Source organism: Tessaracoccus sp. OH4464_COT-324 (assembly GCF_003932855.1).
Taxonomy (GTDB): Bacteria; Actinomycetota; Actinomycetes; order Propionibacteriales; family Propionibacteriaceae; genus Arachnia.
Genome location: NZ_RQYZ01000010.1, coordinates 1 through 57,671, shown reverse-complemented (window position 1 = coordinate 57,671; position 57,671 = coordinate 1). Strand labels below are relative to the sequence as shown.

The 57,671-nt window shown below is 65.0% G+C and carries 40 protein-coding genes (1 of these 40 running past the window's edge); 22 read left to right on the top strand and 18 right to left on the bottom strand.

The window, feature by feature from the left end; all coding sequences use genetic code 11:
- Both dhaL and dhaK read right to left on the bottom strand, forming a co-directional pair.
- Nucleotides 1–504 carry the 5' portion of a dihydroxyacetone kinase subunit DhaL gene (dhaL, locus tag EII42_RS07225; RefSeq protein ID WP_199729825.1) on the bottom strand. 111 nt of this gene lie to the left of the window's left edge, so the window shows 504 of its 615 coding nt (coding positions 1–504); its start codon is at nucleotides 502–504; the stop codon falls past the left edge of the window.
- Entirely contained in the window at nucleotides 492–1,487 is a 996-nt protein-coding gene (gene dhaK, locus EII42_RS07220) for a dihydroxyacetone kinase subunit DhaK (protein WP_125171447.1), read from the bottom strand. The genes dhaL and dhaK overlap by 13 nt, the downstream gene beginning before the upstream one ends.
- 201 nt (nucleotides 1,488–1,688) lie before the next feature.
- Between dhaK and EII42_RS07215 the strand changes: the two genes are divergently transcribed.
- From EII42_RS07215 to purD, 3 genes are all read left to right on the top strand, one after another.
- Nucleotides 1,689–2,972: an adenylosuccinate synthase gene (locus tag EII42_RS07215; protein WP_199729824.1), complete on the top strand. Its 1,284-nt coding sequence runs from the start codon at nucleotides 1,689–1,691 to the stop codon at nucleotides 2,970–2,972.
- The gene (locus EII42_RS07210) at nucleotides 2,969–3,196 is read left to right on the top strand and encodes a hypothetical protein (protein ID WP_125171446.1); all 228 of its coding nucleotides are present in this window, start codon (nucleotides 2,969–2,971) and stop codon (nucleotides 3,194–3,196) included. The genes EII42_RS07215 and EII42_RS07210 overlap by 4 nt, the downstream gene beginning before the upstream one ends.
- A gap of 117 nt (nucleotides 3,197–3,313) precedes the next feature.
- Nucleotides 3,314–4,534, top strand: a complete 1,221-nt coding sequence (gene purD / locus EII42_RS07205) for a phosphoribosylamine--glycine ligase (protein ID WP_125171445.1) — start codon at nucleotides 3,314–3,316, stop codon at nucleotides 4,532–4,534.
- 91 nt (nucleotides 4,535–4,625) lie between these two features.
- On the opposite strand, the gene EII42_RS12905 is transcribed toward purD, so the two are convergent.
- The 8 genes from EII42_RS12905 to EII42_RS07165 form a co-directional block, all read right to left on the bottom strand.
- Nucleotides 4,626–9,854 carry a S8 family serine peptidase gene (locus EII42_RS12905; protein WP_233558309.1) on the bottom strand — a complete coding sequence of 1,743 codons (5,229 nt, stop codon included), beginning with the start codon at nucleotides 9,852–9,854 and terminating at the stop codon, nucleotides 4,626–4,628.
- 188 nt (nucleotides 9,855–10,042) lie between these two features.
- Nucleotides 10,043–15,067 (bottom strand): S8 family serine peptidase, encoded by a 5,025-nt coding sequence (locus EII42_RS07195; RefSeq protein WP_125171444.1) that lies wholly within the window; start codon nucleotides 15,065–15,067, stop codon nucleotides 10,043–10,045.
- 286 nt (nucleotides 15,068–15,353) lie between these two features.
- The gene (locus EII42_RS07190) at nucleotides 15,354–20,294 is read right to left on the bottom strand and encodes a S8 family serine peptidase (protein ID WP_125171443.1); all 4,941 of its coding nucleotides are present in this window, start codon (nucleotides 20,292–20,294) and stop codon (nucleotides 15,354–15,356) included.
- 118 nt (nucleotides 20,295–20,412) lie between these two features.
- A complete protein-coding gene (locus EII42_RS07185; protein WP_125171442.1) occupies nucleotides 20,413–21,402 on the bottom strand; it encodes a sensor histidine kinase KdpD in 990 nt (329 codons plus the stop codon).
- Nucleotides 21,399–22,073 carry a response regulator transcription factor gene (locus tag EII42_RS07180; protein WP_125171441.1) on the bottom strand — a complete coding sequence of 225 codons (675 nt, stop codon included), beginning with the start codon at nucleotides 22,071–22,073 and terminating at the stop codon, nucleotides 21,399–21,401. The genes EII42_RS07185 and EII42_RS07180 overlap by 4 nt, the downstream gene beginning before the upstream one ends.
- A 16-nt stretch (nucleotides 22,074–22,089) precedes the next feature.
- Nucleotides 22,090–23,742 (bottom strand): cytochrome c biogenesis protein DipZ, encoded by a 1,653-nt coding sequence (locus tag EII42_RS07175; RefSeq protein ID WP_125171440.1) that lies wholly within the window; start codon nucleotides 23,740–23,742, stop codon nucleotides 22,090–22,092.
- Nucleotides 23,743–24,279 (bottom strand): thioredoxin family protein, encoded by a 537-nt coding sequence (locus EII42_RS07170; RefSeq protein ID WP_125171439.1) that lies wholly within the window; start codon nucleotides 24,277–24,279, stop codon nucleotides 23,743–23,745.
- A gap of 47 nt (nucleotides 24,280–24,326) precedes the next feature.
- Nucleotides 24,327–24,962 carry a TetR/AcrR family transcriptional regulator gene (locus tag EII42_RS07165; RefSeq protein WP_125171438.1) on the bottom strand — a complete coding sequence of 212 codons (636 nt, stop codon included), beginning with the start codon at nucleotides 24,960–24,962 and terminating at the stop codon, nucleotides 24,327–24,329.
- 95 nt (nucleotides 24,963–25,057) lie between these two features.
- On the opposite strand from EII42_RS07165, the gene purB reads away from it, so the two are divergent.
- Entirely contained in the window at nucleotides 25,058–26,485 is a 1,428-nt protein-coding gene (gene purB / locus EII42_RS07160) for an adenylosuccinate lyase (RefSeq protein ID WP_125171437.1), read from the top strand.
- Between the two features lie 65 nt (nucleotides 26,486–26,550).
- On the opposite strand, the gene EII42_RS07155 is transcribed toward purB, so the two are convergent.
- The 4 genes from EII42_RS07155 to EII42_RS07140 form a co-directional block, all read right to left on the bottom strand.
- Entirely contained in the window at nucleotides 26,551–27,654 is a 1,104-nt protein-coding gene (locus EII42_RS07155) for an ABC transporter permease (protein WP_125171436.1), read from the bottom strand.
- Entirely contained in the window at nucleotides 27,651–28,529 is an 879-nt protein-coding gene (locus EII42_RS07150; RefSeq protein WP_125171435.1) for an ABC transporter ATP-binding protein, read from the bottom strand. Before EII42_RS07150 ends, EII42_RS07155 begins: the two co-directional genes overlap by 4 nt.
- A 79-nt stretch (nucleotides 28,530–28,608) precedes the next feature.
- Complete coding sequence (locus EII42_RS07145) at nucleotides 28,609–29,259, bottom strand: response regulator transcription factor (protein WP_125171434.1); 651 nt, start codon at nucleotides 29,257–29,259, stop codon at nucleotides 28,609–28,611.
- Entirely contained in the window at nucleotides 29,256–30,473 is a 1,218-nt protein-coding gene (locus EII42_RS07140) for a sensor histidine kinase (protein WP_125171433.1), read from the bottom strand. Before EII42_RS07140 ends, EII42_RS07145 begins: the two co-directional genes overlap by 4 nt.
- An 88-nt stretch (nucleotides 30,474–30,561) precedes the next feature.
- On the opposite strand from EII42_RS07140, the gene EII42_RS07135 reads away from it, so the two are divergent.
- From EII42_RS07135 to EII42_RS07110, 6 genes are all read left to right on the top strand, one after another.
- A complete protein-coding gene (locus EII42_RS07135; protein ID WP_199729822.1) occupies nucleotides 30,562–31,788 on the top strand; it encodes an MFS transporter in 1,227 nt (408 codons plus the stop codon).
- Nucleotides 31,785–32,651 carry a phosphoribosylaminoimidazolesuccinocarboxamide synthase gene (locus EII42_RS07130; protein ID WP_125171432.1) on the top strand — a complete coding sequence of 289 codons (867 nt, stop codon included), beginning with the start codon at nucleotides 31,785–31,787 and terminating at the stop codon, nucleotides 32,649–32,651. Before EII42_RS07135 ends, EII42_RS07130 begins: the two co-directional genes overlap by 4 nt.
- 61 nt (nucleotides 32,652–32,712) lie before the next feature.
- Nucleotides 32,713–32,952: a phosphoribosylformylglycinamidine synthase subunit PurS gene (purS, locus tag EII42_RS07125; RefSeq protein ID WP_125171431.1), complete on the top strand. Its 240-nt coding sequence runs from the start codon at nucleotides 32,713–32,715 to the stop codon at nucleotides 32,950–32,952.
- Nucleotides 32,949–33,623 carry a phosphoribosylformylglycinamidine synthase subunit PurQ gene (gene purQ, locus EII42_RS07120; RefSeq protein WP_125171430.1) on the top strand — a complete coding sequence of 225 codons (675 nt, stop codon included), beginning with the start codon at nucleotides 32,949–32,951 and terminating at the stop codon, nucleotides 33,621–33,623. Before purS ends, purQ begins: the two co-directional genes overlap by 4 nt.
- A gap of 118 nt (nucleotides 33,624–33,741) precedes the next feature.
- Entirely contained in the window at nucleotides 33,742–34,209 is a 468-nt protein-coding gene (locus EII42_RS07115) for a SigE family RNA polymerase sigma factor (RefSeq protein ID WP_125171429.1), read from the top strand.
- 158 nt (nucleotides 34,210–34,367) lie between these two features.
- Nucleotides 34,368–35,042, top strand: a complete 675-nt coding sequence (locus EII42_RS07110; RefSeq protein WP_125171428.1) for a hypothetical protein — start codon at nucleotides 34,368–34,370, stop codon at nucleotides 35,040–35,042.
- Nucleotides 35,043–35,203: 161 nt separating this feature from the next.
- Here EII42_RS07110 and EII42_RS07105 read toward each other — a convergent pair whose 3' ends face one another.
- Nucleotides 35,204–36,379 carry a winged helix-turn-helix domain-containing protein gene (locus EII42_RS07105; RefSeq protein WP_125171427.1) on the bottom strand — a complete coding sequence of 392 codons (1,176 nt, stop codon included), beginning with the start codon at nucleotides 36,377–36,379 and terminating at the stop codon, nucleotides 35,204–35,206.
- Nucleotides 36,380–36,482: 103 nt separating this feature from the next.
- Here EII42_RS07105 and purL point away from each other — a divergent pair, with 103 nt between their 5' ends.
- The 3 genes from purL (at nucleotide 36,483) to EII42_RS07090 (ending at nucleotide 41,748) form a co-directional block, all read left to right on the top strand.
- Nucleotides 36,483–38,732: a phosphoribosylformylglycinamidine synthase subunit PurL gene (gene purL, locus EII42_RS07100; RefSeq protein ID WP_125171426.1), complete on the top strand. Its 2,250-nt coding sequence runs from the start codon at nucleotides 36,483–36,485 to the stop codon at nucleotides 38,730–38,732.
- 191 nt (nucleotides 38,733–38,923) lie between these two features.
- Nucleotides 38,924–40,261: a dipeptidase gene (locus tag EII42_RS07095; protein ID WP_370318104.1), complete on the top strand. Its 1,338-nt coding sequence runs from the start codon at nucleotides 38,924–38,926 to the stop codon at nucleotides 40,259–40,261.
- Nucleotides 40,258–41,748: an aspartate ammonia-lyase gene (locus tag EII42_RS07090; RefSeq protein WP_370318103.1), complete on the top strand. Its 1,491-nt coding sequence runs from the start codon at nucleotides 40,258–40,260 to the stop codon at nucleotides 41,746–41,748. The genes EII42_RS07095 and EII42_RS07090 overlap by 4 nt, the downstream gene beginning before the upstream one ends.
- A gap of 156 nt (nucleotides 41,749–41,904) precedes the next feature.
- Here EII42_RS07090 and EII42_RS07085 read toward each other — a convergent pair whose 3' ends face one another.
- Nucleotides 41,905–42,162: an HPr family phosphocarrier protein gene (locus EII42_RS07085; RefSeq protein ID WP_125171423.1), complete on the bottom strand. Its 258-nt coding sequence runs from the start codon at nucleotides 42,160–42,162 to the stop codon at nucleotides 41,905–41,907.
- A gap of 210 nt (nucleotides 42,163–42,372) precedes the next feature.
- Between EII42_RS07085 and EII42_RS07080 the strand changes: the two genes are divergently transcribed.
- Genes EII42_RS07080 through EII42_RS07070 form a run of 3 tightly spaced genes read left to right on the top strand, consistent with a single transcriptional unit; the run spans nucleotide 42,373 to nucleotide 45,928 of the window.
- Nucleotides 42,373–42,972 (top strand): TetR/AcrR family transcriptional regulator, encoded by a 600-nt coding sequence (locus EII42_RS07080; protein WP_125171422.1) that lies wholly within the window; start codon nucleotides 42,373–42,375, stop codon nucleotides 42,970–42,972.
- Nucleotides 42,969–43,751, top strand: coding sequence for an ATP-binding cassette domain-containing protein (locus tag EII42_RS07075; RefSeq protein ID WP_125171421.1), 783 nt, complete (start codon nucleotides 42,969–42,971; stop codon nucleotides 43,749–43,751). Before EII42_RS07080 ends, EII42_RS07075 begins: the two co-directional genes overlap by 4 nt.
- Nucleotides 43,748–45,928 carry a YhgE/Pip domain-containing protein gene (locus EII42_RS07070; protein WP_125171420.1) on the top strand — a complete coding sequence of 727 codons (2,181 nt, stop codon included), beginning with the start codon at nucleotides 43,748–43,750 and terminating at the stop codon, nucleotides 45,926–45,928. Before EII42_RS07075 ends, EII42_RS07070 begins: the two co-directional genes overlap by 4 nt.
- A gap of 63 nt (nucleotides 45,929–45,991) precedes the next feature.
- Here the strand turns inward: EII42_RS07070 and EII42_RS07065 are convergent, their stop codons facing one another.
- Together EII42_RS07065 and EII42_RS07060 are read right to left on the bottom strand one after the other, a co-directional pair.
- On the bottom strand, nucleotides 45,992–47,602 hold the full coding sequence (locus tag EII42_RS07065) for a glycoside hydrolase family 13 protein (protein WP_125171419.1): 1,611 nt from the start codon (nucleotides 47,600–47,602) through the stop codon (nucleotides 45,992–45,994).
- Nucleotides 47,599–48,576 carry a LacI family DNA-binding transcriptional regulator gene (locus tag EII42_RS07060; RefSeq protein ID WP_125171418.1) on the bottom strand — a complete coding sequence of 326 codons (978 nt, stop codon included), beginning with the start codon at nucleotides 48,574–48,576 and terminating at the stop codon, nucleotides 47,599–47,601. The genes EII42_RS07065 and EII42_RS07060 overlap by 4 nt, the downstream gene beginning before the upstream one ends.
- A 197-nt stretch (nucleotides 48,577–48,773) precedes the next feature.
- On the opposite strand from EII42_RS07060, the gene EII42_RS07055 reads away from it, so the two are divergent.
- The 6 genes from EII42_RS07055 to EII42_RS07030 form a co-directional block, all read left to right on the top strand.
- A complete protein-coding gene (locus tag EII42_RS07055; RefSeq protein ID WP_125171417.1) occupies nucleotides 48,774–50,030 on the top strand; it encodes a maltose ABC transporter substrate-binding protein in 1,257 nt (418 codons plus the stop codon).
- Between the two features lie 71 nt (nucleotides 50,031–50,101).
- Nucleotides 50,102–51,664 (top strand): ABC transporter permease subunit, encoded by a 1,563-nt coding sequence (locus EII42_RS07050; RefSeq protein ID WP_125171416.1) that lies wholly within the window; start codon nucleotides 50,102–50,104, stop codon nucleotides 51,662–51,664.
- Nucleotides 51,664–52,557 (top strand): sugar ABC transporter permease, encoded by an 894-nt coding sequence (locus tag EII42_RS07045; protein WP_125171415.1) that lies wholly within the window; start codon nucleotides 51,664–51,666, stop codon nucleotides 52,555–52,557. Before EII42_RS07050 ends, EII42_RS07045 begins: the two co-directional genes overlap by 1 nt.
- Before the next feature lie 109 nt (nucleotides 52,558–52,666).
- Nucleotides 52,667–54,145: an amidophosphoribosyltransferase gene (purF, locus tag EII42_RS07040; RefSeq protein WP_125171414.1), complete on the top strand. Its 1,479-nt coding sequence runs from the start codon at nucleotides 52,667–52,669 to the stop codon at nucleotides 54,143–54,145.
- Nucleotides 54,142–55,179: a phosphoribosylformylglycinamidine cyclo-ligase gene (gene purM / locus EII42_RS07035; protein ID WP_125171413.1), complete on the top strand. Its 1,038-nt coding sequence runs from the start codon at nucleotides 54,142–54,144 to the stop codon at nucleotides 55,177–55,179. Before purF ends, purM begins: the two co-directional genes overlap by 4 nt.
- 148 nt (nucleotides 55,180–55,327) lie before the next feature.
- Nucleotides 55,328–57,671 (top strand): choice-of-anchor M domain-containing protein (locus EII42_RS07030; RefSeq protein WP_199729821.1); only part of this gene is annotated, 2,344 nt, incomplete at its 3' end.

Genomic DNA, 57,671 nt, shown 5'->3' with positions numbered 1-57,671 from the left:
CAGCCCGATGGTGTGGTCGCGCCCGGCGGCGGCCGCCTTGGCTGCGGCCCGGGTGGCGGCAGACCAGTCTGTTTCGGCTTCGAGCGCGTCCAGCGCCGGTGCCAGCGCATCGACCATCGTTTTGTCGTCGAGCTCGGTCTTCCCGCGGGCGATCAGCCCGTCGAGCCCCGAGCGCAGGGCGGAGGCGAAGCGTTGCGGCTCCACCTCGGTGGCGTCACCGAGCGCGGTGGCTGCCTTCAGGAAGAACGTGCCGTAGAGCGGGCCGCTGGTACCGCCAACCTTGCTGAGCATCGCCATGGCGACGCCCTTCAACTGGCCGCCCATCGTCTCGGACTCCAGCGCGGGAAGCGCCGCTTGCATTCCGCGTTTCATGTTGGCGCCGTGGTCGGCGTCGCCGATGGGTGAGTCCAACTCGGTCAGGTGAGCCTCGTTGTCGGCGACGAGCTGCGCATAACGCGTCAGCCATCGAGCGACAGTCTTGCTGCTGATCATCATGCTCCCCAACGTAGTCCAGCGGTCTTCACCGGTGCATCGTAGAGCGCGAGCAGCTCCTCGTCGGCGGCGACGAGCGACACGGAACACCCGGCCATCTCCAGGGAGGTGACGTAGTTGCCTACCAGGTTGCGGGCGATGCGCACGCCGGCAGCATCGAGCAGCCGAGCCACCTCGGCGTACATCACGTACAGCTCGATCAGTGGTGTGCCGCCCATGCCGTTGAGCAGCACGATCACGTCGGAGCCGGCGAAATCCTTGTCCGCGAGGATCGGCTCCACCAGCTGGCGAGCGATGTCCGCCGCGTCGGTCATCTTCTCCCGGTGCCGGCCGGGCTCGCCGTGGATGCCGATTCCGATCTCCATCTCGTCTCCGGGCAGGTCGAAGGTGGGTTTGCCGGCTGCGGGCACCGCGCAGGAGGTCAGCGCCATGCCCATCGAGCGAGAGTTGTCGGCGACGCGCTGTGCGATGGCAACCACCTCGTCAAGGCTGCGGCCCTCCTCGGCTGCGGCGCCCACGATCTTTTCGAGAATCGCGGTGGCTCCCACACCACGCCTGCCTGCGGTGTAGAGCGAGTCCTGCACGGCCACGTCGTCGGCCACGACGACGGTGCGCACCTCAACGCCTTCCGCGGCGGCCAGCTCCGCTCCCATCTCGAAGTTCAGCACATCGCCGGTGTAGTTTTTGACGATGTGCAGCACGCCACCGCCGACGTTGGTGGAGACCGTGGCTGCGTAGATCTGGTCCGGGGTGGGGGAGGTGAACACCTCGCCTACGCACGCCGCGTCGAGCATACCCTCGCCGACGAATCCGCCATGCAGCGGCTCATGCCCCGACCCGCCGCCCGAGATGAGAGCCACCTTGCCCTCGTCCTTGGGCTGGGCGCGCAGGATGAGCCGGTTTTCATGGTCAACGCGCACGTTCGCGTCGGAGGCCTCGATGCCCTTGAGAGCGTCGGAGATCACGGTGCTGGGTGAATTAATGAGCTTCTTCATTGGAGTCCCTTTCAAGCGACCAACAGCTGGGCCCCAGCCTATTCGGTGGCGAGTCCACGCCCGGGAGCGGCGAACGATTGTGCAATGGCCGCTCGGGGAGCTGAGCGGCCATTGGAGAAGGAATGGGACTTGCGCATGCATGGGCGTAGACTTGGTGCGCCCAAAGCTCTCTTTGGGCCTATTTCTTGGATAAGGAGTGCAATGCCTAGCGTTGTGGTCGTCGGTGCGCAGTGGGGAGACGAGGGGAAAGGCAAGGCAGTTGACCAGCTGGGTGACCGCGTCGATCTGTGCGTGCGCTACTCGGGAGGAAACAACGCCGGTCATACCCTGGTCGTTAACGGCCAGAAGTTTGTCATGCACCTGCTGCCGTCGGGCATCCTGAACCCGAACACCACCACGGTGCTCGGCAACGGCGTGGTGATCGACCTCGACGTGCTGCAGTCCGAGCTGGCGACGCTGCGGGAACGCCAGGTGCAGTTCGAGCATCCGCTCATTTCCGCCAACGCACACATCATCACCGAATACCACCGGGTGCTCGACAAGGTGACCGAACGCTTCCTCGGCAAACGCCGGATCGGCACCACCGGCCGCGGCATCGGCCCGTGCTACTCCGACAAGATCAACCGCTTGGGTATCCGGGTGCAAGACATCCTCGACGAGTCGATCCTGCGCCAGAAGGTGGAGGCGGCTCTCGACCAGAAGAACGAACTGCTGGTCAAGGTCTACAACCGGCGCCCGATTCAGGCCGAGGAGATCGTCGAGTCGCTGCTGGCGCACGCGGAACTGATCCGACCCTACATCCTGGACTCCGGGCGGTTCATCAACGATGCGCTCGATGCCGGCAAGGTGGTGCTGTTCGAGGGGGCGCAGGCCCATCATCTCGACGTCGACCAGGGCACCTACCCGTACGTCACCTCGTCCAACCCGACGGCGTCGGGGGCCACCACTGGCGGGGGCGTTGGCCCCACCCGAATCGACCGCGCGATCGGCATCGCCAAGGCCTACACCACCCGCGTCGGTGAGGGGCCGTTCCCCACGGAGTTGTTCGACGCGGACGGCGAGACCCTGCGCGCGAAGGGGCACGAGTTCGGTGCGACGACGGGTCGGCCACGTCGCTGCGGCTGGTTCGACGCGGTGCTGGTGGAGCAGGCGGTGAAACTCAACGGCTTCACTGATGTGTTCCTGACGAAGCTGGACATCCTCAACGGCTGGGACCGAATCCCGGTGTGCGTGGCTTACGAGATCGACGGCGAACGACACGACCACTACCCGATGACCCAGTCGCAGTTCCACCACGCGAAGCCGGTCTACGAGTACCTCGACGGGTGGCACGAGGACATCTCCGGCTGCCGCACGTTCGACGAGTTGCCCGTCAACTGCCAGGCCTACGTGCGCAGACTGGAGCAACTCATCGGCTGCCGCATCTCCGGCATCGGCGTCGGGCCGGGCCGCGAGGAGGCCGTGGTCATCAACGACCTGGTGTGACGATGCGCTCTCTGGCGATTTCCCTGGTGGCGTTGATCGCGCTGTTCATGCTGGCGACGGTGTTCATCGCCATCTTCCAGGGCGCGATTGGTTGGGGCTGGTGGTGGGCCGTGCCGGTGGGCGCGGGCTTTGTGCTGGCGATCATCGTGTTCCGGCTGCTGATCCAGCGGGCGGATCAGCGGGCCAAGGAGATCGACGCAGAGCTGGATCGGCTGGAGGGCTAGCCCACCGCGCCAGCGCAGGAGGGGAGAAGACCGCCGGGCCGGGAGTGTCCTCGTCCCGGAAGCGCTTTCGAAACAAGCCCTGGTGGCCGGCGACGGGCGTGGGTAATGTACCCAAGCGTGAGGATCTTGTTGCTTGGCAGCGGCGGCCGGGAGCATGCGCTTGGCCGCGCGCTGGTTTCGGACGGTAGCGAACTGCACTGTGCTCCCGGGAATCCAGGGTTGGCGGTTCTGGGGGAGTTGCACGACATTGACCCGGCGGACCCTCAGGCCGTGGAGGAGTTGGCTCGCGAGCTAGCTGTGGATTTGGTGGTGGTGGGGCCGGAGGCGCCGCTGGTGGCGGGCGTTGGGGACCGGCTGCTCGCCTCAGGCATTCCGGTGTTTGGCCCGACGGCGGCCGCCGCCCGGCTGGAGGGATCCAAGGCGTTCGCCAAGGAGGTGATGAGTGCGGCCGGAGTGCCTACCGCGCGCTCTTTCCTGTGTACCACCGCCGAGGAGGCCCGGCGGGCGCTGGACGCCTTCGGCCCTCCCTACGTGGTGAAGAACGATGGGCTTGCAGCGGGCAAGGGCGTCGTGGTCACCGACGACCGCGACCAGGCCCTGGCGCACGCGGAGGCCTGCGGACGGGTCGTCATCGAGGAGTTCCTGGACGGGCCAGAGGTTTCGCTGTTCGCAGTCTGTGACGGCACTGCGGCGATGGCGTTGCTGCCCGCGCAGGACTTCAAGCGCGTCGGCGACAACGACGAGGGTCCCAACACCGGAGGGATGGGGGCGTACTGCCCGCTGCCCTGGGCGGAGCCGGGCCTGGTGGAAGAGGTCATGGAACGCGTAGTGCGGCCCACGCTGGCGGAGCTGGCCGCCCGGGGCACGCCTTTTGTCGGCCTGCTGTACGCGGGTCTGGCGATCACCAGCCGGGGGCTCAAAGTGATCGAGTTCAACGTACGCTTCGGAGACCCGGAGACGCAGGCGGTCCTTTCGCTGCTGAGGACCGACCTGGCGGGGGTGCTGTATGCAGCCGCGACCGGCGGGCTCACCCGCCTGCCGCCGCTGGAGTGGCGCGACGGGGCCGCAGTCGTGGTGGTGTCGGCCGCGCGCGGCTACCCGGGAACCCCCGAAACGGGCTGTCCGATCGTCCTGCCCCACGACGGGCCGGATGCCTACGTGCTGCATGCGGGCACCAGGATGGTTGACGGGGTGCTCACTGCCGTCGGCGGGCGCGTCCTGGGCACGGTGGGCCTGGGCGCCGACTTGGCTGCGGCTCGGACCGCAGCCTACGGGCATCTAGCGCTCGTCGACTTCGCGGACGGCTTCAACCGCAGCGACATCGGCATCCCGCACTGACCTCAAAGACAGCCGCGCTCCGTTGGCCGCGAGTCGACGCAAGACTGAAGGTGGTGTGCCCCAACGGGGCACGCCACCTTCAGTCAGTGGATCATCGGCCGGTCTTGGGTAGCCCCGGCTTCTTCTCCGGAGGCTGAGGCTTGACCGTCTTGCCCGGGTTCGGTTCCGGATCCGGCGTGGGGTCCGGTTTGGGCACGGGCTTCGGTTCCGGCGTCGGCTTGGGCACGGGCTTCGGTTCCGGCGTCGGATCCGGCTGTTGCGTGGCCTTGAGGCTGACCCAAACGACGCGCCGCGTCGTTTGGCCCAGAGAGTCGGTGGCGGACAGCTCCAGGCTCACGGCGTCACCGACCAACAGCGTCGGCAGGGTGAAGCGCAGTTCCACCCCCTTGCCCGCGGCCTCATCCAGCACGTCCGAGGCCCGGTAGATCGCACGCAGCTTTGCCGCGTAATCCTCCCCGGGCTCCAGCTCGACGGCATCCGGGCCGAAAATGAGCGGCGCGCTATCGAGCAGGATTCGAACCTTCCGGGTGGCCACCACGCCGTCCTCGTCCACAGCGCGCAGCGTCACCTCGGTCTCCTGATCCGGCGCCAGCTCAGGCCCGAACGTTATCTGCAGCACCTGGCCGAGCGCATCAGTGGCCCGGTAGACGGCGCGGATCTGATTGAGCGCCGGGGCGCTACCCTTGATCCGCAGTCTGTCCGGCCCGACGATCTGCGGGCGCGCCTTCAACGTGATCTGCACCTTCTTCGTGGTCACCTGGCCCAGGGAGTCGGTGGCCGAAAGGGTCACCTCGGTAGCCTGCCCGGGCTGCAGCTCGGGCAGGGTGAAGTCGAGCCGCACCGGCTTGCCGGCCGCGTCGTCGAGCGCATCTGTGACGGGGAAGGCCGCGCGGACCTGCTCCTCAAGAGTTGCCGTCCGGGTCGGGTTCGGCTCCACGACGGTCAGCTCGGCTCCTCCACCGATCTCGGGTGCCGTGTCCAAGGTAATCTGTACCACCTTCTCGGCCTTGCGCCCCGAGGAGTCCGTGGCGCTCAACGTGACCGCCACCGCCTGGTTCGGCTTCAACCCGGACAGGTCGAACTTGAGTTCGAGCGGCTGATCCAGCGAGTCCTTCGCTGTGAACGCCTTGCGGACCTGCTCGTCGAGCTTGCCGTTGTTGGCCAGCACCAGCGTGTCCGGGCCAGCGATCGTCGGCATCGCTCCGAGCACGAAGGGCTCGTCATAGCTGGCGGTCCGGCCGGCTTTATCGGTGGCCAGGACGGAGATAACGTGGCGTCCGCTGGCGAGCGAAGGAACGTCGGCCAGGCGAACCACGATCTCCAGCTCAGTGACCGCCTGACCCGCGGGCGGGACGGGCAGCTGGCGCCAGACGCCGTGGCGGTACTCGCCTTCAATCACATCGCGCCGGGGATTGACCCGGACGACCTCGGCCCGAACCGACTGATCGTCGATGTTGACAGCCAGGCTTTCGATGTTAGAGTCCGTAGCTCTGAAGGTGTAGGTCTGCTCCAGGTCAACCAGTGGCCCGGGCTGGGTACTGGAGTGGCTGATTACGGGGTTCACCTCGTCGAGCACTAGAGGGATGCGCCGCTCGATGCCGTTGTTCATGAGGTCGGTCAGCCTGACCCGCATGTACTTGTCGCCCTGGGCGACGTTTACCGTCTCCGAGTATGGGCGACGGTTGATCGGCTGGCCATCGTTCAGGCCCGGATCGTTCTTGTTCGTGAAGTTGCCCACCACGGAGCCGTTGATCAGCATTCGATAGCCGAACTCGTTGTCCCACACCTCTCCGGTTATGTCCACGTGCGTGGGCGCCGACTTGAGGTACAGCCCGCCGTCGGAGTTCACCGCAGGGGTAGAGTCGAAGGTGTAGCCCGGCAGCGTGGAGTCGTAGTTGAACCGCCAGCTTCCTGCGGCGATCAGATTGCCGGGAGTGTCCTCGACCTCAAAGCCGAACCGTTTCGCGCCGTTGACCAGTTCGAGAGTGAACTCAAACCGGTTGGAGGCATCCAGCGAGATGGCCTGACCATCCACGCGGAAGGCGGCCGGGCGCTTGGAGAAGGCCCCGGTGACCCGTAGGCGGGCCGCCACTTCGTCGCCCACCGCGTCCGCGTTCACCACCTCTAGGTTTCGGTACCGCGAGGTTACGTCGTTGAAAGCCTTGCCGAACGCGCGCTGCGCCTGAAGCGCGGGATCGTCGAAGTTTATGCGGATGCCGTGCGTCAACTGCTGGCGGGTGGCCACCGGCCACCGAGCCGACACGAGGTTGCCGATCGCATGGTCACTCACATGCTCCTGCACGAACACGCCGACGTATTCGGCGGCGCCCGGATCGAAGGCGAACTCGAACGAGCCGTCGGCCTCAATGGACACCGGCTGCCCGGCGATCTGCAGGGTCAGCTCGGCCGGTGCTGTGATGTTGTCCGTGACGGTGCCGGCGAGCGTGATCCTGCCGTCGTCGTCGGGAGTGAGCCTGCCGCTATCGTCCAGCAACCCCGCGCGCAGCTGCACGGTGGGTCGAACAGGGTCGTAGCCTAGCCACATTCGCTGCTCCTCCAGCAGCGTTCCGTCGGCGGCGTGAGCCGCGACGACGATGTCGTTCCTGCCCACCGAGAGCGGAGCGGTGCCCGCGCCGCGCCCCGCTTCGAGAGCCACCTCTACGCCGTTGACCGTCACCCGTGCCACGTCGGGGCCGGCCGCGAACTCGACGCGCGCGGCATCGTCGGCGATGGCGGGGATGGCTCGCGCATCGGAGTCGGCCCCGACCCAGCGGTCGAATCGGTCGAGGTTGGTCACGCTCAGGGTCCTGGTGCTGTAGGAGCTGGTCTCGCTGGCGAGGTTGCCCGCCAGATCCCGGACACCGACGCGGACGAAGGACTGTGTCCGAGCGATATCCGCCGGAACAGTGAAGGAGTAGCTGTCGGGGCCGTCCAACGCCACCGTGAAGGTCTGCTTGGAAAGGGAATCCTCGGCCACTACATCCCGCACACCGGACAGCGCGTCAGACGCGGTGACGGTGTATTTTCGTGAGCCGTCGTCGTTGCGGGTGAAACTCAGCGACACGTTGGGTCTTGTGAGATCGATGCCCAACGGGAAGTCAGTGACCTGCCAGCCGAAGTCGGGAGAAAGCCGGGCGCGGACCTGGTAGGTGTAGCGCCCCTCCGCCGCGGTATCGAACTGGTCGGTCTTGGGGTTGTACAGCTTGCCGTTCCAGCTGTGGGCATAGGCAGAGTTGGCGGCGGAGGACTTCGAAGCCAGCACGCTGCGCATCAGCGGCCGACTCCAATCCCTGCCCTGCCCCAGCCCGATGATGCGCTGGCCGTCTCGCTGTACCTCGAACTCAAGGTCGCTGGCCGAACGCAGCATCATCAGCCGTGGGTAGACGCTGTCCCCGTGGCCGTCGCCGTTGGGCGAGAACCAAGCGGTGGGGCGCGCCTCGCCCTCGATGTTCGTCATCAGCCGGGTGGTGTGGTCGTGCGTCTTTCCAGAGAAGAAGGCGTCGAAGAATCCTGGCCCGTCCAGAGCGTCGACGATGGGCTCGGCATTCCAGTCGCCGGCGAAGCCTAGATAGGGCACGCTCAGCGAAGGCTGTTCCCGGTCGTCCGAGGCGAGAGTTACCCAACCCTGCACCCAGTGCGCGGCGGCGTCGGGCACCTCCAGAGTGAACTCGACGGTGGTGCTGCTCCCCGGGGCCACGGTCACCTTCTCGGAGGGGTGGCGGACTGTGTCCGTTGCGGAGCACTTGGGGTAGTTGCGCTCATTGGGAGCGTGGTTCTCCTGGAGAACACAGGTTGCGCCGGGAGTGAACGAATACGGCTTGGTGCCCTTGTTGGTGAGGTTGACCGCGATAGTGCGGTTGCCGCGAACCTCGCCGAGCGCAACGTTGGGGGAGTCGGCCACGGTGGCGAAGACCTTGGTATTGATCGCGCTTTCGGTCTGCACGAGGCCTGCCCCGACCTGTCGCGGCGGGGCGAGCACGCCGGCCACGCTAGGCGCTTTGGCGGTGTTGCTCATTGCGATGCGCAGCAGCTTGTTGCGTTCGGCCTTGCTTAGGTCGGGGAACCGCTGCTGGTAGGCCTGTAGGCCAAGTGCAAATGCCCCTGCGACGTTGGGGGAAGCCATCGAGGTGCCCCACTCCGTGCCGTACCCGTTGTTGTAAGTGGATTTGACGCCTCCGCCGATGCCTGCGATCTCAGGCTTGAACTGTAGGGCGGATCCGGTGCCCCAGGACGTGAAGTAGGACGGGGTGAGCTTGTCGCTGGAGCTGTTGTTGATCGAAGCGACGGCCAGGGCCTCGCCCGTGATGGCGGGGGTGCCGAGCGTGCCGTCGTCGAGCATGCCGGTGATGTCTTGCTCATCGCGGGTCCGGGAGCCGTTGAGGCCCTCGTTTCCCGCAGCAGCGACCACTTGAACACCCGCTTTCTGGGCGTTGGCCACCGCTCGGCCTTCGCCTACCGAAACCTGCTGGACGCCGTTGGGTGCACCAAGCGACAGGTTGATGATGTCGGCGCCGTGTTTCACGGAGTCCTCGATCGCCGCGATGATGTCGTCCTCCAAGCCACTCGGGCTGTTGCTGTCGTTGGTGAAGACCTTCATAGCCAAAATCTGTGCGTTAGGCGCGATACCGTCTACTCGGTCGCCGATGGGGGAGGCGGGGCCTTCTGCTCCGTTCGCTGCGACGATGCCTGCGACGTGCATGCCGTGCGAGGCGTTCTTCGTCTCGGTGAAGAACGCGTTCTGGTCGGAATAGTTCCACCCGAACGGGACCTTGTCGGTGGTGCCCGGGATGCTCGTGTCGCGAGCTAGCCGCGGCGTCACATCCGAGTCGAGTCGCATGTCTTCGTGCTGTGGGTTCACTCCGCTGTCGATCACTGCTACGACGAGCCCACGGCCATCTACGCCCAAACGTTGGCGGGTTTCCTGGCTAGCCTCGGAGAGCCGGGCAGCATTCGTGAGCGCAGGGTAGAAGGTTTGGAGTTTCCTGACGCTCGCCACGTCGGGATCGAACTGGAGTTCGGCCATGAGAGCGGGTGGCATCGTTGCTGAGAATCCCTTGACCAATGCGCCGAATTTTCGCCTGACTTGGAAACCTTCCCGGCTTTGCCAGCGGGCCACCACCCGCTCAACGGCCGCCAGGCCTGCGTCCTCATCTCCCAACCCGTCGGGTTGTTCCTTGAGCATGACGAGTGCGCCGGTGACTTCGGGATGGTAAGCCGGCGCTTTGATTTCTGCAGCTCCTTCGGCAGGAGTGGTGGGTGAAGTGGAATCGTCGGCGAATGCCGCAATTCCGCTTCCTGATAACGCCAATGACAATGCCATAAGCTTTAGCAGCGTAGTCTTCATTAAAGTCCCCTCGCATCGTTTGCTTACTACCACAGGATAGGGCCGAAATGAAGATCGTGAAACTTGGGAAAGGATGATCGAACATCGGAAGTGAGCGATTGACGTCGTCGAAGAAAAAGGGGTGGGCCCCAGCTGCGTAGCTGGGGCCCACCCTCGGTTGGTTGTTAGGCGCCGGTCTTCGGCAGACCTGGCCTGCCCGGCTTACCGGGTTTGCCCGGCTTGCCTGGCTTGCCCGGCTTGTCGGGTTTGCCTGGCTTGCCTGGTTTGCCCGGCTTGACTTTGACGGTCACGCGGATGGTTACCTCACGCTCCACCCGCTGCCCTGCGGAATCAACCGCCCACAGGGTGAGGCTGAAGCTCTGACCCAGTTTGATCTTCGTGGCGTCGAACTTCAGGCTGATAGCCTTGCCCGCCTTGTCGTCTTCCGGGTCGCTCACCTGGTACGCGGCGTTGATCGCATCGATCACGCCCCTGTACTGCTGCGCGGGGTCTCCCTCGACGGTGACATCCAGGGAGTCCGGCCCGGAGATCGTCGGCTTGTGGTTGATCTCGAAGGACAGGGCGTTCAGGGTCTTGTTGCCGGCGTAGTCGTCGGCTTGGACTCGGAGCTCGTGCTTTCCGCTGTCAAGACCGAGTGCGCCCAGATCGACGGTGATGGACAAAGCCTTCTTACCGGTGCCCGGCAGAGCCGCGGGCCGCATCTCACCGGAGGTTTCTTGCGGATCCTCCGCAGCGACGGGTTGGCCGTTGCGGAAGGTCATGAGCTTAGCCGCTGGGTGCACCGCCGTCTTAGCGATGTGCTTGCTGTCGACCTGATTGCCGTTGATCCAGACAGTCAGTTCCTTCAGCGAGTCATCCTCAGCTTCGACGGTGAAAGTGTGCTTGGCGGAGACTAGATCATTGTCCTTGATGCCATTGATCTTGACAGTCGGCGCTGCCCCGTCGATTACGTAGGGGATCGAACGCTCGATGCCGTTGCCAAGCTGGTCGAACAGGGTCAGCCTCAGGAAGTTGTCCTTGTCGGCAACCTTGACCTTCTCGGAGTAAGGGCGACGGTTCACGTCCTTGCCGGGATCCCAGAGGTTGTCGAAGTCCTTAACGGTGGAGCCATTGAGCTCCAGACGGTAACCGAACTCGTTGTCCCAGACCTCGCCGGAAACCGCAACCTCCGCCGGCTGCGCCTTCAAGTAGATAGCACCGTCGGACGCGATGGCAGGGTCGGTCTTCATCGTGTAACCCGGCAGGTTGCGGTCGTAGAAGAAACGCCACTTGCCCTCGTGGGCGTCGTCGCCGCTCTTCTCAACCACCTCGTAGCCGACGCTGTTGATGCCGTTGACCAGGTCGAGGGGAACACTGAATTCGCCCTTGTCGTTCAACGCCACGTCCTTGCCTTTGATGCGGAAGGCGTGCGGTTTCACGGTGAAGCGGCCCTTGAGGGCGAGCTTCGCGGCAACCTCCTCGCCCTCAGCGCGGTCATTGACCATGGTGAGGGCGAGGTTGTGGGGACCGACGATGTAGACCTGCTCGCCAAACGGGGCGCCCGGAGAGTTGAGATCCGGATCATCGAAGACGATCCGCATCGTCGAGGGTCCCGAAGTGGGGGCCCGGCCGGCGATCGGTACGATCAGGCGGCCGATGTTGGCGAGGCTGGTGGTGTTCTCCTTGGCGTGGTCAGCGGCCGCGAGAGCCAGTCCGGTATCCGAAGGATTCGGGCGAACGTGCGCTGAGAAGGTCCCGTCAGCCCCGATGGTCGGGAACAGATCCGCACCATCAAGACCCTTGCCTGCCAGAACGAGCAGGTCATCCGGGCCGGACAGGTTGTCGGTCACCTTAGCCTTGAACTCGACGGTTCCGTCGTCCGCAAGGACCACCTCACCGTTTGCGTTCAGCTTGATCTCGGTGAACTCGATCACCGGGGGAGTGAGGTCCAACCCAAGCCAGAGTTCCTTCTTGTACAGCTCAGCGCCGTTCGAATCGTAGGCGATGACGGTGATGGTGTTCTTCTTGTCTACCTCAAGCTTGATCTCGGCCTCGCCCTCCCCGTCTTCCAGCCGGGCTTCAACACCGTTGACAGTGACCCGAGCCACCTGGGGGCTGGCCACGAAATCGACGGTCACGAGATCATTGACACGCCTCGGAGCGTCAATGACTCGGGTGATGGTTCCAATCCACTTGTTGTAGCGATCCGTATCGATGAGCAGGTGCTCTGCGCTGAGGTATTCGAGCTTGGAGCCCATGTTGCCCGCCCGGTCCATGATCGAGAAGACGAAGTAGTCGTTGCCCTGCACCTGCTCTGGGGTGAGCGTGAAGGTGAAGGTGTTGTTCGGTCCTTCGGTCGTCGCGAAGAAATCACCGGTTACCGGACTCTGCGCGCTCGCAGATTTCTGGAACAGACCTGCACCCGTTTCCGTTACCTTGGCGGTGTACAGCCTCGACTTATCGGCATTCTCCTGGAAGCTCAACTCGACCTTGGGAGCGGTGTTGTCGATCCCGAAGTTGAAGTCGTAGGTCTGCCAGGGGAAGTCCTCGGAGAGTCTCGCCCGCACCCGGTAGGTGTAAGCGCCGGGACTGCTGTCGGGCTCAAGCTGGAACACGTCGTTAACCGCATCGTAAATGCGCCCACCCCAGCGGTTGTCGAAGAAGGTGGCTGCTGCGTTGGGACCGGAGGGGCGAAGCCTGCCGAGCGGCCTGCGCTGCAGATCCCGTGCGCTGCCGAGCTTGGTCAGCACCTCCCCATCTTTCACGATCTCGAACTCGGCATCACTGGCCGAGCGGAGCATCATGATCGCCGGGTAGATGGCGTCGTTCCTGCCATCATCGTTGGGGGACAGCCAAGTGGTTTGCTGGGGGCCGTACACGCTGCGAGCCAGAAGCGTCGAGCGGTTGGGCTGCGAGGGGCCGAGCAACGCGTTGTAGTACGGGGTAGCGCCGGGAGCGTCAATGATGGGCTCGGCGTTCCAGTCGCCGGCGAAGCCGAGGTACGGCAGCGACAGCGACGGCTGGGCCGCATCCTTGGACGCGAGCTTCACCCAGCCCTGGAGCCAGTGCGGGGTGTTCCCTGCGGGAGTGACCGTGAAGTCGACAGTAGCAGTCCCGCCGGCAGGGACGGTCACCTCGCTCTTGGCAGCGACGGCCTTCTCGGCATCACTGCAGGAGGTGGTGTTGGCCTGGGCAGCCTGCTGGGACTCCTGCACACCGCAAGTCGCGTCGGTGGTGAAGGTGTAAGCCTTGTCGCCCTTGTTGTTCAAGGTCACGGTGAAGGTGCGTGCACCCTTGACCTCGCGCAGGGCGACGGTGGGGGAGTCATCCACGGTAGCGAACACGTTGCTATTGATCGCGTCCTCGGTCTGCACCAGACCCGCACCGATCTGGCGCGGGGCGAAGGGAACACCGCCCTTTTCCAGGATCAACGCTGTGTTGGACATCGCCACGCGCAGCAACTCGTTACGCTGGACGTCGTTCAGTCCGCTGAACTTTTCCTCGTACTTTTGCAGTCCCAAGGCGAAAGCGCCAGCAACGTGTGGGGCTGCCATTGAGGTACCAGACGAGGTTCCGTAGGAATTGTCGTTGTACGTGGAGTAGACCGAGCCACCGATGCCCGCGATCTGCGGCTTGAAATCGAGCGCTGGACCGGATCCCCACGAGGTGAAGTCCGACGGGGTCAGTGCTACGTCGCCCAGGGGAAGGGAGAGAGACTCCTCGGTCAACTTGATAGTGACGCCGCCCGGGTTGTCTTGGATCAGCTTCTCCAGACGCTTACCGGTGGAGTGGAACATGAAGGCGCCCGGAATCTTGTAGGAGCCTACTCCGGCCATGCCCTGGAACTTGTCACCACCGGTAGCAGAGTTGAAGATGATCACGCCGGTAGCTCCAGCGGCGATGGCGTTGTCGAATTTCTCCGTGAAGGCGATTTCGCCCCGCTGGATGAGGACGTAGTTGCCCTTCGCGTTGGCCGGGATCTGATCCGGCTTGCCCAAACCTCCGAACACCAGCGTGTGCGCCTCGTCATCGGTCTCGCCGGACTGGAGCTGGTAACCCACCTTCTCCGTCTGGCCTGCGGCGGCGACTTCGGCGGTAGAGGCGATGAGTTGGGAGTTATTCACCGAGGCGACGCTGAGGGCGTCGTGAGCAGTTGACGGGCTACCGACGGTACCGTCGTCTAGCTTGTCGGTCAGGTCGGTGGTGTTGGTGCTGGGCGAGCCGTTGAGGCCCTCGTTGCCCGCGGCAACTACAACCTGGACACCGGCGGCTTGTGCGTTGGCGATGGCGCGACCCTCACCGACTGCGGATTGGTTCGTACCATTCGGTGAGCCGAGAGACATGTTGATCACGTCCGCGCCGAGTTTCACCGAGTCCTCGATGGCCGCGATGATGTCGTCTTCCTGCGCGCCCGTGAGCTCTTCGTTGTTGGAGAAGACCTTCATGCTGAGCAACTGGGCGTTGGGCGCTATGCCGTTGATCCTGCCGTTGGTGGTGACATTGGCGTCAGGGCCGCCATTCGCCGCGACGATTCCCGCGACGTGCATGCCGTGCATCGAACTGGTGGAGTCAACGAAATTGTCGTTATCGTCGGCGTAGTTCCAACCGTAGGGCACCTTGTCAGTGGCGCCCTTACCCTTGGGCTTCAGCTTCTTGGGTACTCCGTCATCCAGCCGCATGTCGCGGTGGGTGGGGTCAATGCCGGTGTCGATCACCGAGACGACGAGGCCCCGGCCATCCACACCCAGGTTCTTACGAGCGGAGGTGCTCTTCGAGAGGTCGCCAGCGGTCTGCTGCGTCGGGTAGAAGACCTTGAGGACCTTGACCGATTCGACGTCAGGGTCGGCAGCTAGCGCATCAATCTGGCTCTCCGGCAGCGTCGCGGAGAAAGCGTTGACCAGGGTGCCGAACTTGCGGCGAACGCTGAACCCATCGGTATCTTGCCAACGGCCCAGCACCCGCTCCACGGCAGCGAGGCCCTCGGACTCGTTGCCCTTCCCCTCGGGCTGGTGCTTCAGCATGACGAGCACGCGCCGCGGCTGATCCACCGGCGCCTCCTCAGCGTCGACGACAGGCGCCACGACACTGGGCTGAGCGGGGGGCTCAGTACTCTCGTCCGCGAAGGCGGGGGTGGCAAGCACCCCGGAAGCCGCCAGCGTAAACGCCGCCAGCGATGCCATCGTTTTTTTCATCTGTATCCGTTCGTTCATGATTCCACAGAATCTTGCTTGGACGGCCGCATACTATCCGCCAACAAGCCACTTCGCTTGCTTTCGGGAGGTTTTCCCGGACTGCGGGCAGCCCGCTTGCTGGGCGGTCACCCTATGCTTTGCCGGTGATAGGGGGCGGGCTTGGCTGTGCTTTGTGCGACGACAAGGGCAAACAATTGGCTTCCGGGGTGGGTGCGGCTCGTCTTTACCAGGATGAGAGTTACCCAATCGTTACATGGCTCTGGGCTGGCAGAACCGGGTTCTGCCAGCCCAGAAGGTGCCAGTCTCAGGCCCCGGTCTTGGGCAGGCCCGGTTTGCCGGGCTTTCCTGGCCCAACCGGTTTCCCGGGGGTGCCTGGTTTCCCGGGGCTGCCAGGTTTGTGGTCGCCCGCTGGCCTTACCTCAACACGTACCTCGCGCTGCACGCGCTGGCCGAGCGAGTCCGTGGCGGACAACAGCACCCGATACTGCCTGCCCTTCTGGAAGGTGGACGGCTCGAAGGAGATCGTGAGCGGCAGGACGCCGTCCTCCGCGTCACGGGCGACGTAGCCGGCCTTCAGCGCGGCCAACACCTTGCTTGCGGCGCTCACGTCGTCGTTCGCCTCCACGATGAGGAACTCAGGTCCCTCGATCACGGGGGGAGCATTGACGAGGAAGAGCAGCTTCTCCATGGACTGGTTGCCTGCGGCGTCTGCGGCGAGCAGCACCAGCGTATGGGTGCCTGAAGCCAGTTTGGCGCTGTCGATTTCCGCCTCCACAACGATCTCGCTCCGCGCGTCGGACGCCTTGGCCTGTGCGGGCTGCGGCTCGCCGCCGCGGTACACGGTCAACGTGGCCCCGGGGTGGTCAGCCTGCACCACCTTGCCGGCGAGGGGTTTGCCGTCCAGGGTGAGGTGCAGCCGCTCTAGGTTTGTGTCGGTCGCGATCACCCTGATCGTGGTCTTTCCGGACAGCAGCTGACTCGCCGCCAACCCTTGGTGCTCAAGCCGCGGGGCCTGGCCGTCGGAAACGAACGGGATGGTTCGTTCGAAGCCGTTTTGGAACTCGTCGTAGAAACTCATCCGCATGAACTCGCCGGGTTTGCCGAGGATCTTCTCGTCAAAGGCGCGCCGGTTGCGATCCGCGCCGGGGTCGTTAAGGTTCTGGAAGTTGCGTATCACTGAACCATTGAGCTTCAAGGCGTAGCCGAACTCATCGTCGGACACCTCGCCGGAGACGCGAACATCCTTGGGTGACGTCAGATAGATAGCGCCGTCAGAGGCCACCCGGGGATCAGTCGCGAACGAGTAGTCAGGCAGGTTCCTGTCGAAGAGGAAGGTGAGGCTCGATTCAGCCCAGTTGCTTGCGTCCTGCTGGATCTCGATGCCCACCTTGGTGATGCCATTCACCAGATTGATCGGCACTTCGAACCGGCCGTTGTCGTCCAGCTTCACGGCCTTGTCCTCGACCCGGAAGTCCTGGAACGCGCCCAAGATTCGTCCCTTGAGCGTGAGCCGGGCCGCGATTTTATTCCCGGTAGCCTCATCGTCAATCAACTCAAGGTTCTCGAAACTGCTGTCTACGAAAAAGACGGCTCCAGCCTCAGGCGCGATCGGGTGCAGGTTTGGGTCGTCAAACGCGATCCTCGGAGACAGATCCGGGGCCTCGTTAAAGACAGGCCAAGTCTTCAGCGCCTGATTAACCAGCGCTCCTTGTGCGGCGTGATCGTTCGCATTCAGGAAGACCGCAGGAACCAGGTCGCTGGAGGTCAGCCTCGTCTTGAACCGGCCGTTCCCATCCACGGGTATGGGATTACCGGGGGTGTCCTGGTAAACCACGATGTCGCTGACGGGCGAGACGTCGTCGGAGACAATAGCCTCGATCTCGATCTCGCCGTTCTCATCAAGAATCGCCTCGCCTTTGTCGCTGAGGTTCATCTTGATGATCTTCAGCTCGGGTGGCGTGATGTCGTAGCCCAGCCAGAGATTTTCCGGGTCGATTTTATAGATCTGCTGACCGCTGCCGTCGAAGGCAACTACCTCGAACCGGTTGACGTCCTCGGGAGACTTCGCCTGCTTCAGCGGAAGCTTGACTTCGGCGCCTGAGCCCTCAATACGGGCTTCGTGGCCGTTCACGGTGACCCGTTTCACCGAATCCAGAACGTGGAGCGCCATGACGATCTCGCCGTCCTCAATACGGGGAGCGACCTGTTGCTCGGTATCCGAGCCAACCCATTTATTGAACAGGTGCTCGTTGACCAGCTTGACTGGCGCGGAGCCCAGATACTCGATCTTCTCCGCGACGTTGCCCGCCTCATCCTGGACCGTCAAGCGCAGGAAGTCGTTATCCTTGACGGCGTCCGGGGGCACCGTGACCTTGAAGCTGCCGTCGGGCTGGTTCTCCACCGGGAGCGACAATTTGGGACGCGAGACCAAGCTTGCCTGCCCAGAGCTGGGGATCAAGCCGGAGAGCGCGTCCTTGGCATACACCATGAAGGTGCGTGACCCGTCGGGGTTGGGTGTCATGTTGAGGCTCAGCTCCGGGGCGGTGTTGTCGACCTTGAAGGGCAGTTCCGTCACCTGCCAGTCGAAGTCAGACGACAACCGTGCGCGGATTCTCACCGCGTAATCCGTACCATCCGGCGTTTTAGCAAAGGCGTTCTTGGCAGGATCGTAGATCCCGCCATCCCAGCCTAGCGTGGAGAGGAGATGCGAATTGTCGGTGTCCGGATCCAGCTCCACAAACCGGTGGCGGAGCACGTCCCGGTCGCTTCCCAGCTTGACCCACGTCTTGTCGCCCTTCAGCACCTCGGCCTCGACCTCGCTAGCTGAACGCATCAGCATCACCATGGGGTAGATGGATTCGTTCTCGGCGAAGGACATCCAGAAGGCTTCTTCCGGGCCGCCGATGCCTGGTCGGACGAGCTTGGTGCGGCTCGGGGTGTCTGCGCCGAAGAGAGGAGCGAAATAGGGGTTCTCCGGGTCGTCAATGATGCGCTCGGCATTCCAGTTTCCGACGAAACCCAGGTAGGGCACGGAAAGCGACGGCTGTGCGGTCTCGTCGTCGGAGGCCAGCGTGGCCCAACCCTGGATCCAGTGGTCCTTTCCGTCCTGCGGCGTCAGGGTGAAGTCGACGGTGGCGCTGCCCCCGGCGGGAACCCGAACCTTGGCGGCGCTGGCGGATAGGCTTTCCGCCGGGTTGCAACTCATCTGGTTGGGGCCGTTGATCGTCTGCGACTCGGCCAGCACGCAGGTGCCGCCCGCGCTGAACGTGTGCTCCGTCGATCCGTGGTTGGAGAGCCTGACGGTGAACGTCCGTGGGCCCCGGACCTCGCGCAACGCGGCGGTGGGCGAACCCTCGACGGTGGCGAAGACGTTCGTGCGCAGTGCGTCCTCGGTCTGGATCAGCCCGGCGCCGATCTGGCGGGGCGCGTAGGGCACCCTGTCTGGGTTTTCCAGGATGCGGGCGGTATTCGCCAGCGCGATCCGCAGGCGCTCGTTGGCTTCCGACTTGCCCAGGCTGGGGAAGCGCTTAGCGTAGGCCTCGCGTCCCAGCGCGAAGGCGCCAGCGACGTGGGGCGCTGCCATGGACGTGCCGGATTCCTCCCCGTACTCGTTGCCGTTCAGGGTCGAGTAGACCGAACCACCGATCCCCGAGAGCTGGGGCTTGAAATCGAGGGCTGGGCCGGTTCCCCAGGAGGTGAATGCGGAGGGCGTGAGGGCCTTGTCTCCCAGAGGATAGGGCACCGTCTGCCTGGTGAGTTCCACCTTGATGCTGCCACCGTGAGCAGCGATCATCTCCTTGACTTTCAGGCCGTGGCTTCGCCACATGAATGCTCCCGGCAAGGCGACATCATCCACCCCGGACATGCTCTCATATCGGTCTCCACCCTCTACCGAGTTGTAGATGATCACACCTGCTGCGCCCGCCGTCATGGCGTTGCCGAACATTTTGGCGAAGGTATTCTTTCCGCGCTCAATGAGCACGAACTTACCTTCAACCCCGTTGGGAAACTCGTTTTCGTGAGGCTCCGGGTCATCGGAGGCATAGTCGCTGGGGAACCTGCCAAAGCCGGCGGCAACGATGTCGTACTCTTGATCATCGCGGGCGCCGGTTTGCAGCTGGTAACCCAGCTCCAGCTTCTCGGCGCCCGCGGTGAACACGGCCTTGTGCGCCAAAGACTGCGTGTTGTTGACGCTCGCCACGCTCAGGGCACCCCGTGCTGTTGCGGGGGAGCCGACGGTGCCGTCGTCGAGCAGGCCGGTCGCGTCGTCGGTTTCGCCGGTCAAGGACCCGTTGATGCCCTCATTTCCGGCTGCGACGATCACCTGCACGCCTGCAGCTTGGGCATTCGCGATCGCGCGCCCCTCGCCGACGCTGGATTGCTCGGTGCCGTTGGTTATGCCGAGCGACATATTGATCACGTCGGCACCGAGTTCGACCGACTTCTCGATGGCAGCGATAATGTCGTCCTCGCTGGCACCCCCATCTTGGCCGTTGGAGAAAACCTTCATGCTGAGCAGCTGGGCGTTGGGCGCGACGCCATTGATCCGGCCACTGAGCGCATCCGCGTCCTTGCCGCCGTTGGCTGCAGCGATCCCGGCGACGTGCATGCCGTGCATCGAACTGGTTGTGTCCACGAAGTTGTCGTTATCGTCGGCGAAGTTCCAGCCATAGGGAATCTTCTCAGTGGTGCCTTTACCAGTTGGCCTCAAACGCCCCTCGACATCGTCATCTAGGCGCATGTCCTGGTGCGTGGGGTCGATCCCGGTATCGATAACGGAGATGACGAGGCCGCGGCCGTCAACCCCTAGGTTCTTTCGGGCCTGCGTGCTCTTCGTCAGGTCGCCGGCGGAGGCCATCGTCGGATAGTACGTTTTCAATGGCCGCACCGACTCGATGTCAGGGTCGCCTAGCAGGTTTGGGATCTGGTGGCGAGGCAACTCAACGGAGAATCCGTGCACAAGCGAGCCGAACTTTCGCCGCACCTTGAAGCCCTCCACATGGCTCCAACGACGGGTTACGCGTTCGACGGCCGCCAAGCCTGCCGCCTCATCGCCTCTGCCCTCGGGCTGCGATTTGAGCATCACGAGCGCCTTCTGTGGCTTGCCGGAATCGCTCGGCTGGCTGCCTCGTCGCAGCACCGCATGCGGGGGCGGGGCGTCGGTAACGTCCGCATGGGCGGGCGAGAACAGAGTTCCCGTGAGAGCGAGTGTCGTCGCAGCCAGTGCTGCAAAAGCTTTCTTCATTGAGGACCCTCCAAGCTCGGGGTTGCCATATGCAGCCTAGCCGGGTCCGAGAGCAGATTTGGGAAGCCGTGGACGGTTTTCGGCAACTGGTGCCGATTTCCGGGTGGCACGGCTTTTCTTATTCTCGGGGTAACGTCAACCGGAGGCAGCAGCCGTCGCCTACGTTTCGCACGGTGGCGCTGCCCCCGTGGGCCACAGCGATCGTGCGCACAATCGGCAGTCCCAGGCCCGAGCCAGCGGTGGCTTCGGGGGTGCGCGCCTGATCGCCGCGCCAGCCGGGGTCGAACAACCGTGAGAGGTCGGCAGGGGGGATGCCTCCGCACCTGTCCCGGATTTCGAGCACGACGTGGTCTGGTTCAGCGGACACCCTCGCCTCGACCGTGCTGCCCGGAGCGGTGTAGTTTACCGCGTTGACTAGCGCATTTTGTGCGGCGCGGGTGAGCAGTCTCGGGTCGGCGAGTACCTCGGTGCGGCCGGTTGACTGCCCGACGAGCCGTACGTTGCGCCGCTCGGCCAACGGGGCCAACTGCGCGATTAGGTCCGAGACGATGTCGCCCAGTGCTACCGGCTCCGGTGCCACCGGCAGCTCGCCCGAGTGCAGCGCCGCGAGGGCCATCAGATCGTCCACCATGTGGCTCGTTCGCTCCGCTGAGGCGACTATCGCCCGGTAATAGCTCTTGGGGTCGGGGGCCACCGAATCCTCCAACGCCTCGCCCATGGCCCGGATTCCAGCCAAAGGGGTGCGGATGTCGTGGGAGAGCCAGGCGATCAGTTCACGGCGGGACTGCTCAAGTGCGCGTCGCGCGCGCTCCTGCTCCAGCGCAGCGCTGGCCTCGGCGGCCTGGCGCTGCGAGTTCCGGGCCAAGAAGACGCCCACGAGGACCGCGATGGGGGCGGTCGCGGCCAACACGATGAGCGGCAGCTGCGACTTCACCACCATCTGCTGCACGCCGACGACGAGCCCCGCCCCGATGGCCAGCACCACGGAGGTGGGGCCGAGCACGCTAGCCCAGCGCAGCGAGCGTTTCGCCACTATTGAGGTGACAACGGCGGAGGCTGCGCCGACGACGAGCGCCGCCCCGACCGACAGCATCACCGGGACGATCATCGCTCGGGCTCCCAGCGGTAGCCCCGCCCCCAAACGGTGACCAGCTTCGTCGGGCTGGAGGGGTCGTCCTCCACCTTGCCGCGCAGCCTGCGCACGTGGACGGTGACGGTGGCCGCGTCGCCGAAACGCCAGCCCCACACCGCCTGCATCAGCTCCTCGCGGGAGAAGACCTGATCGGGGTGGGAGACGAAGTGGGCGAGCAGGTCAAACTCGCGCAGGGTGAGGCTGATCGGTGTGCCGCGCAGGGAGGCCTTTCTGCTGGTCAGGTCGATGGTGAGCGGGCCGTCAACCAATTCTCCGGAGTCCGGGGCGTTGCCCGCTCGGCGCAGCACGGACTGGACCCGCAGCACCAGCTCTCGTGGGCTGAACGGTTTCGTGAGGTAGTCGTCGGCGCCCAGTTCGAGCCCGAGGATGCGGTCGGCCTCGCTGTCCTTGGCAGTCAGCATGATCACGGGTACCCGGGAGCCCGTGGAGCGCAGCCTGCGGAATACTTCTAGCCCGTCGAGCTTCGGCAGCATGAGGTCCAGAACGACGAGGTCGGTGGCCTCGGCGGCAGCGAGTCCGCTGGGCCCGTCGATGGCCTCGACAACCTCGTAGCCCGCCGCGCGCAGGTAGTCGGCGACGACCCCACGCACGGTGGGGTCGTCGTCCACAACAAGTATCTGAGCCATCTGCTCAGCGTAGTCATCAGCCGAAGGTGAACGCATTCGCCCGTACACCTTCGCTGAATGTCAACTCCACGGTTTCGCCCGGGCTGGCTTCCGGAAGCCGGACCAGCCGATAGAGCTTCGAACCCGAAATTTGCACCTTACCGTCAACGACGTCAGGGCCGGGCGCGCTGCTCTTGACCTCGACGGTGGCGCCCTCGGGACCGCTCATCACCAGGAACATTTCGCGCCCCGTGAACCGGTACTTCAGTCGGGCGCCGTCGCGGCCGGCAGTGATCGACTCGTTGTCGACCAGCCATTGCCCGTCTAGGGTCCACTGATTTACCTTCAGTTCTTCGGCCGCCCGGAAAGTGCTTTCCCCGGCGCTCAGGCCCGGCTCACCGACGAAGCCGGCGGCGCGGTCGGTGCCCAGGTAGGTCTCCGGGGATTGCCCGGGGGTGTGGGTCAGCACCTCGCCGGTGGTGCTCGCGGTCGGGCCCTGGGCGTCGAGCAGCTTACGAATCTGGGTTTCCGCCTCGTCGTAGTCCCCTTCGCCGAAGTGGGTCCAGACCACCTCGCCTTCGGCGTTGACCAGGTACTTCGCTGGCCAGTAGCGGTTGCCGTAGGCCCGCCAAGTGGCGAAGTCGTTGTCCAGCGCGACGGGGTAACGGATGCCAGCGTCGCCCACCGCGCGGCGCACGTTCTCGGGCATCCGCTCGAAGGCAAACTCGGGAGCGTGCACCCCGACGATCTCCAGCCCTTGGTCGTGGTAGCGGTCGTACCAGGCGTTGAGATAGGGCTGGGTTCGGATGCAGTTGATGCAGCTGTAGGTCCAGAAGTCGATCAGGACCGGTTTGCCGCGTAGCTGGCTCATTGTGAGGGGGCTGGAGTTGATCCACTCGGTGATGCCCTCGAACTCGGGTGCTTTGCCGAGCGCGGCGGAGCGTGCGGGTTCGTCCCCCGACGGCAGCTGCTTAGGCAGGAGGTTTTCTTCCACCGACGAGATGACGGGCAGTTTGTCAACCGCCCAGGCCTGAACCTGCTTGTCCACGCCGGTGGCGACCAGCACGCCTACGACGATGAACAGCACCGCGATCACGCGCTGGAACCAGCCGGACGGGTTAGCAGCCCATCCGAGACGATCGATCAGTTTCCGCCCGGCGAGGGACACGGCCAGCAGGGTCCCGGCCATGCCTACACAGTAGGCGCTGAGGTAGATCATCGCGGTCGCAGGCTGGGCGGGAAGCACCGTCGCGATCACCCACGCGTAGGTTGGGCTGCAACTGGAGAACACCGGCCCCAGGGCGGCCCCGGTCAGGACCGCGCCCACGGTCTCACCGCGGCCGGAGGAACTGGCGGAATGCAGCAGGCTGTGCGAACGTCCGGAGAGGTTGAGCCGGCCAGCGAGGCCAGCCCAGACCCCTGGCAGCAGCATCGTCAGCCCGAGGATGACCACCAGCGCCCCCGACGCGATGGCCCAGACCATCGGGTCAATATTGATCAGCGCGGTGGACGCTTTGAGCAGCAGGGTGAACGCGATCAGGGAGACGGTCAGCCCGAGAGCGATCAGGTACGGTCGACGGCGGGAGCCGGTGCCAACCGAACCGCCGACGATCACGGGCAGGAAGGGAAGCACGCAGGGGGCCAGCACGCTGAGCGCGCCCGCGAGCAGGGACAGCAGGACCAGCAGCATCTACTTCTTCGCCCCCGCGAGTGCGTCGTCGAGGCTGGTGGCCACCCACTTCTTCACGCTGTTTCCGGCGGAGTCCACCTCGACGAAGGTGTGTTGGACGGTGACGCCGTGCTGCTTGCGTAGTTCGGTGTGCTCGTCGTAGTCCACCTTGACGAAAGTCACGCCCGAGGGGACGACGGAGCTATCGGCGAGGAGAGCCTCGTCGATAGCTCGGCAGGCTGGGCACCACTTGGCGGCGAAGAAGAGGACCACCCGCTGGCCGGAGAACTTCTTCATGTCGGCCGAGTAGGCGGCGTAGTCGACGTAGGCGGGTGCGCTCATGGTGGAGTTGGACATCGCGCCGCTCGGCTCGCTCATGGCCCCGCTGGGTTCGGTCATCGCGCCGCCCGACATGGAGCCGTGTCCGCCGGGGGTGGCCTGCTGGCTCATGGCCGGCGTCATCGCGTCGGATGGGCTCATCTTGGCTTCGGTGGCTCCGCAACCAACCAGGGCGATGGTCGCGGCGACGGCGAGGGAAAGCTGTGCAGTAATTCTCATGGCACCAGCCTGCCCGCCGGGCGCTAACGCAGAGGAGGGCGAAAACCTTACGAAAGACTAACAGGCTCTTGGCCCAGCATCGCCTCGAAGGTGGGGGCCAGCAACCTGTCGATGTAATCCACCGCATCAGCTCGCGGTCGGCGCAGATCGGTCACAATCCAGCGCGCAGCCACCGCACGAGTGAAACCGACGACTCCGTGCCCCCAGATGTTGGCGGGTTCGGGGTCTAGCCCGTTGCTCGTCAACCAGGCGCGGAAAAGCTCCGAGACCCGGTCTCCGATCCGGGTCGTGATCCCCGTCAGTGGGTGCTGGCCCTCCTCGTTGGCTGGTCGGCTGATCACGAACTGGTAGATCTCGGGCTCGTTCTCGACGAGGCCGAGGTAGGTGTCCGCGAGCGCTCGGACCAGCTGGCGCGGATGCGTCTTGGCGGGATCCTCCAGCCCCAGCTGCTCCCAAATCCGCTGACTCACGACGTCAACTATCGCCGAATACAGACCGTTCTTATCACCGAAGTGCCGGTAGATCACCGGTTTCGACGTGGCTGCCTCATGCGCTATTTCGTCCATCCCGACCAAGGGGCCATGGCGTCGAATGGCGCGCAGGGCCGCGTCCACCAACTCGGCGCGTCGCTGAATGTTGTGCGCCTGCCACCTAGTGGTGCGTCCGTCCACACGTATGTCCATAATTCCGAAGGGTACGACATCGTATGGTGACGGCACGCTTCGGGTCCTGGCTAGCGACCATTGAGGCAACACTCCTGGCACATTAGGCTGACCCCATGAGTGTGCCAAATGTGCTTGCAACCCGTTATGCCTCAGCGCAGATGCGTGAGATCTGGGGGCCAGAGGAGAAGGTGATTGCAGAGCGAAGGCTCTGGCTCAGCGTGCTGCGGGTCCAGCGCGACCTGGGCGTCGATTTCGCGGGCGCCGACATGGACCGGGTGCTCGCGGATTACGAGGCGGTCGTCGAGCGCGTGGACCTGGCCTCGATCGGCGCTCGGGAACGGGTGACGCGCCACGACGTCAAGGCCCGCATCGAGGAGTTCAACGCGCTTGCCGGGCATGAGCACGTGCACAAGGGCATGACCTCGCGCGACCTCACCGAGAACATCGAACAGTACCAGGTGCTGCGCTCGCTTCACCTTGTGCGGGATCGCGTGGTTGCGGTGTTGGCCCAACTGGCCCGTTTGGCGGCCGAGCACGGCTCGCTCGCGCTGACCGGTCGCTCGCACAACGTTGCGGCCCAGATCACCACCCTAGGTAAACGTTTCGCGACGGCCGCCGACGAACTGCTCGTCGCGCTCGCCCGGGTCGAGGAACTGATCGCCCGCTACCCGGCCCGAGGCATCAAGGGCCCCATGGGAACAGCACAGGACATGCTGGATCTGCTGGGCGGCGACGTTCAAAAGCTCAGCCAGCTGGAGAGGTGGGTTAGTGAGGAACTGGGGTTCCACGCGGTGCTCACTTCGACTGGCCAGGTGTATCCACGCAGCCTCGACTACGACGTGGTGACGGCGCTCGCTCAGGTTGCGGCGGCGCCCAGCAACGTGGCTACCACCATTCGGCTGATGGCTGGCCATGAGCTGGTCACGGAGGGGTTCAAGAAAGGACAGGTGGGCTCGTCGGCGATGCCCCACAAGATGAACACCCGCTCTTGCGAGCGTGTGAACGGGCTGGCCGTGATCCTGCGTGGGTACGTTTCGATGGTGGGGGAGCTGGCGGGTGACCAGTGGAACGAGGGCGACGTCAGCTGCTCCGTGGTGCGCAGGGTGGCGCTGCCGGACGCCTTCTTCGCACTGGATGGGCTGTTCGAGACCTTTCTTACTGTCCTGGCCGATTTCGGAGTTTTTCCCGCTGTAGTGGAGGCCGAGTTGAACCGGTACCTGCCGTTCCTCACCACGACGAAGGTGCTGATGGCGGCGGTACGGCGAGGAGTCGGGCGTGAGGAGGCCCACGAAGCCATCAAGGAGCATGCGGTAGGCGTCGCGCTGGGGATGCGCGCGGGTGGGCACAACGATCTGCTCGACCGGCTGGCGGCCGACGCCCGCCTGAGGATGAGCCGTGCGGAACTCGACGCGCTGGTCACCCGTCCGCTCGACCTGGCGGGCATGGCCGAGGCACAGGTGGCGGCCCTCGTTGCGCGGGTGGGTGAGGTCGTCGCGCGCCACTCGGAGGCCGCCCGCTACGAGCCGGGTTCGGTGCTCTGAAATGCGCTGAGCAGCTGAAACGACGGCGGGGCGGCTTTGCAGTGCCCCGCCGTCGTTTGTCCGGCTCACTCCGCCGAGCGGAGAGCTTCAGCAATCTTGACCCGTTTGCCGGTGCGCAGCAGCCCACCGCTGTAGATCTTTGCGGCCAGCGCGATGATCGCCGCGGTGGAGAAAATCAGGAGTGCCAGAGCCAGATAGGGTTCCCAGGGTGCTATCTGGTCCAGGAAGATGCGCATCGGCACCGCAACCGGGGTGGAGAAGGGGATGTAGGTCATCACCTTGAGCAGCGTCGGGTTGGTGGGTGCGAAGGCCATCGCGAAGTAGGGCAGCATCACCAGCCAGATCATCGGCTGGGTTGCGCTGCCCAGATCTTCGGAACGCGACACCAGAGCGGCTGCGGCAGCGTACAGCGCGGCGATCATGACGAAGCCGACCAGGAACAGCACGATGAACCAGACCAGCGGTGTGGCGATGCCCTGCAGCGGGAAGGACTCCTCGTTGACCGCTTGGCCGATCAGCACGGCAGCGACGATGAGGGCCACCTGAACGAGCGCTGCTGCGGAGTTGCCGAGAATCTTTCCCGTGAGCAGCGCCCGCGAGTTGATCGCGGCGAGTAGGATCTCGACGATCCGGGTCTGCTTCTCCTCCACCACGGACTGGGCGATGCTCATCCCGAACGTGATTGCGGACATCATCCACACCATGCCGAAGCCGATGCCGGTGATGTACGCGACGGCGGGGTGGGGCGCGTCTGGATCCAACAGTTCCACGTTGGGGTGGGTGGCCAGCGCGCGCATGACGGTGGAATCGACCTCGCGCAGGCCCAGTACTTTGAGCCCGATGGGGTTCGTGGCGTCCGCGACGACCGCGCTGTCTGCCTGCGAGGTGCGAACCTGCTCGCGGGCGGACGCTTCGTCGGCGACGATCTCGACCACCACGTTAGGGGCGCCCTGCAGCCTGGGCGCCAGTTCGCGGGTAACCGCGACGGTGCTCTCCCCGCTGAGCAGGTCACCTATCTTGGGTAGGAAGATGCTGCTGAGCAACACGATGGAGAGCATGATGCCCGTGGAGATTAGGAAGGACTTCGACAGGAAGCGGGTCACGACCTCGCGCTTGGCCACGATGCCGACGGTGGCCCAGAAGCTGGGGCGGATGGTTTCGTTGCTCATTTCGTGATCTCCTTGTACATCTCGTGCAGGCTGCGCTGCACCTGCTGGAACTTGCTGACCGTGCCCCGGGCGAGGGCCTCGGTCAGTACCCGGTTGGCTGCGGTGGCGTCGTCGGCGCGGAAACGTACGTAGCCGCCGTCGAACTCGACGACCGGGACCAGATCACGCACCCAGCCGGTGTCGCCGGCGAGGACCATTTCCCAGTCGCGGCCGTTGTCGCTGGCCAGCAGCTGGGCGCGGGTACCCTGGGCGCGGATCTCGCCTGCGGAGATGATGACGAGTTCGTCGCACAGCCGCTCGACGACGTCGAGCTGATGCGAGGAGAACAGCACGGGTGCGCCGGTGGCCGCCACTTCACGCAGAACTTGGACGGTGGCGTCCACCGCATCTGGGTCGAGGCCGGAGAACGGCTCGTCGAGGATCAAAGCGTTCGGCTGGTGAACGAGGGCCGCGGCAATCTGCGCGCGCTGCTGGTTGCCGAGGGAAAGCGATTCCAGGGTGTCGGTGGGCTTGCCCACCATTCCCAGGCGCTCCAGCAACTCCAGGCCCCGCGAGCGGGCGGCAGCTGCGGTGGCGCCGTGCAATTGCCCCAGGTAGACGAGCTGGTCGATCACCTTCATCTTCGGATATAGGCCGCGTTCTTCGGGCATGTATCCCACGTGCGCGCGGTACTCCGCGCCGATCGGGCGCCCATCAACGAGCACCTCACCCTGGCTGGCGGCGAGCACGCCGAGGATGATGCGCATGGTGGTGGTCTTTCCGGCGCCGTTTCCGCCGACGAAGCCGGTCATCAGGCCAGGCTTGATGTCGAATGAGATGTCCTTCAGGACGTGCTTGTCGCCGAAGAACCGGTGAACATTTCTTACGCTGATCATGTACCCCACGCTATTGCGGCCCGGGTGCATTCTGCTTCCCGCATAGGGGGGAAATCCGGGCCTCCCCCGGTTGGGGGAATCAGCGGCTTCTGGGGGATACCACGCCGTTCTCGTAGGCCCAAATGACCGCGTTGACCCGGTCGCGCAGTCCCAGCTTGGCAAGGATGTTGGATACGTGCGTTTTGACCGTCTCCGGGCTGACGTACAGTTCGGCCGCGATCTCGGAGTTGCTGAGGCCGCGGGCCAGTTGTATCAAGGTGGCGTGCTCTCGTTCGGTGAGTTGATCGGCGGATGCCCCGGTGGGGGCGCTGGCGGCCGCGAATCTCCCGATGACGCGTCGCGTCACCTGGGGAGACAGCAAGCCTTCGCCGCGGGCAAGGACTCGCACCGCGTCGATGAGCTGTTCGGCCTCCGCCGTTTTGAGGAGAAACCCCGACGCGCCGGCGCGCAGGGTCTCGAAGAGGAAGTCGTCCCGGTCGAAGGTGGTGAGGATCAGGACACTGGCCGGGCAGCCCGCCGCGGCGAGCCGTCGGGTGGCCTCGATACCGTCGAGTTCCGGCATCTGCACATCCATGCAGATCACGTCGGGAGACAGTTCCTCGGCCAGGGCCAGGGCCTCCAAACCGTTGCTCGCCCCACCCACCACCTGGATGTCCGCTTCTGTCTCCAGGATGGTTTTGAACCCGGCGCGGATCAGGGACTGATCGTCGACGAGGAGCACTCGAATCATTTCTCTCCCAACGGCAGCTGGGCCCGTACCCGGAACCCGCCGAGCGGCTTCGGCCCGGTCTCCAGTGTGCCCCCGACTGCGGCCACTCGTTCGCGCATTCCGATCAGACCGGTTCCGGTGCCGGGCAATTGCGTCGCGTGGCCCAGCCCATCGTCGGAGATCTCCAACTCAAGCACCTGGCCGAGGTTGCGCAGCCGCACCGCGACGCTGGCGGTGGGCCCGGCATGTTTGGTGGCGTTGGTTAGGGCCTCCTGCACGAGGCGGTAAATGGTGAGTTCCAACGACGGCGTGAGCGGGGGCAGGCCGCCGATCACCTCGAATGTGGTGGGTCGTGTCGGTGTGTTCGCCTCCGCGACCAGCCGGCGCACATCGTCGACGGTGGGCAGCCCGGATGTGTCGGCATCGGATTCCCTGAGCGTCAGGACCAGGTGCTGCAGTTCCTTGACCGCCTGGCGCGCCCCGGCCTCGACCTGCTTCAGCGCCTCCACCGCCCCATCATGGTTGCGGGCGAGCAGGCGACGGGCTGCCGCAGCCTGCACCCCCATCAAGGTCACGTGGTGGGCGACGACATCGTGCAGCTCGCGCGCCATCCGCACTCGCTCTTGCTCGATGGCGTGCCCGACGACCTCGGCCTGCAACTGTTCAATGTCTTGACGTGCCTGCCTGAGTTCGGTGAGCACGAGGTACTCCTGCCAGGAACGGTTGCCGAAGACCCAGGCTCCTGCGTAGAAGGCCACGTTGATGGCGCCCTGTAGTACGAAGAAGGCCAGGAAATCTCGGACCCCGAGTTCCTTGGCGCCCAGCGACTCCTCCAGCCCGTTCAGCGCGGCTAGCACCAGCCAGCCGAACATTACCGTGGCGATGAGGATGCGCACTACCAGTGCGGCTGACCTGCGCGCGGACCAGGCCCCGATGGAGTAGAACGCCAGGAACAACGCGATCTGTGAAGCGTAGATATCAATGCCGGTGAGATTCGCCACCAGGATGTACAGGACGTGTGTACTGAGTGCCGCCGACAGCGGGTAACGTCGTCGCCACACCAGGGGTACAACCATGAGGCAGGAGCCGAGCATCTGGAGCCCGAGGTGCGTATTGAACAACCGGATTCCGGCCTGCCAACTGAGGCAGGCCATCAGGCAGCCGAAGACACCCAACGCCAGCGCCGTGCGAAGCTCGACGCGTAGCCAGTCGGCTGGGAGATCTCTGTGAAGCATAATCCCGGATGTTAGCTTGGCTGCTGCTGCTAGGGATCCCCGACGCGGGGGAATTGCGCGTTGACGCGCTTAGGACGAAACTAACCGGGTGAGGTTGGACAAACAACTACCTCCCACCGTCTGGGTGCTGGTGGGGGCCGCGTTCTTGATCGCCTTGGGCTTCGGCCTGATGGCGCCGGTGCTGCCCACCTTCGTAGCGGACAAGGCGGCCGCCGTGTTCCCCGACGCCGCAGTCACCGCGACCAGTTTCCTTATGAGTTCGTTCGCCATCATTCGGCTGCTGTGGGCTACCCCGGCGGGCGCCATCGCCAACCGAATCGGCGAGAAACAAACCTACGTGTGGGGCATTTGGTTGTGTGCCCTGTCCACCACGCTGATCGCTTTTGCCGAGGATTACTGGTCGCTGCTGCTGTTTCGCTCCTTCGGCGGCGTCGGCTCGGTGATGTTCACTGTCTCCTCGATGGGGTTGCTGATCCGGATCGCGCCGGTGCACATGCGCGGGCGGGTCTCTGCGCTTTACGGCGGATCCTTCCTGGTTGGCAATGTGATCGGTCCCGCGTTCGGCGGACTGATGGCCGGTTTCGGGGTGCGGGTGATTTTCCTCACCTATGCGGCGATGCTGGTTTTCGCGGGCCTGGTCATGGCGCTGTTCATGCCGGCCACGGTGTCGTCGAGGGCGGACGCGGAAGAAGCCAAGCGGGAGATGCCCCTCGGCGAGGCGTTGCGCAATCGCGCCTTCTGGGCCAACCTGGTGGGCTCCTTCGGCAACGGCTGGGGGAACTTCGGGGTACGTTTTGTCTTGACCCCACTGCTCATCGTGCGCGTGCTGGGCGCGGAGGAATGGCTAGCTGGCGCCGCGATGGCGGTCTACGCGATCGGCAACGCGGTGGCGCTGCCCGTCGCGTCGAGCTACGCCGACCGGGTTGGGCGTAGGGGAACCTCGGTCATTGGCCTGGCCGCTTCCGGTCTGTTCCTGGCCCTGCTCGGGCAGGCACCCAACGCCTGGGTGGCGCTGGTGGTGTGCCTGCTTGGCGGGCTGGGCACGGGTGTGTGCAGCCCAGCCATGAACGCCGTCGTGGCCGATGTGATCGGCAGCGAGCGTTCCGGAGGGCGGGTGATTGCGGTGTCGCAGATGGTGACCGATGTCGGGGCGATCCTCGGCCCGTTGGCGGCCGGCTACCTCGTGGACGCCTCCGGCTACGGGCTGGCCTTCGGGCTGAGCGGCGCCATTCTCCTTCTGGGGGCGGCCAGCTGGTTGGCCGCGCCGGAGACGCTGCCGCGTTCCGAGCAGCGCCGGGATACGATGCCGAGGTGAGCCAGTATCAAGAAGCCCTCGGACTGCCGCTCAGGCATATTGGGAAGGTGCGCGAACTTTTCGACTTCGAACACGACGGGAAGCCCTGCTACCTGATGGTGGCCACCGACAGCATCTCAGCCTTTGATCACGTGCTGCCCACCCGGATCCCGGGGAAGGGCGCGATTCTCACCCAGCTGAGTTCCTGGTGGTTTGAGGAGTTCGCTGGGGTGCCCAACCACGTCGTCTCGACGGCGGTGCCGGAGGCCGTGGCCGGCCGGGCCGTGATCGTCGAGAAGCTCGATATGGTGCCGGTTGAGTGCGTGGCGCGCGGCTACCTCACGGGCTCCGGCTGGGCGGAGTACCTGAGACAACAGACCGTCTGTGGCATCGCGCTGCCGGCCGGCCTACGCGACGGCGACCGGCTGCCGGAACCCATCTTCACTCCCGCCATCAAGGCGGGAGCGGGTGGGCACGACGAGAATGTGGACTTCGCCACCATCGTCGACCTGCACGGCACCGAACTGGCCGAGCGATTGCGGCAGCGGACACTGGAACTCTACTCCCGGGCAGCCGAGCTGACCGCGTCGCGCGGCATTATCCTGGCGGACACGAAGTTCGAGTTTGGGCTGCGCGAGGGCGAACTGGTGCTGGCCGACGAGGTGCTGACCCCGGACTCGTCGCGGTTCTGGGATGCGCAGCGCTGGGCGCCGGGGGAGTCGCTGCCCAGCTTCGACAAGCAGTTCGTGCGCGACTGGCTGGCGAACGACTCCGGCTGGGACCGGGTCGGGCCGCCGCCCGAGCTGCCCGCCGACGTGGTGGCAGCCACCCGAGAGCGCTACGTGGAGGCCTTCCGCCGCATCACGGGTAGGCTTCCCGACTGAGGGGCGTTCGCGCGTGCCGTTGGCTACGCCCGAGCAGGGAATTGCCGTTAGCATGGTTGTCATGTCACGTGTGGTCGTCAACGTCATGCCGAAACCCGAGATTCTTGACCCGCAGGGCAAGGCCGTAACTGGGGCCTTGCGTCGCCTAGGGTTCGAAGGGCTGACGGTCCGCCAGGGAAAGCGGTTCGAGATTGAGGTAGAGGGGCAGATCACCGACGAGGTGCTCGCCCGAATCGGTGAGGCCGCCGAACGGCTGCTGGCAAACACCGTCATCGAATCCTTTGAAGTGGTGGCCGAATGACCAGGGTTGGTGTTGTCACCTTTCCCGGCTCCCTGGACGACCACGACGCACTGCGCGCGGTTCGGTTGAGCGGCGCCGAGGCCGTCGCGTTGTGGCACGGTTCCGACTCGATTGACGGGGTGGATGCGATCGTGCTGCCAGGCGGCTTCTCCTACGGCGACTATCTGCGCTGTGGTGCCATTGCAAGGTTCAGCCCGATCATGGACAGCGTCATCGATGCGGCGGGCAAGGGAATGCCGGTGCTCGGCATCTGCAACGGCTTCCAGATGCTGTGCGAGGCTCACCTGCTGGAGGGCGCGATGATTCGCAACGCCGGCCAGCAGTTCATCTGCCGCGACGAGCGGCTCCGGGTGGAGACGAAGGACACGGTGTGGACGTGCGCCTTCGAGCCCGGGGAGGAGATCACGATTGCGCTGAAAAACGGCGAGGGCAACTTCCAGGCCGCGCCCGACGTGCTTCGACGTCTCGAAGACAATGACCAGGTGGTGTTCCGCTACATCGACAATCCGAACGGCTCGGCCAACGACATCGCGGGCATCACCAACAAGCGTGGCAACGTCGTGGGTTTGATGCCGCACCCGGAACACAACGTCGAGGAGTTGACTGGCGCGTCGCTTGACGGCAGCAGACTCTTTGCTTCACTGCTCAGTTTCCTGCAAAACCGCTCCTGACTAGGTGTGAAGAAGGCCACCGTGCGGTGGCCTTTTTTCATGTGCAGTTTCAAGAAAAAAGTTGGCATGTGCTGAAACGGTTGGCTGGCCCCGCAGCGTTTAACAAGGTGAGGAGGTAATGATGAGTTTCGATCAGTTTGTGCAGGACCGAGGAAGCAGGCTGCTGCGGTCTGCTTGGCTGCTGACCGGCGATAAGCAGCATGCCGAGGACCTGGTACAGACGGCTCTGGTCAAATGCTTCAGCCGCTACAACGGCGAGGATGATCGCTTCGAAGGGTACGTTCGCAAGGCGATTCACCGCACATATATCTCTTGGTGGCGGCGTAGCAGTTGGCATGAGAAACCTGTGGAGCAGGTGCGCGACCAGATACTGTCGGGCGGCGATGTGGAACGTCGCCTGGACTTGGCTCGTGCGTTGCGTTCACTTAGCCGTCCTCAACGTGCCGCGGTGACGCTTCGATACTTCGACGACCTAACTATCCCGGAAGTTGCGAAGACGCTCGGCATTCCGGAAGGAACAGCAAAAACCCACATTCATCGTGGACTGGCTGCTTTGAAGCAGCTGGTCGACATCCAGGAAGGATAGTGATCATGGATCTTAACAAGGCAATGAATGGGCTGGCGCCCGAGATGGATCCGGCCGGAATCGCTCAGTCTGTTCGGCGACGTCGTGGTCGACGTCAGGCGATAATCGGCGGAACCACGGGAGCCTGCGCGCTCGCACTCGCAGTGGGAGGAGTTCTCATGCAACAGAATCAGTACGCCGCACCGACGCCAGAGGTGTTTTCGAACGCGACCGTCTTCCAGGCCGGTAACCAAACGGAGAAAACTCAGAGCGGGAAGCCGCAGACCCAGCAGTCTCCGGCTGAACCGAAACCTGCCGGTCAGGTCGCAGGCAAGGTGACTATCTTGCAAAGCCCGGGGGACTCACACCCGAAGCTGTGCCAGGTCTTGCTCACTTCCTACCCGCCGCAGTGCACGGGGCCCAGCGTTCTGGGCGAAGTGGACTGGGTAAAAATCGGTGCTGAAGAGGTCTCGGGTACTCGTTGGGCCGACGATGTCTGGGTGCTCGGTTCCTTCGACAGCGAGAAGGGAGAGTTGACGTTGACGGCGTTGCCGTCGCGTGAGGCTCCCGCAGGAGCGGAGGTCTCCGAGAAGGTTGATCCCGTCCCCTACAACCCAAACGGTGACGATGAGGCAGCCGAAGAGCGTTTTGCTAAGGCCAGGAAAGCGCTCGACTCCCTCTTCCAGGATAAGGGGCCGATCGCAATGTTCGACGACTACAGCAACCCTGGAAAGCTGACCGTCGTGCTGTGGGCGCAGGACGCGGAGGTGGAGAAGAAGGTCAGGGAGCTGATCGGGCGGAGCCTTTCGGCCGACGAGTACGGTTTCGACGCGCTGCTTAAGCGAGTGAGTTGAGCCCTAGCGACAGCTGCCCCACCCGGTGTACCTCGCTCATCGCGCGGCCGGGTGGGGCAGCTCGGTCGCGTTGCCTGCCCCGTTCACGGGATTGAGGCACTACGACGCTTCAGCGCGACGCACGAATAGGCCGGGTGACGTTGTCGCGGGGGCGTGGGGCCTCAGAGCTCCTTGGCCAGCGCGTCCACTAGGTCGCCTGCTGCGTCGTCAGCCAGCGTGATCTGGCCCAAGCCCAGCCAAGCAGCAAGCTCGGCCAACTCCGCTGCCAGTTCGCGCGCCGTGTCGGGCGGGGCCTCTTCCTCGGCAAAGGCGGTGCGCACCAGCAGGCGCCCAGTTGCGCGATCCGCTTTCAGGTCGGTGCGTCCGACGAGCCGATCACCCAGCAGGAATGGCAGCACGTAGTAGCCGTACGGCCGCTTGGCAGCAGGCGTGTAGGTGCTGATGCGGTAGTGCATCCCGAAGAGTTGAAGCAGCCGCCCGCGTGTGAATACCAGCGGGTCGAAGGGGGCCAACAGGGCCCGTGCCCGCACCCGGCGCGCCTCGTGATCGGTGCGCAGGAACAGCTCGTCGTCCCAACCTTGCACGCGAACACGCTCCAACTCGCCCGTGGCGAGTAGTTCCTGCACCGCTGCGCGCGTATCGGCCTTCCGGAGTCGGTAGTAGTCGGCGAAACAGTTGAGAGAGCCGATGCCCAGGGCCTTGCTGGCCGCCCGAACCAGCTCCGCCGTCGCCTCTGCTGCGCCCGGCGGCGGGGGCAGTGGGCCGAAAGCGCGCTCCGGCAGGTCGTAGAGTCGCTCGAACGTGGGAGTGCGGCGCAAGGCCGTGAGCCGTCCGAGCGCGAACAGCGCCTCGCACACGCGCTTCACGACGGACCAGTTCCAGCCCCAGCTGGTCTTTGGCACGTCGGGGGCACGGAACCGCAGTTGAAGCTGACGGGCGGTCAGCGGCCCGTCGCGCCCGATGGTCTCGACGATGCCCTCCGCCAGGCGGGGATACTCGGCCAGCGGCGCGGCCCAGAATGGGTGCTCGGCTGCGCGCGCCATTCTCGGCCGCAGCCAGTGGCGGGTCGCCGTCGGAACGATCGTGGCCTCGTGCGCCCAGACCTCGACCAGTTCTGCGGCCGCGGCTGCTCGCTCGAAGTGCGCCACGTCGTAGCCGCCCAGCCTGGAGTACGCCGGCATCAGGTGCGCTCGGGCGAGTACGTTGATCGAGTCGATTTGGGAGAGCCCGATCGTGTCGAACAGCTTCAGAAAGGCCGAGTGGGTGACCCTCTTGGGCCTGGGGGAAGCCAGAGCCTGGGCCGTGAGCGCAATGCGGCGCGCTCTATCGAGTCGCATACATGAAGTGTAGTCGTGTCCCCTGCCGGGGGCACTGCCGAGCTGCCCTGCGGTCGCCGGATCGGAGGGTGCACTGGGGGTAAACCCGATAGAGTTACATCTTGTGGTAGATACCGTTGATCATGCGTCGAACACCCCCGAGGTCGAGCAACCCTACGCGGCACTGGGCGTCAAGGACGACGAGTATGCGCGCATCAGGGAGATCCTCGGGCGGCGGCCCACCGCCGCGGAGTTGGCCATGTACTCCGTGATGTGGTCGGAACACTGTTCTTACAAATCCTCCAAGATTCACCTGAAGCGGTTCGGTGAGTTGAGTCAGGACACCCCCCGTGGGCCGCTGCTCGCAGGCATCGGGGAGAACGCGGGCGTCGTGGACATCGGCCAGGGCTATGCCGTCACGTTCAAGGCGGAGAGCCACAACCACCCCAGCTACGTCGAGCCTTACCAGGGCGCGGCTACCGGCGTGGGCGGCATCGTGCGCGACATTCTGGCGATGGGTGCGCGCCCGATCGCGGTGATGGACTCGCTGCGCTTCGGCCCGCTTGACGCCGCAGACACTGCGCGCGTGCTGCCGGGAGTTGTGTCCGGCGTAGGCGGTTACGGCAACTGTCTGGGCCTGCCCAACATCGGCGGCGAGGTCCAGTTCCACCAGAGCTACCTGGCGAACCCGCTGGTCAATGCGCTGTGCGTCGGCGTGCTGCGGCACGAGGACCTGCATCGGGCGCACGCCTCGGGTGTCGGCAACAAGGTGATCCTCTTCGGGGCGGCCACCGGCGGTGACGGCATCGGGGGCGCCTCGATCCTCGCCTCCGAGACCTTCGACGCTGACGGCCCGGCGAAGCGCCCCAGCGTCCAGGTGGGCGACCCGTTCATGGAGAAACTGCTGATCGAGTGCACCCTGGAGCTGTTCCAGGCAGGCATCGTCACGGGAATCCAGGACTTCGGCGCCGCAGGCATCTCCTGTGCGACCAGCGAACTCGCCTCCGCCGGCGACGGGGGCATGCACGTTGACCTGGAGCTGGTGCCGCTGCGCGACCCGTCGCTGAAGCCCGAAGAGATTCTGATGAGCGAATCTCAGGAGCGCATGATGGCGGTCGTGGCGCCGGACAACGTCGACACCTTCATGGCGATCTGCGGGAAGTGGGATGTCCAGGCCACCGTGATCGGCGAGGTCACGGAGGGCGACCGGCTCATCATCGACTGGCATGGCGAGACCATCGTCGACGTGGACCCGAAGACGGTGGCGCACGATGGCCCAGTCTACGAGCGGCCTTACCACCGGCCGGGCTGGATTGATGAGTTGAACGCCAACCGGGCGGAAAGGCTGCCGCGGGACAACTCGCCGGAGGGACTGCGGCATGCGCTAGAGCGGGTGCTCGCCCACGGCAACGTCGCCGATAAGACCTGGGTCACCAGGCAGTACGACCGCTACGTGCGGGGCAACACCGTGCTGGCGCAGCCCGAGGACGCGGGCATGATCCGTATTGACGAGGCTACCGGGCTGGGCATCGCGCTGTCGCTGGACGCCAATTCTCGCTTCACGCTGCTAAACCCCTATCTGGGTGCTCAGCTGTCGCTCAGCGAGTCCTACCGGAACGTGGCGGTCAGCGGGGCCGAGCCCGTCGCCATCACCGACTGCCTCAACTACGGTTCGCCGGAGGATTCGAGCGTCATGTGGCAGTTCGTCGAGACCATCCTCGGCCTGGTTGACGCCTGCCGCGAGCTGGGAACCCCCGTCACCGGTGGCAACGTTTCGCTGTATAACCAGACCGGTTCGGCTCCCATTCTGCCCACGCCCACTATTGGTGTGCTTGGCGTGATCGACGACGTCCGCACCCGAATCCGCTCGGGTTTCCGCGCCGAGGGCGACGCCGTCTGGCTGCTGGGCACCACCGACGAGGAGCTCTCCGGCTCCATCTGGGCCGAAGCCGTGCACGGGCATTTGGGTGGGTTCCCGCCTAAGGTTCGTCTCCAGGAGGAGATCGCGCTCGGCAAGCTGTGCCGGGCCTCGGCCAGGGAAGGCATCCTGTCCTCCGCGCACGACCTGTCCGAGGGCGGGTTGGCGGTGGCCGTCGCTGAGAGCGCCTTCCACTCCGGGTTGGGCTGCCGGGTGACGCTGCCCGTTGAGGATCCGACGGTGGCGCTGTTCAGCGAGTCTGCGGCGCGCGCTGTGGTGTCGCTGCCTGTGGGGAACGAGGAGAGGTTCGCGGAGCTGGCGGCGCAGCACGGGGTTCCCGCTGCTCGCATCGGCGAGGTGGGTGGCGACCAGCTGGATTTCGTCGGCCACCTCAGCATTCCCCTGGCCGACGCCAGGGACGTCTGGGCGGCGCCGATCCCGGCAGCGTTCAGCTGATTCCGCGCCACGCCCGTCGCTGAGGCCCGGCCCGGGTCCGGTGCGCCGGCTGGGCAAAAAGCCTTCCGGCATCCGGCCTATGCGCCCAGCGCAGGGGATGGCTGCTGGGGTCCCGCCCTGCCCCGAAAGCGCTTTCGAAACAGTCTTCAAGCTGCCCCGTCGTCCTGCGGCCGCATGGGTGGGCCGCTAGGCTGCAAGGCGTGACCATTTCTGCTGCTGTAACCGAAGTCCTCCCCGGCGTCATCGACGATCTGAAGCGCCTGGTGGCCATTCCGTCCGTGTCCTCCTTGGCCGAGCATCACGACGATGTGCTCGCCGCCGCCCGCGAGGTAGCCCGGCTGCTCGGCGACGTGGGCGCGGGTGAGGTGCGGATGTTGGAGGCGGGCGGCAAGCCCGCGGTGTACGCGAATTTCCCTGCGCCTGCGGGCCAGCCCACCGTGCTGCTCTACGCCCACTACGACGTGCAGCCCACCGGCGAGGTCGCCGAGTGGACGAGCGCGCCCTTCGAAGCCCAGGAGCGCGCGGGCCGCCTCTGGGGCCGGGGCACCGCGGACGACAAGGGTGGGTTCGCTGTCCATTTGGCGGCGCTGCGGGCGTTCGGTGGCCGGCCGCCGGTGGGGGTGAAGCTGCTGATCGAGGGCGAGGAGGAGCAGGGATCACCGACGATGGCGGCGATCCTCGACAAGTACACCGACGAGCTGTCGGCTGACGTGTTCGTCATCGCAGACGCCACCAACTGGGAGGTGGGCACGCCGAGCCTGACGACGATGCTGCGCGGTCTCATTGACGTCACCGTCACGGTTAGGACCCTGCGCACGCCGATGCACTCGGGCGCGTTCGGCGGGGTGGTGCCCGACGCGCTCACCGCGCTCAGCCGTCTGCTGGCCACGCTGCACGACGACCGTGGCAACGTCGCGGTCGCGGGCCTGGTGGCCAGCGACGACGTAGCCGTTGACTACTCCGATGAGCGGCTGCGCACGGAGACGGGGTTGCTTGACGGGGTGCAGCTCATCGGTGACGGCCCGGCGGCGGCCCGGTTGTGGACCAAGCCGACGGCGTCGGTGCTGGCGATCGACGCCACGCCGGTGAAGGATGTGGCGAACGTGTTGGTGGCGCAGGCGCGCGCCGTGGTGAGTGTCCGGCTGGCGCCCGCCGACGACCCGGGGCGGGCACAGGAGGCGCTGCGGGCACACCTGGAGCGCAACGTGCCGTGGGGTGCGCAGCTGGAGTTGGAGTTCGGCCGCGGCAGCGCGGGCAGCCGAACCGAGCTGACGGATGAGCGCGCTCGGGCGGCGGTGGACGCGCTGCGGGAGGCATTCGGCGTCGAGCCGGTGGAGATGGGCTGCGGCGGGTCGATCCCGATCGTCGGAGAGCTGGCGCAGCGCAACCCGGGCGCGCTGGTGCTGTGCACCGCGGTGGTCGATCCGCATTCTCGGATGCATGGAATAGACGAATCGCTCAGTCTCGACGACTTCGCGAAGGCCGCGCACGCCGAGGCACTGCTACTGAACAACCTGTCGAAGGGATAGTGATGAACATCAGGATCGAGCGGGACTCTCTCGGCGAGTACGAGGTGCCCGCGGACGCCTACTGGGGCGTGCACACGGCGCGAGCCGTGGACAACTTCCCGATCAGCCGACGGCCGATCGGGATCTACCCGGATTTCGTGGTGGCTTTCGCGCAGGTGAAGCAGGCCGCGGCGCGAGCCAACGCTGACCTGGGCGAGTTGGACGACGAGCGCGCCGACCTGATCGATCAGGCCTGCCAGGAGATCATCGAGGGAGCGCTGCACGATCAGTTCATCGTCGGCGTGATCCAGGGTGGGGCAGGCACGAGTTCCAACATGAACGCTAACGAGGTGATCGCCAACCGTGCGCTGGAGCTGGCGGGGCGCGAGAAGGGCGACTACGCTTACCTGCACCCGATCGATCATGTGAACCGGGCGCAGTCCACGAACGATACCTACCCGTCGGCGGTGAAGCTGGCGGTGGCGGCGGGAATTCGGAAGCTGATCGCGGAGCTGCAGCTTCTGCAGTACTCCTTCCACCTGAAGGGCCGGGAGTACCGTGACGTGTTGAAGGTTGGGCGTACCCAGCTGCAGGACGCTGTGCCGATGACGCTCGGCCAGGAGTTCCACGGTTTCGCATCGACGCTGGGCGAGGACGTTCAGCTGCTGGAGCAGACGCTGCCGTCGCTGAGCGAGCTGAATCTGGGGGCGACGGCGATCGGTACGGGTATCACGGCGCACGAGGACTATGCGCCGGCGGTGATGCGACACCTACGCGAGATCACGGGCGAACACCGGCTGCGCACGGCACATGATCTGATCGAGGCGACGAGCGACACCGGGGTTTTCATGCTCGTTTCGTCGGCGCTGAAGCGCAACGCGATGAAGATCAGCAAGATCTGCAACGACCTGCGGCTCCTCTCCTCGGGCCCGCAGGCCGGTTTGGGGGAGATCAGCCTGCCGGCGAAGCAAGCAGGTTCGTCGATCATGCCGGGCAAGGTAAATCCGGTCATCCCGGAGGCGGTCACCCAGGTGGCCTACGTGATCGCGGGTTCGGATGTGACGGTCTCGATGGCTTCGGAGGGCGGCCAGCTGCAGCTGAACGCCTTCGAGCCGGTGATGGCACACATGATCCTGCAGAACGTGACATGGCTCAGGCGGGCCATCCGCACGTTGCGCATCAACTGTGTCGACGGGATCGTTGCCAACCGCGACCGGTTGCGCCGGATGGTGCAGTCCTCGGTTGGTGTGGTCACGGCGCTGTCGCCGACGATCGGCTATCAGGCGGCTGCGGATCTCGCCAAGGCCGCGCTGCGCGGCGAGGGAGAGATTCGCCAGTTGGTGGTGGAGCGGGGTCTGCTGACGGAGCAGCAGGTGGACGAGCTGCTGAACCCGCAGAGCCTCAGCAACCAAGGTCCGGAGACGCAGTCGATGCCGAAGATGACGCCTGAGTTGATCGCAGCCATTGAGCAGGAGCTGGACCGCTCGGATCGGCGGCACGACTACTAGGGCCGTCACGAGAACCCTGCCCGGAGCGAGGATGCTCCGGGCAGGAGGCGAGGTGGGTCCTCAGCGGCGGCTGGCTGCGCTGGTTGGCCAAGGCTGTGGAAGGCCAGCTCACCGGGTTGAGCGATCCGCGGCCCGGCCTTCTGCGGCGGGGCCGGTTCAGGCCTCGTCTAGGTCCTGAGCGATGAGATCCGCGATCGCCCGGGTTGCGGCCTCGTCGTCGCTGGAAACGGTGACCTCGGCTCCGTGCTCAGCTCCGAGGGACATGATCATGAGCGGGGAGATGGCGATGACGCTGTGGCCGTTGTAGGAGAGCATGATCTGCGCGTCGAAGGTCTGCGCAGCTTGGGCGATCAATCGGGCAGGGCGCGCGTGCAGGCCAATGGTCGAACCAACTGGGACGGTGATCTCAGTCAACGCCGGTTTCCTTTCAATCGTCCCAACTCGCGCATCGCAACACTGCAAGATACACGAACCAACACATCTATTCATACACGAATAGCCGAGGTTCGTCAGTGGTGGGTGCGGGATTGGCACGAAATCGTCAGGTCCGGTGAGCGACCGATTAGGCGATGCCGTCGAGATTGAGTACCATCGGTATTCAAGACCGATGGTATTGGAGTGATTATGGTAAGCAGACCCGCCCGCAGCGACGTTCAGCGCAAGCTGGTGGCCGCAGCGGACAAGATCTTCACCGAGCACGGTTACGAGGGCGCGAGCCTGAAGATGATCAGCGACGAAGCCGGGTTCACGAAGGGCGCGGTATATTCCAACTTCGCCTCAAAGCCTGAGCTGTACGCGGCGGTGTGTGCGACACGAGTGGAGACCTTCTTCGAATCTCTCCATGCCGAGCTGATGGCCGCCTTGGACGAGGCCACCGATGGGGACGTCGCCCGGGCCTTGTCCGGCGTGCTCGTCCAGGGGGTGCTCGCCCTGCCCGCCGAGCAGTCACTGTTCACCGAGCTCCGGGCCCTGGCAGCCCGCGAGCCGGAGGTGCGCCCCACCTACACCCGGCTGCTCGCCACCTGGACCGGCCGAGTCACCGACGCCCTCGCTCAGCACCCGGCCACCGGCCACCTGCCTGCGCACCAGCTGCGCAGGGCAGTGCTGGGCGGGCTCGCGCTGCTCGGAACCTTCGCCAGGGACCGCGTGGCCGCTCCCGAGATTTTCAGTATCGAGGACGTGGCAGAGATCATCGGTCTCTCAATGAGGGGGCTGCTGTCATGACCGCACTCCTGACCGTACACCGGCTGGAAGCCGAAGCCAGCCTCGGCCGCGTATTCGGACCGCTTGACCTCGAACTCAATCCGGGCCTGTGCCTCGTGGAAGGCGAAGAAGGCACCGGAAAGTCCAGCCTGCTGCTCGCCCTCACCGGCCGCATGCGTGGCGTCAGCGGTTCCCTCCTGATTGGCGGCGTTGACGCCATAGACTCGCCGCGCAGAGCGATGCAGATCACCAGTGTCGCCCGGCTCGGCAATTACGTGGTGCCGGAGGACCGACTCACGCTGCGGGAATCGATCTACGAGCGCTGTTTCCTGGAGGGCATCCGACCTAAGCGAGGTTTGGCTAGATTCACCGAGTTGGAGAACGTGTTGGGCATTCGCTTCGACCGTGCCATTGAGATGGAGACCTTTACCCCGCTGGAGCGCGCCGTGGCTGCAGTTTGCCTGGCCCTCATTCGCGAAGCATGCGTCGTCGCGCTCGACGATGCCGACGCCCTGGTGCCCACGGCGCAGCAGCCGGTGCTCTACCAGCTGCTCGACCACATCGCCCGCACTCAGGATGCCGTCGTCGTCGCCACCGTGAATGACGCCGACGCCGCGCCCGCCGGCACCACCATCGTGCGGCTGCCTAACCTGCGCTCCGCCTCGACCGTGCTGATCGACCGCGCCCGCACCGTCGTCGAGGTCTCCGACCAGCCCATCAGCGTTGATCCGGAAGTGATCCGTGACGCCCTGCGCAACTCGAATGCTGCCGCAGACGCCGAAGAAGGGAGCCGGAGTTGAGTGCGATCAGTCATTTCCTGCGCTACGAGTTCCGCAGGTTCAAGGGTCTGAGTCGGGTGGCGCTGGTCTTCATCCTGCTGGTTCCGAGCCTCTATGGCGGTATCTACCTGGCCGCTAACTGGGACCTCTACGACAACATCGACCAGGTGCGGGTGGCGGTAGTCAATCACGATCGGCCCGCCAAGTTCGAGTCGGTAGAGGTCCGCGGAGGCGAGCAGTTCGTACAGGCGCTTAAGGACCGTCCGGTCTTCGACTGGGTGTTCCTCGACGACGATGATGAAGCAGCGAGCGGCCTGGCCGACGGCGAATACTTCATGACCATCACCGTGCCCGAGGACTTCTCCGCAAACCTGACCAGCGTCGGCAACTACGACCCAAGGAGGGCCAAGCTCATCTTGCATCGCGACGACGCCAACGGCTTCATCATCGGCACCCTGACCGGAAAAGCGGAGGATGCGCTCGCTAAAACCCTCGACGCCAGCGTGGCCGACGCCTACTTCCGGGCGCTCTTCGGCTCCCTCGACCAGATCAAGAACGGCATGGTGGGCGCCGCCACGGGAGCTGGTCACCTTTCCGACGGTCTCGACAAGGTGACCTCCGGGGTAGCCCTGCTGCACGACGAGGTAACCGGCGCAGCGGAGCGCGTGGCTGCCGCGAAGGGCGGGCTCGCCGGGGTCGAGGAGAACCTCACCAAGGTCGAGGGAGCGATCGACCAAGCTGGGGAGGGCATGGGGAAGGTGCGCGACGGTGCGCTCACCATCGGCGTGAACACCGCCAGCGCCGTGGGTGAGGTGCGCACCGCCGCCGGCTACGTGAGTCAGCTGGCCACGCACTCGCTGGAGACCATTCCCGCAGCCCGGCAGCAGGCCCAGCAGCTAGTGGCGGATCACGCACTTATCACCGGCGGAGAGACCGGGCTGCTCATCAAGCACCGCCACCACAGCAACCAGGCGAGTCGAGCCGGGCAGGCGCTGCTCGCGACCCACCCCGAGCTGGCGGAGGATCCGAACGTGCAAGACCTGCTGAACGAGTTGGCGGAGGATCGCCGCATCCTCGACCAGCTTGCGGAGAGGATTGCTGCGGTGGAAAGTTCTGCCAGCGCCATCAAGGCTCAGCTGGACAGCGTGGACGTCGAGGGCGCGGCGCGTGGCGCCACGGCCGCGCTCGACAACGCGCGGACCTCGGCGGAAGCTGCCGCAGGCGGCGTGGAGCGGATCAGCGAGGGCACCAAGCAGGTGGACGGCTCCCTCACAGACGTGCGTGACGCGCTACGGTCCCTCACCGGGGGCGCCCGTGAGCTGGCGGCAGCCGCGCCGCAGGCCCTGGACGGCGCGCTCAAGCTGTCCGACGCCATCGGAACTCTGAACACGGCCATGCCGCAGCTCGCCGAGGGAGCGCACAAGCTGGCCGAGGGCCTGGACGAGGGAGCCAAGCGCCTGCCCGACCTGACCGACGCGGAGCAGCAGAGCCTTGCCGTAACGATGAGTTCGCCCGTCGAGTTCGAGCAGGTGGTGGACCACGACGCCAAGTACTACGGTCGCGGACTGGCTCCGATGTTCTTTTCGATCGCGTTGTGGATTGTCACGGTTTCGGCTTTCCTCGTGGTGCGCACCATCTCCGGGCGCGCGCTGACCGGCCGGGGCAATCCGCTCAGGATCGCTGCGACCGGTCTCGGGCCGCTAGCCGCGGTCAGCCTGGTGGGTGCGCTCGCGATGGGACTGGGGTTGTGGCCGCTGCTCGGCATTGATCCGGTTCACCCGTGGCTGTACCTGCTGCTGCTCACCGTCGCGTCGCTCAGCTTCATCGCCTTGGCCTACGCCGTACGGATCGCTGCCGGCTCGCCACAGACAGCCATCTTCCTGGTGTGGCTTGTTCTGCAGCTGGCCGCCTGCGGGGGCGTGTTCCCCGTGACGATGCTCGGGCCCTTCTTCCGGGCGCTCGCGCCGGTCTCACCCATGTGGTATTCGGTGACTGCGTTCCGGGTGGCCATCTCCGGTGGACAGCTGAGCACCTACTGGATGTGCATCGGCGTGTTGGGCGCGATCTTCGTAGCCTCGACGGCGGTGTCGGTCCTGCTAGTGCGCCGGCGACAGCGGTTCAGGATGCGCGACCTGCACCCGCCGATGGTGACGTCTAAGTCCACTGCGGACTTCGCCTTCTCCGTCCGCCCCCGGTGACCTGAGCGATATCGGACGGAAGAAGGAGGGGCCGCTCCTCAGGGACGGCCCCTCCTTCGGCTTTCAGCGCAGCCAGCATGCGGCGCCGGCGGGGAGCACCCCGTGGAGGGGCTCGCTGGCGGCCAGCACCTCGCCCGCAGGCAGTGCCACGTCATCGGCGGAGACGTTGGTCAGTACCGTGACGCCCGCGTTCGTGAAGGCGACCACCCCGTCGGGGTAGCCATCGAGCCAGCGCAACTCGCCGCTGCCCAGGCCGAGCTCTCGCCGCAGACGGATCAGGAGACGGTACAGCTCCAGCGTGGAGCCCTCGACTCCGGACTGCCGATCCGCCGCGAGTTCGCGGTAACGCTCCGGCTGCGGTAGCCACGTCGCGCCCGTCGGGGAGAAGCCCAGGGCGGGGGAGTCGGCTTCCCAAGGCAGCGGTACGCGGCACCCGTCGCGACCTACCTGTTCGTGGTTCGACTGAAACCAAGCCGGGTCCTGGCGGTACTCGTGCGGCAGCGACGTGTGGTCGGGTAGGCCAAGTTCCTCGCCCTGGTACAGGTACACCGACCCGGGCAGCGCGAGTTCCATCGTCGTCGCAGCGCGAGCGCGGCGCAGCCCCAGCTCGTAGTCGGGCTGCGGGTCGTCGGGGCCGATTCCTTCGACGTGGGCGCCGGGGTTCTCCGCGCGGCCCAGGCGTGACACGTGGCGTACGGTGTCGTGGTTGGAGAGTACCCAGGTTGTGGGCGCGCCCACCGCGCCGTCGGCGGCCAGCGATGCGGCGATCCGCTTGCGGTACTCGCTGGCAGACCAGCTGCTGGTGAGGAAGTCGAAGTTGAACGCGGTGTGCATCTCGTCGGGGCGCAGATACCTGGCCAGGCGCTCGGGGCTGTCCACCCAGGCCTCGGCCACGAGGATGCGTTCGCCGTAGCCGTCGAGGACCCGGCGCCAACGGCGGTACACGTCGTGCACCCCGTCCTGGTCCCACTTGGGGCTGGGGGAGCCGCTGAGCAGCCGGTATTCCTCGGTCTCGTCGGGCAGGCCGGGCGCCTTGACCAGGGAGTGCGCCACGTCAACGCGGAAACCATCGACGCCGCGGTCACACCAGAAGCGCAGGATATCGTCGAACTCGGCGCGCACATCCTCGTTGTCCCAGTTCAGGTCGGGCTGGGTGACGTCGAAGATGTGGAGATACCACTGTTCGGGGTGGCCGTCGGCGTCAACGAGCCGGGTCCAGCCCTTGCCGCCGAAGATCGAGGTCCAGTTGTTGGGCGGCAACTCGCCGGCGGGCCCGCGGCCGTCGCGGAAGTGGTAGCGCGAGCGCTCGGGAGAGCCGGGACCGGCGGCGAGTGCTTCCTGGAACCAGACGTGGTCGCTGCTGGTGTGGTTGGGCACGAGGTCCACGATGATCCGCAGCCCACGCTCGTGGCAGGCCGCGATCAGGGCCTCCGCGTCGGCGAGGTCACCAAACAGGGGATCGATGTCGCGGTAATCCGCCACGTCGTAGCCGGCGTCGCGCATGGGGGAACGGTAGAAGGGGGATAGCCACACCGCGTCGACGCCCAAATCGCGCACGTGATCTAGGCGGGAGATGATGCCCCGGATGTCGCCGTAGCCGTCGCCGTCGGAGTCGGCGAAGGAGCGGGGGTAGATCTGGTAGATGACGGCGTCGCGCCACCAGCTTGGTGTCATGGTCGTCCTGTCGTTGCTCGAATGGTGAGGTCGGGGGCGAAGAGGAGTTCACCTGCCGCTACCTCTTCACCGCGGATGATGTTCAGCAGGGTCGCGACTGCGGCCTCGCTGATGGGGTTCACCGGCTGGCGCACGGTGGTCAGTTGGGTGAGCCGGGTGATGGGGGAGTCATCGTAGCCGACGACGCTGAAGTCGCCCGGAACGTTCAGGCCTTGCGCCTGGGCATCCTGGATCGCGCCCATTGCCATTACGTCGGAGCCTGCGACGATCGCGGTGTGCCCGTTCGCGAGCAGGCGGCGTCCGGCCCGGGCGCCGCCGTCGGCGGTGTACTCGGTGCTCACGACGTCGCGTTGTTCGTCGAAGCCGAGCGCCAGGAAGGCGGCGGTCTTGCGTCTGGTGGGCAGGAAGCGTGGCTGCCCGACAGCCAGGCCGATGTGTTCGTGGCCGAGGTTGCGCAGGTGCTCGACGGCGAGCTGCACTCCGACTGCATCGTCGGCGCAGAAGAAGGGGGCTGCTATCCCTTCGGGCGAGCCGTTAATGAACACTGAGGGTATTCGGGAGTCGAGCAGGCGTTCGTAGGGCACCTTGGAGGCGAGGGCGTCGGCCGAGGCGCCGGAGACGGAGATGATCCCGCAGACGTCCGAGTCGAGCAACGTGTCCAAGTATTGGGCTTCGGACGATCCGCCTTGGCCTGCGGGGCAGACGATTGCCGCGTATCCCGCGGCGAAGAGCAACTGGGTGAGTTCTTGCGCGTATTGGGGAAAGGATGGGTTGGACAGTTCGGGAACCAGCACGGCGACGAGATTTCTCGTCAGCTGCGTGGGCACCTCGTACTCGGCTTGCTCCAAAGCGCGTAGTACGGCCTCACGGGTGGAGCTGCGGACGCCAGGTTTGCGGTTCATCACCCGGGAAACGGTTGCGGTCGAAACCCCCGCGGCAGCGGCAATGTCTGCCAGAGTCGTCGTGATCGCCATTGGTCCTCCGAAGATTTGTTGATCCCCAACCTTAGTGCTGCGGCAACCGTTGCGCAATGACTTGTAACGCTTTCGTAGCTTACCGAAAGACACATTGCGACGCGGACTACCGGGGGGTTAGAGTTGGTCCACGTAGTTGGGCGCAAGAGCGTCCCAAAGGGCCAGCTAGCTGGCCCGACGATCAAAGGAGATTCCCTATGCGTAAGAGCATGGTTGCTTTCGCAGCTGGCGTCTGCGTGCTGCTGTCCGCCTGCAGCGGCGGTGGCGCTTCCACCACCCCGAGCGCGTCGCCGGATGACAAGATGTCGTCCCCCGCCAGCCAGACCAGCTCCGCCCCCGCGATGGAGGGCGGTAGCCTCGTGATCTGGGCCGACGATACCCGCGCCCCGATGTTCAAGAAGTTCGGCGAAGAGCTAGCCAGCAAACACGGCTTCAAACTCGACGTCGTGCAGAAGCCCGTTGACGACATCGCCAACGACCTCGTGGCCCAGGCGGCCACCGGCCAGGGGCCGGATCTTGTTATCACCGCGCACGACGGTGTGGGCAAGCTGGTCAAGAACGGCGTCATCTCGCCGGTCGACTTCGCTTCCAAGGCCGCCGACTTCAACCCGGCCGCCGTCTCCGCTATGACGCTCGACGGCAAGGTGTGGGGCGTGCCCTACGCCATGGAGAACATCGGTTTGGTGCGCAACAACAAGTTGGCCCAGGACACCCCGGCCACCTTCGACGAGTTGATCGCTCAGGGCAAGACCATTCAAGGCTCCGAGTACCCGGTGCTGATCCAGCAGGGGGCGCAGGGTGACGCCTACCACCTGTACCCGCTGCAGACCTCGTTCGGCGCCCCCGTGTTCAAGATGGCTAACGGCGAGTACACCAACGAGCTCGGCATGGCCGGCCCCGAGGGCCAGGCTTTCGCCGACTACCTGAAGAAGCTTGCTGCGGAAGGTGTGCTGTCCGCCGACATCGGTGCCGACCAGGCCAAGCAGCTCTTCCTTGACGGCAAGTCCGCCTACATGATCACCGGGCCCTGGAACACTACCGCTTTCAAGGAAGCTGGTATGGACATCAGCGTTCTGCCCGTCCCGGCTGCCGGCCCCCAGTCCTCTGCGCCGTTCCTCGGAGTCCAGGGCATCTTTGTCTCCGCGCACTCCAAGAACGCGCTGCTGGCTAACTCGTTCCTCGACCTGGCCGCATCCAAGGAAGCCCAGGACCTGCTGTACAAGATGGGTGGCCGTGCTCCCGCTCTGACCGCCTCTGCCTCCGCCATCGATGACCCGCTGATCAAGGGCTTCGACGAAGCGGGCAAGTCCGGCCAGCCGATGCCGGCCATCGCCGAGATGGGCTACGTCTGGGAGTTCTGGGGCAACACCGAGATGCAGATCCTGAACGGCACCGCGGCAGACCCGGCGGCTGCCTGGACCGCGATGGTGGAAAACATCAAGGCGAAGTTCTGATCCACGGTGATCATGGGGGCGGGTTGCGCTGAGTCAGCCCGCCCCCATTCCAAGAACGGTTATGGATAGAAATGAGTAAGTCGTCAGTGGAGACGCCTCCACTCTCACATGCAAGAGACATCAGTAGGCCCGGCTTCTACGTGAAGCTTATTCTGATGCTGCTCGTCAACGCCTTGGGCCTGTACGGGGTCATGGCCACCTACGCGCTCGGCGAATGGGCGATCCTGTCCTTCCTTGTGGTCAGTCTGGTCATTGCTGACTATGTCTACTTCTCCAGTCGAGCGATCCCCGCGAAGTACCTGTATCCCGGTCTTATCTTCCTCGCTGTCTATCAGGTTTACGTGATGGGCATGACGGGTTTCGTCGCATTCACCAACTACGGTGATGGACACAACGACACCAAGGCTGCCGCCGTCAAGCAGATCCTGGCGACCTCTGAGGTGGACACCACCGATTCCTACCCGGTGAGCGTCATCGAGCGCGACGGCGTACTCGGCCTCGCGGTGGTGCGCGACGGGAAGGCGCAGGCGGGAACCGCCCAGCAGCCGCTAGCCGAGCTGACCGGAGCCACCGTCGAGGGCGACCGGGTCACCGCAGCAGAGGGCTACACGGTCCTCACCCTGCCGCAGCTCACCCAGCGCCAGGAGGAAGTGCTGGGGCTCAGGGTGGCGATCAGCGAAGACCCAGAGCAGGGATCGCTGCGCACCCGAAACGGCACCACGGCAACCCAGTCGCTGCCCCAGCTGTCCTATGACGAGTCCGCAGACAAGTTCACCGATGTCGAAGGAACGGTCTACTCGGCCGACGACTCGATCGGCAACTACGTCGCCGACAACGGCAAGAAACTGGAACCGGGCTGGCGCGTCATCGTCGGGTTGAAGAACTTCTCCTTCTTGTTCACAAACCCGGACGCGGCGGGATATTTCCTCGGCTCTCTGGGCTGGACGTTCGCCTTCGCGATCCTCTCGGTGCTCACCACGTTCGCGCTGGGCCTGCTGATTGCCGTGGTCTTCAACGACCCGCGGGTCAAGGGGCGGGTGGTCTACCGGGCGCTGTTCATCCTGCCCTACGCTTTCCCGGGTTTCCTGGCAGCGCTGGTATGGCGTGGCATGCTCAACCGGCAGTTCGGCTTCGTCAACGAGACCCTGCTGGGCGGCGCGGCTGTGAACTGGCTGGGCGATCCGTTCCTCGCGAAGGTATCGATCCTGATGGTGAACCTGTGGCTCGGGTTCCCGTACATGTTCCTGGTCTGCACGGGCGCGCTCCAAGCGATCCCGGGCGAGCTGACCGAGGCCGGCGTAATGGACGGAGCTGGCCCGATTCGTCGTTTCTTCAACGTGACGCTGCCGATGCTGATGGTTTCCGTGGCGCCGCTGCTGATCGCGTCGTTCGCCTTCAACTTCAACAACTTCTCGCTGATCTACATGCTGACCGACGGTGGCCCGAACTACGCGGGGGCACCGTTCAACGTGGGCGCCACCGACATCCTCATCTCCATGGTCTACGCGATGTCCTTCGAAAGCGAGAAGCAGTACGGTCTGGCGAGCGCGCTGTCGATCATCATCTTCGTGGTGGTGGGTATCGTCTCGTGGCTTGGCTTCCGCCAGACCCGCAAGCTTGAGGAGATCATGTGATGAGCGCTCCAACAGTTACCTCCAAAACCCGGCTCTCCACGGGCACCCGCTTCTGGCGGTGGCTCAAGGCTGTCGGCTGGAAGCACATCTTCGCGCTACTGTTCATCGTTTACTGCGTGCTGCCGCTGCTCTACGTGTTCTCCGCCTCGGTCAACCCGTCGGGCACCCTGACTGGCTCGAACGAGCTGTTCCGGGCCTTCACGGGCGAGCACTACGCGAAGCTGATGGGGACGGATTTCCCGCGCTGGATGCTGCAATCGCTGTACGTCTCATCGGTGACCGCGATCGCAACGGTGCTGATGGCGGCGTCGGCGGCCTACGCGTTCAGCCGCTTCCGATTCAGCGGAAGGCGCGGTGGGCTCACCTTCTTGCTGATCATCCAGATGTTCCCGCAGATGCTGGCCGTCGTCGCGATCTTCCTCCTGCTGCTCACGCTCAAGGACATCTTCCCGGTGATTGGGTTGGGCGAGCATCTCGGCCTGATCTTCGTCTACCTGGGCGGGGCGCTGGGGGCCAACACGTTCCTCATGTACGGCTTCTTCAATACGATCCCGAAGGAGCTGGACGAGGCCGCGAAGATCGACGGGGCGACGCACGCACAGATCTTCTGGGGCGTCATCATGCGGCTGGTCTCGCCGATCCTGGCGGTCGTGGGCCTGCTGAGCTTCGTCGGTACCTACGGCGAGTTCATTCTCGCGCGCGTGGTACTGCAGCGTCCGGAGAACTACACTCTGGCCGTCGGTCTGTACGTGTGGGCGTCCGATGACCGCAACGCGCCCTGGTCGCTGTTCGCGGCGGGTGCGGTGTTGGCTGCCATTCCGGTGATCCTGTTGTTCATGTTCTTGCAGAAGTACATCGTTTCTGGCTTGACGGCCGGAGGTGTTAAGGGCTGAGCAACTAGCTATTGCCCCCGGCGGCTGCCAATTTGGTCAGCTGTCGGGGGCAATGGCGCATCTGTTTCGTGGGATAGGTGTTCAAGGTTGTGGGGGCTAGGATGAGATCGTGGCTCAACCTGACGGTCAACTCACCCTGGATCCATGCCTCACCGAACGGCTGCCGCGTGACGAGTGTGGGGTATTTGGCGTCTGGGCTCCCGACGAGGATGTGGCCCAGCTTGCCTACTTCGGGTTGTTTGCGCTGCAGCACCGGGGCACGGAGTCAGCTGGGATGGCGGTGTCCACCGGCGAGAGGATCATGGTTTACAAGGACATGGGTCTCGTGGCCCAAGTGTTCGACGAGTCCACCTTGAAGTCGCTGCCGGGCATGATGGCGGTGGGGCACACTCGCTACTCCACCACGGGCTCGTCCACCTGGAACAATGCGCAGCCCACTTTCCGATCCTTTGACGACGGCACGGGCTTGGCACTCGCCCACAACGGCAACTTGACCAACACTGCGGAGCTCACCGATTGGCTGAAGGAGCGTTCGCCGGAGGCCGATGTGCCGCGTAAGGACGCGCGGATGGACTCCACTTCCGACACCGCGCTGGTTACGGCACTGCTGGCGTCCTACAGCGATCTCCCGCTGGAGAAGACCGCGCTCGCGGTGCTGCCCCGTCTCGTCGGCGCTTTCTCACTGGTGTTCATGACCGAGCAGACGCTCTATGCCGCGCGGGATCCGCAGGGCGTCCGCCCGCTGGTTCTCGGCCGCCTGCAGTCGGGGTGGGTGGTGGCCAGCGAAACCGCTGCGCTGGACATCGTCGGCGCCTCTTTCGTGCGCGAGATCGAGCCAGGGGAGTTCCTCGCTATTGACGGGGCCGGGCTCAGGAGTATGCGTTTCGCCGAGCCCAGACCGAAGGGCTGCATTTTCGAGTACGTCTACTTGGCTCGCCCAGACACCCGGATCGCGGGGCGAGGGATCCACGCTGCCCGAGTCGACATCGGACGTCGCTTGGCCCGCCAACACCCCGTTGAGGCGGATCTGGTGATCCCGACGCCTGATTCTGGCACCCCGTCGGCCATTGGTTATGCGCTGGAGTCAGGCATCGAGTTCGGGCTCGGGTTGGTGAAGAACGCCTATGTCGGTCGGACGTTCATCCAGCCCTCGCAGACCATCCGGCAGCTCGGTATCCGGCTGAAATTGAACCCGCTGCGCGAGGTGATCGAGGGGAAGCGGCTCGTCGTCGTTGATGACTCGATCGTGCGAGGCAACACACAGCGTGCGCTGGTCAGGATGCTGCGGGAGGCCGGGGCGAAGGAGGTGCACGTGCGCATCTCGTCGCCGCCTGTGGAGTGGCCCTGTTTCTATGGCATAGACTTCGCGACTAGGGCAGAGTTGATCTCTCCCGGGCTGAGCGTGGAGGACGTGTGCCGTTCGATCGGCGCCGACTCGCTGGGCTACGTCTCGCTGAACGAGCTAGTTGCGGCGACGAACCAGCCGAGTGAGAACCTGTGCCGGGCCTGCTTCGACGGCGAATATCCTGTCCCGATTCCGCCGGAGCAGGCGCGTCTGCTCCACCTCGTCACCAAGGAGACCAAATGACCAACGCATACGCCCGCGCCGGAGTGGACATCGCTGCGGGTGATCGCGCTGTGGAGTTGATGAAGACCTCGGTAGCGGCCAGCAGCCGCCCGGAGGTGCTGGGTGGATTGGGCGGCTTCGCCGGGTTCTTCGACGCGAGCGCGTTCAAAAAGATGTCGCACCCTGTGCTGGTCAGCTCAACCGACGGTGTGGGCACCAAGGTGGCCATCGCTCAGGCACTGGACAAGCACGACACCATCGGCTTCGACTTGGTTGGGATGTTGGTTGACGACATAGTGGTCACGGGAGCGGAGCCGCTGTTCGTCACCGATTACATAGCCTGCGGCAAAGTGGTGCCGGAGCGGATCGCCGCTATCGTCGGGGGTATAGCCCAGGCCTGCGTCGCTGCAGGCTGCTCGCTCGTCGGAGGCGAGACTGCTGAGCATCCGGGCCTGCTGGGCCCTAGCGAGTATGACGTCGCGGGGGCAACGACCGGAGTAGTGGAGAAGTCGCGCATCTTGGGGGCGGATCGCGTGGTGGCTGGCGATGTTGTCGTCGGTCTAGCCTCTTCGGGCCTGCACTCCAACGGTTATTCCCTGGTGCGCCACGTGCTGTTGGAACAGGCTGGATGGTCGCTGGAACGCCCGGTCGAGGAACTGGGACGCACGCTGGGGGAGGAACTGCTGGAGCCGACGAAGGTGTACGCATTGGATGTTCTGGCGCTGATTGATGAGGTGGAGGTGCACGCCTTCAGCCACATCACCGGTGGAGGTCTGGCCAACAACCTGGCCCGGGTCATCCCGCCTGGGCTGACTGCTCGGCTCAGCCGCGCCTCGTGGACGCCGGCGCCCATCTTCCAGCTGGTGCAGCAGGTCGGCGGGCTTACACAGGAGGACGTGGACGCCACTTTGAACATGGGCGTTGGCATGGTGGCGATCCTGCCGGTTTCCTCCGTTCCGGGGGCGCTGGCTTGCCTAGCCGGCCGCGGTATCGACGCCTGGGTGTTGGGCGAAGTGGCGCCGGGTGACGGACCTGGGCAGGCCTTGCTCGCCTGAGCCGTGCGCTGGCCTTCGCCGTTGCGGTGGGGCTGATTTTGTTTGGTGTCTCTAGGTTGTCCCAGAACCCCGCCACATGATAAGACTAATGATAGTCGTTTTCATTGCGGGGTTCGCCCGGCATCGAACTAACCTAGAAAGAGCATGCATGCTGCTTAGCAAACGAATGCGTTCCACGTTGGCGACGTTGCTCGTCGCTGGGCTGGGTTTCTCTGGCGTCTCCATCGCAGGCGCCGAGGACACTCAGTTGGTCGTGGCCAAATCGGCGCACGTCGATTCGCCCAAGGTATTCTTCACTGATGGGCGGTTCGATCTGCGGTCGGAGTTCTCGCGAAACACCTACCCGGTTGACCAAACCATCAATTACCTGAGCCACCGCACTGGCAGAGTCGGCCCGAGCCACTACCTGCTGGAGGTTGGTCCAACGGCTCGGGAGCTTGACTTCCTGGGTGCCAACACCTCTTGGTACATGGGCCCGGCCGTGGCTGGGCCGCGCAATGCGCCGATCTGGGCAGGGTTCGGGGCCGATACCGACATCCCCGTCGAGCAGTTCCGAGACGCGGTTTTCACGCTTGACCTGGTCAAAGTCGACGGGCCGGGACGAGTTGAGATGTTCTCCTGGGCCCCCGGTGATGACGAGACGCCAGGGCACGCGGGACGAATGTTCAGCTCCTCCGATCCTCGTTACCGAAGCTCGATCCTCTCACCAGGTATGCACACCCACAATTACACGGTGTTCGGTAAGCCTGGGCGCTACGAATTGACCTACCGGGCCACCGCGCGCGCGAAGACGGGAGAGCTGCTGAGCAGTAAGGACCACACATTGCGCTGGCAGGTGGGCGGAAACGAGCCGAACATGGTGCTGGAAACTAGTAGTTCGGCATCGAAGGCTGAACAGCCCACCTTCTCAATCAAACCTTCGACGGGAGCGTTGCACGAACTGAGCGTCGATCTAGGGCGCGACGTTAAAGGCAGGGCCAAATTCACCGTCGATGGCTACCATCTGGCCGAGGTCGAGTTGGTGGGCGGTGTCGCAGCCTTCACCGAGGTGCTGAGCGCCGAGGTGGGGAACTATCAGGTGACGGTGGTGGACGAATCCGAAGATACGCTATGGACGTCGGCCACGCTGGCCGCAGACGGCAAGTCTCCTGGCGGCACCACCACTGAAGCAGGTGAACCTTCGCCCAAGACACCAGCGGCTAGCCCGGCGTTTGCAGGAACCGAGCGATCAATTCCCGGTGACATTACGGCCCAGGTCACTGTTGCGCCCGGTGAACAGAATCTGGACAGCAAACGTATCACGATTGAGTTCTCGCGGGCTTTCCATGGCAGCGTCGATCTGGCGTCCTACGAGGGCGGTCAGCGTAAGTCCGTCGCGCTTCGGCACACCGTGAACGCTACGGGTGAGAAGACCCTGTCGCTGATCGGCTACCTGGACTCATGGATGGAGGGTTCAGCCGTGGTGTTGCATCTGCGCCCGCATCCGTTGGTGAAGAACATGGCGGGCATCGATATTGATCTCACCGACTCGTACACACCGGGTGAAACCTACACCGCACAGGGAACGCTTGTGGCGGAAGGTGGGGCCACGGGTGATAAGCCGGGAGACGAGGACGACTCGGGAAGCGGTGGCGCTCCTGGCGACGAGCCGGCCCCACCACCCAGCGACCAACCCCGTGCGCTGGTGGGCGGACGGAAGCTGCTCGACGACGGTCATGTCGATATTGCTGCCCGTTTGGCGGATGGCGAGCTTCGTATGGTGGTCAAGGACGACACGCGTCTCTATGACAAGGTGTCGGTGGATCGAGCCGTCGAGGAGGTGGCGCTTGGGGTGCCAGACGCGGCCAAATTGATGCGCCGCAGCGCGCTGGAGAGGCCGGCTTGGGACGCCATCCTCGCTCCGGTTGGGGAGCCAACCTGGGTGTTGCCCTTTAGCCAGCAACCGGGGTTGGTGTGGCCCGGCTATAGCACTGATTCGATCGACTACGCAGCGGTACCCGGCGGGTTGACGCTCCGGCTGCTGGATGTTTCGGGACCTGGGCGGGTCGTTCTCTTCCAGGAAGGAATCCTGGGGGGAGATCCGACGGTGAAGCTCGGCAGCGCGGAGGGGCAACCTCGGGAGATCCTGATCCCGGATCCGACGCACGCTCACGTCGGCTGGGCGTTCACCAAGCCCGGCCTATACCGGTTGCGTCTCGGCTACGCCAAGGTGTCTGCCCCGCAGACGGCCGCAGTGGACGCTGCCTCCGGCGAGTTGCTCGTGGCGGTCGGTCCTGAGGGTCGGGCGGAGTTGGAGCAATTGGATTCGTCGAAGCCGGGGGAGCCTGCCCCGAAGCCGGGAGAGCCTGCCCCGAAGCCGGGAGAGCCTGCCCCGAAACCGGGAGAGCCTGCCCCGAAACCGGGAGAGCCTGCCCCGAAACCGGGAGAGCCCGCCCCGAAACCGGGAGAGCCCGCCCCGAAACCGGGAGAGCCCGCCCCGAAACCGGGAGAGC

What these genes read in the sequence shown, in the direction of transcription:
- EII42_RS07105 (WP_125171427.1), bottom strand. Translation starts at nt 36,379, where the DNA reads ATGCGACTCGATAGAGCGCGCCGCATTGCGCTCACGGCCCAGGCTCTG.
- EII42_RS07080 (WP_125171422.1), top strand. Translation starts at nt 42,373, where the DNA reads ATGGTAAGCAGACCCGCCCGCAGCGACGTTCAGCGCAAGCTGGTGGCC.
- EII42_RS07065 (WP_125171419.1), bottom strand. Translation starts at nt 47,602, where the DNA reads ATGACACCAAGCTGGTGGCGCGACGCCGTCATCTACCAGATCTACCCC.
- EII42_RS07140 (WP_125171433.1), bottom strand. Translation starts at nt 30,473, where the DNA reads ATGCTTCACAGAGATCTCCCAGCCGACTGGCTACGCGTCGAGCTTCGC.
- EII42_RS07175 (WP_125171440.1), bottom strand. Translation starts at nt 23,742, where the DNA reads ATGCTGCTGGTCCTGCTGTCCCTGCTCGCGGGCGCGCTCAGCGTGCTG.
- purQ (WP_125171430.1), top strand. Translation starts at nt 32,949, where the DNA reads ATGACCAGGGTTGGTGTTGTCACCTTTCCCGGCTCCCTGGACGACCAC.
- EII42_RS07165 (WP_125171438.1), bottom strand. Translation starts at nt 24,962, where the DNA reads ATGGACATACGTGTGGACGGACGCACCACTAGGTGGCAGGCGCACAAC.
- EII42_RS07115 (WP_125171429.1), top strand. Translation starts at nt 33,742, where the DNA reads ATGATGAGTTTCGATCAGTTTGTGCAGGACCGAGGAAGCAGGCTGCTG.
- EII42_RS07195 (WP_125171444.1), bottom strand. Translation starts at nt 15,067, where the DNA reads ATGAACGAACGGATACAGATGAAAAAAACGATGGCATCGCTGGCGGCG.
- EII42_RS07075 (WP_125171421.1), top strand. Translation starts at nt 42,969, where the DNA reads ATGACCGCACTCCTGACCGTACACCGGCTGGAAGCCGAAGCCAGCCTC.
- purM (WP_125171413.1), top strand. Translation starts at nt 54,142, where the DNA reads ATGACCAACGCATACGCCCGCGCCGGAGTGGACATCGCTGCGGGTGAT.
- EII42_RS07150 (WP_125171435.1), bottom strand. Translation starts at nt 28,529, where the DNA reads ATGATCAGCGTAAGAAATGTTCACCGGTTCTTCGGCGACAAGCACGTC.
- EII42_RS12905 (WP_233558309.1), bottom strand. Translation starts at nt 9,854, where the DNA reads ATGGCATTGTCATTGGCGTTATCAGGAAGCGGAATTGCGGCATTCGCC.
- EII42_RS07180 (WP_125171441.1), bottom strand. Translation starts at nt 22,073, where the DNA reads ATGGCTCAGATACTTGTTGTGGACGACGACCCCACCGTGCGTGGGGTC.
- EII42_RS07170 (WP_125171439.1), bottom strand. Translation starts at nt 24,279, where the DNA reads ATGAGAATTACTGCACAGCTTTCCCTCGCCGTCGCCGCGACCATCGCC.
- EII42_RS07190 (WP_125171443.1), bottom strand. Translation starts at nt 20,294, where the DNA reads ATGAAGAAAGCTTTTGCAGCACTGGCTGCGACGACACTCGCTCTCACG.
- EII42_RS07110 (WP_125171428.1), top strand. Translation starts at nt 34,368, where the DNA reads ATGCAACAGAATCAGTACGCCGCACCGACGCCAGAGGTGTTTTCGAAC.
- EII42_RS07145 (WP_125171434.1), bottom strand. Translation starts at nt 29,259, where the DNA reads ATGATTCGAGTGCTCCTCGTCGACGATCAGTCCCTGATCCGCGCCGGG.
- EII42_RS07155 (WP_125171436.1), bottom strand. Translation starts at nt 27,654, where the DNA reads ATGAGCAACGAAACCATCCGCCCCAGCTTCTGGGCCACCGTCGGCATC.
- EII42_RS07050 (WP_125171416.1), top strand. Translation starts at nt 50,102, where the DNA reads ATGAGTAAGTCGTCAGTGGAGACGCCTCCACTCTCACATGCAAGAGAC.
- dhaK (WP_125171447.1), bottom strand. Translation starts at nt 1,487, where the DNA reads ATGAAGAAGCTCATTAATTCACCCAGCACCGTGATCTCCGACGCTCTC.
- EII42_RS07060 (WP_125171418.1), bottom strand. Translation starts at nt 48,576, where the DNA reads ATGGCGATCACGACGACTCTGGCAGACATTGCCGCTGCCGCGGGGGTT.
- purS (WP_125171431.1), top strand. Translation starts at nt 32,713, where the DNA reads ATGTCACGTGTGGTCGTCAACGTCATGCCGAAACCCGAGATTCTTGAC.
- purB (WP_125171437.1), top strand. Translation starts at nt 25,058, where the DNA reads ATGAGTGTGCCAAATGTGCTTGCAACCCGTTATGCCTCAGCGCAGATG.
- EII42_RS07185 (WP_125171442.1), bottom strand. Translation starts at nt 21,402, where the DNA reads ATGATCGTCCCGGTGATGCTGTCGGTCGGGGCGGCGCTCGTCGTCGGC.
- EII42_RS07055 (WP_125171417.1), top strand. Translation starts at nt 48,774, where the DNA reads ATGCGTAAGAGCATGGTTGCTTTCGCAGCTGGCGTCTGCGTGCTGCTG.
- EII42_RS07215 (WP_199729824.1), top strand. Translation starts at nt 1,689, where the DNA reads ATGCCTAGCGTTGTGGTCGTCGGTGCGCAGTGGGGAGACGAGGGGAAA.
- EII42_RS07045 (WP_125171415.1), top strand. Translation starts at nt 51,664, where the DNA reads ATGAGCGCTCCAACAGTTACCTCCAAAACCCGGCTCTCCACGGGCACC.